This is a genomic window from Kitasatospora sp. NPDC085895 (genome assembly GCF_040702125.1).
Lineage (GTDB): Bacteria > Actinomycetota > Actinomycetes > Streptomycetales > Streptomycetaceae > Kitasatospora > Kitasatospora arboriphila.
This window is the reverse complement of sequence record NZ_JBFBJY010000069.1, coordinates 1-47,644: the sequence shown is the minus strand read 5'-3', so window position 1 is coordinate 47,644 and position 47,644 is coordinate 1. Positions and strand designations below refer to the sequence as shown.

Here is a 47,644-nt window from a genome sequence, read left to right as displayed (position 1 = left end):
CCAGCCGGCGCCTCGGCAGACCGGTACAGATCCGATGCGACAACACCCCACGAGCCCACTCCGACCTCATGGCTCATGATCATCCACGACGCCCCCCACACTCCCCGTCTATCGCGCACCAAGTTGTAAGGCTTCGTGTGCGGAGGTGAGGGTGCCCTCGGAGCGGGTCGGTCCTCCTGCGCGACAACGGCCTTCACGGTCCCTGATGTACGGTGCCCCGATGATGATCACTCCGCCGCCGGGTACCTACCACGCCTACCTGTTCGACTGCGACGGCACCGTTGTGGACTCGATGCCACTGCACTACGTGGCGTGGAGGCACACGCTGCGCGAGTGGGGGTGCGAGCTCCCTGAGGACCTCTTCTACGCCTGGGGTGGCCGACCGGTCGCGGACATTATCGCGTCACTCAACGACCAAAACGGCCTCACCATGCCGATAGCGCAGGTCATGCGCCATCGGGAAGAACTCTTCCAGCAAATGCTCCCGCGGCTCCAAACAGTTCCAGAGACTCTGGAACACATCCACGACGCGCACGGTCGCCTCCCCTTCGCGGTCGTCTCCGGCAGTACCCGCGAATCAGTGACCGCTTCATTGCGCACCATCGGGCTGCTCGACAAGTTCGATGTACTGGTCTGCGCCGGCGACTACAGCCGTCCCAAGCCCGACCCCGATGGCTTCCTGCTAGCGGCCGCGCGCCTCGGCGTCGCCCCCGAACACTGCCTTGTATTCGAGGACACCGAGATGGGCATCCAGGCCGCAACCGCCGCCGGGATGAAGTCGGTCCGCATCCCTCAGCGACGAACGCCAACAACTCCGCCCACCTGCTGACCGACCTCTCCGGTGCGTGTTGCGTGCCCCAGGCTCCACTGGATATCGCGGTCGATGGGCTGGGCATCCCAGGGGCGTTCGCCAACGATCGCCGTCAGTGCTGCGGGGGCGGACGGGTTCAGGACGGCTCCCAGCAGACGGTTGGACAGGGGGCCGAAGCGCCGAAGTCGAGGCCGAGGTTGGAGACCGAGTAGACGGCACGGATGGACAGGTCGCGGGTGGCGAACATGCCGTTGGCTTGACATCCTCGCCGCCCTGAAGGACGGCGATTCCCGCCTACCGCGCCGTCGTCGGCTGCGGTTTCGGGTGGGGTCCCGCTTCGCTGCGCGGTGCCGGGACGGGTCCCGGTCTTCCCTGCGCTCCACGGGCCGGCACGGCCAGTCCGGCCGCCTTGGCGACGTTGACTGCCGCGTTGATGTCCCGGTCCAGGACAGTCCCGCAGGCCCCGCATGTCCAGATGCGGACGTGCAGGGGCTTGGGGCCGTCCTTCACACCGCACTGCGAGCACACCTGGGAGGTGGGCTCGAAGCGGCCGATCCGGACGAAGGTGCGCCCGTACCGGGCGGCCTTGTACTCCAGCATGGTCACGAACGCCGACCATCCGGCGTCGTGCACGGACTTGGCCAGGCGCGTGCGGGCGAGTCCCTTCACCGCCAGGTTCTCCACCGCGACCGCTTGGTTTTCGCGGATCAGCTGCGTGGAGAGCTGATGATGGAACTCGCGGCGCACGTCCGCGACACGGGCGTGTGCCCGTGCGACGCGAGCCCTGGCCTTGTCTCGGTTCTTGCTGCCCTTCTCCTTGCGGGACAGCTCCCGCTGCGCCTTCTTCAGGCGCTTCTCGGCCCGGCGCAGGAAGCGCGGGCTGTCGATCTTCCGGCCGTCCGACAGGACCGCGAAGTACCCCAGGCCCAGGTCAATGCCGACCTCGGGCGTCACCTCGGGCCCGGTCTCCTCCGGGCCGCTCTCCACGACGAAGGACGCGAAGTACCGGCCCGCGCTGTCCTTGACGACCGTCACCGTGGACGGCACCGAGGGAAGCGTCCGAGACCACTTCACCTTCAGGTCGCCGATCTTCGGCAGGCGCAGCTTCTGTCCCAGGGTGATGGACCAGCGGGCGTTCGCGGTGAACCGGACCGCCTGCCGGGTGTCCTTGCGCGACTTGTACCGGGGCGCGCCCATGCGCGGGCGCTTGCCCTTGAGGCCGTCGAAGAAGTTCCGGTACGCGGTGTCCAGATCCCGCAGGGACTGCTGCAACACGACGGCGGAGACCTCGCCGAGCCACGCCCGTTTGGGGGTGTTCTTCGCCTCGGTGATCAGCGTTTTGGACAGATCGCCGGTCTTCGGGAACGGCAGCCCCTCGCTGCGGGCGGTCTCCCGAACGCGAAGCGCGTCGTTGTAGACCACCCGCGCGCACCCGAACGCCCTCGCCAGCGACGCGCGCTGACCAGCGCTCGGGTACAAGCGGAAACTGTACCGAAGCTGCACGCGGATCACGATACCCAATTGGTTTATGGGTATCGATGAGAACGTTCGCACTGGCCGTCACTGCGTCTTCCGCATGCATGTCCACTTGGTTTTCGTAACGAAGTACCGGCACTCCGTCTTCACCGACCGGCACCTGACGCGATGCGAGGAGATCATGCGGGCTGTGTGCGAGGACTTCGAGGCCGAACTGGTCGAGTTCAACGGCGAGGCCAACCACGTCCACCTGCTCGTGAACTTCCCGCCGAAGGTCGCCGTGTCCAGGCTGGTGAACTCCCGCAAGGGCGTGTCCTCGCGCAGGCTCCGCCAGGAGTTCCCCGACCTCGTTCGCCACTACTGGCGGGCACAGCGCCTGTGGTCCGGCTCGTACTTCGCCGGATCTGTCGGCGGAGCCCCGCTCAGCATCGTGAAACAGTACATCGAGCAGCACAACCGGCCATTCTAACCCGGGCTGAGGGCAACAGTGCAGATCCGTGCCCACAGGCGAGGTCAGAGCAGTTCTCAGATTCGCTTCACCACCGCGCTGAAGCCCGGCGCACTGCGAATAGAGCCGGTAGCCGTCGTCGTGGCCAGTCTTGCCCCGCGGGGTGACGGCCTCTTGGCATTTCACCACCACGGCCCGGCACTGCCCTCCTTCTGCGCCCAGTCGTCGTCGTCTCGTCGCGGACCACCTCGGTGTTCCAGTCGACCAGGTCCGCGGGGAGCTACACGGTGCGCTGCTCGATGTCGTCATGCCCCGGGCTGCCGCGCAGGCGTTCAGGGCAGTGATCAGCGCATCGAAGGCATGCTCGTTCCCGTCGTAGATAGCGAGCACGGCGTCCTCGCCGTGCAGCCACGGCGCGGCAGCGAGCAGATCCGCCACCCGACCGCCGCGCACCCATGCCCCAGCGGATACGGGCCGCCCGGAGATAGACCTCGACGATGCCCGTTGCCCCGGCGCGGTTCACCGGCCGGTCCCGTGCGGCAAGCTCGTCGGCCAGGTGTGCCCAGTGGGCGGCCGCGGCAACGAGCTTGTCGAACGACACTGACAACGGCGGCTGCCCCGGCCGATGCACCTCCCACACCAGCAGGTCCGTGCCGCGCAGCCGAAGCCTTGCCTGGTACTCCGCGCTGCCCCGGCCTATCCGGGCCAGGGCCGGTGCCCGCCGTGCGCGGGTTCAGGGCGATGATGGTGAGTACTACGACGCCTGACGCGTGCGGCCACCGCGAGATGATCAAAGGCTTTGTGTGGACTTTGAAGATCGTGCGCTGGCCGCGGGCCATGGCGTGGACCCTGATCGATGGCGGGCGTTGTTCGACGAGAGCATGACTCGGATCGCTGGCCTGTTCGAGCGGGTGGGACCTCGGGCAACTGCCCGCGCCAATCTGCTCGGGTTGCTATCCGCCATCGAGCACAAGAACTGCTGGCAGCTGGCCGAGCACGTCGGCCATCATCGTCCCGGTCCGATGCAGCGGCTGCCGCGCAGTGCCCGCTGGGTCGTGGCCTCAGCGGGCAACGAGGTCCGCCGCTACGTCGTGGACCATCTCGGCACCGGTGACGGTGTTCTCATCGTGGACGGGACTGTGGCTGCTGGTGCTCGTCGATGAATGGCGGATGGCTCAGGACGAGGGCTCGGATTCTCCACGGCGTTTCGATCGCCGGCGGAGGACTGTGGCCGCGGCAATGGCTGCGGCAAGGACTGCGGCAATCGCGGCGGTGACGGCGCCCTCGAGGTGGGCGGTCCGCGTCCTCGGGGCAGTGGTTGTGGCGTCAGACGCGGTGGGGGCGGACGCCGACGGTGGAGGAGCCGGCGGAGTGGTGCTGGAGGAGGCGGTAGTCGAAACGGCGGAGGCGTCCGGCCCGACTGGGATGGTGGAAGGACCTGCAGGGAGCGAGGCCGGGCTTGACGGAGGTCCGGTGGGGGATGGGGTGGGGGATGCTTTCGCGGCGGTGACCTCGAAGGAGGCGACGGTGTTGTCCTGGCCAACGTTCAGGGTGCAGGGGACGTCGACCCGGCCGGGCCCGGCCAGGTTGCCGTCGGCGTCCTTGGGCACGAGGTGGAGGGTGAAGTTGCCAGCGGTCACGCGCCCGGTGCCGGGGCGGGCGAAGGAGAGCCGGGGCGCGTTGCCGGTAGCGGGGATTTCGAAGGCGCCGGAGGCGGGGACGGCGGTGCGGGTGATGGCGAGGTGGACGGGGACGGCGGTCTCGTCCTGCGGGGCGAGGACGCGGGTCCCGGCGTCGACCGAGCCCTCGATGGTGCGCACCCCGAGGACGTAGCGCAGGCCGAGGGTGAAGGAAGCCTCGACGGTGGCGGCCGCGTGGATGGCGAAGGCCGGGCTGGTCTCGCCGGCCGGCAGCGTGGCCGGGATGTCCGCGGAGATCCTGGCGGTGATGGCCTGTCCGCCGATGGTCGGGAAGATGCAGGTGTAGTGCAGGGTGCGGGCGGCGGGCCGGGCGGCCGCGGGGGCGGTGGCGAGGGCACCGACAAGTGCGGTGGCGGTCGCGGCAACGGCCGCGCGCCGGGTGCGCCCGCTCGGGCGGTGCGTGCGGGATTCGGCGCTCATAGTGCCCCTTCCGTCGAGTGGTCGCGTCGGCGCTGTCCGCGGCCGTGGCGCTGCTGGTGGCTGCGGCTCAGATGGCTCTGGATCCAGGCGTGGCGGAACTGGTAGACCGCGCCAACCTGGCGAAGCACACCGCGTTGGTGGGCGTCGTCCAGGAAGGCGATCAGCGCCCAGGGCAGTTGTCCCGTGAGCGGCAGCCAGATGCGGACCAGTGCCACCCACTGGCCCCAGGCGGTCAGGCTCAGTACGTAGCCGAGTCCGGCGCCGAAGGCGCCCTCCAACCCGAACACGAGGCCGACCTCGAAGCCGCGCAGCGGCCCGTACACGATGCCGTTGACCAGACCGACGCCGATGCCGAGGACGAGCGCCCAGGTGAGCAGGTGGTAGGCGACGTTGCGGCGGTCGATGTGCAGCAGGTCGGCGGGACTGACCACGGATTCGGTGCGGACCGGGGCCTCGAACAGGGCGATCAGGCCGAAGACCAGCCCGATCGAGAGGGCGATCGGCACAACGAACACAAGCCCGGCGGCGAGGCCGGCGCCCTGTCCGTCGGCGAGGCCGAGCGGGGCCACAAGGCCTTCGTCGACCAGGATGAGGAGCGCCATTCCAGTTGCTCCACCGCCCAGGCCGATCAGGAACCGGGTGCGGGCGTTGCGGCGGGTCAGCGGGGTGCCGATGCCGAGCCGCATGCGGACCGGCGAGGGTCTGAGGGCGGCGCGGGCGGAGGCGTGCCAGTAGACGAGTCCGAAGATTGTGCCGGCGGCGAGGCCGTGCAGGGCGCCGACCAGCAGGCCCCGGACGACGGCGAACCGGAGGCTGTGCGTGGTGGCGACCAGGTCGACGGGGAGGTTGCCGATCGCGGTGGTGACGCCGAAGGCGATGCCGGCCAGGACGGCGATGATCGCGGTGCGGGAGAGGCGGCTCATGCTGGTACCGATCTCCCACCAGGTGAGGTCCTGGCGTTCGCGGCCGAGCCGGGTCAGGTGGTGGGCGAGGTGGCCGAGCCAGTGTTCGGCGCGTTCCGCGTCCCACGATCCGGGTGGGCGGTGGGCGGTGTCGAGCCGTTCAGTGGGACGGGGGCGGTAGACGGCGGGGATGAACCCGGCCAGCAGGTGCTCCTCGATCGCCTCAGGATCGGGGAAGCGGGCGGTGTCCAGGAGTTCGCCCGGCCGCCGTTCGGGGTGGTCGCTGTACATGGTGCGGGCGAGGGCGATCATCAGCGGGGTGCGCAGCGCGGTGGCGAGGTTGGCGCGGCCGGCGCTCTCCGCAGTCCGGGCGGGGTCGAGAACGGCCTCCCAGATCGCGTCCTGCACGTCGATGTCGGCGGGCCCGGGGAAGATCGGCTCGGTCCGGGGCAGGTAGCCGCGCAGGTCGTCGAGGTCGAGGTCGCGCAGTTCCAGGACGACGGCGGCGGCCAGTGGGGCGTGGGCCGTTCGGACGGCAGCGGTGAACTCGGCGTGCCGGCTGGTCAGGACGAGCGGCAGCCGGGAGAGGTTGAGTGCTTCGAGGGCCGGGGCGCGCAGGCCTTCGGCGAGTTCGTCGAATCCGTCGAGGATGGGGAGGACGAGGTCGTCGTCGAGCAGGTCCGCGGCCAGTGTCTTGCCGCTGGCGACCCGGCGGGCCAGGTGCGGGTAGTCGCGCAGCAGCCGGGCGATCAGCCAGTCGCGCAGGGCCACGGTGGTTGGGTCCCAGGCGCCGAGGCTGAAGATCACCGGCACCCGTTCGTTGCGGGTGCGGGCGTCCAGCAGGTCGAGGGCGAACCGGACAGCCAGGATCGACTTGCCTGATCCGGCCCGGCCGAGGACCACCAGCCGGCCGGACGGTATGCGTTGGTAGATCTCGGCGACCCGCCGCAGGTCGCCGCTGAGGTCCGGTTCGGTGCGGGTCTCACCGGGGGCCAGCAGGAGGGCGTTCGCCGACTGGTCGGCCACCCCTGCCGGCACCTGTTGCCAGCGCACCGGCAGCGCGAACGGGTGGTGTACCCGGTGCTGGGCCTCCTCGCGGCGCCAGCGCTGCCGGCTCTCGCGGGCCAACTCCTCGGCGGCGTCAGCGAGTGGGCCATGGTCCCGGGGCGGTGGCAGTGGTTCCGGTGGGGGCACTGGGGCTTCCGGCGCGGCCGGGCCGGTGCCGCCGCCGAGGGCGCTCAACCGTCGGCGGTCCTCGGAGTCGGCGTCGAGCGCGTCCGCGATGCTGTTGATGGTGCCGAGCCGGTGGTCGAAGGGCCGGTCGGTCTCGATCCGGCGGACGGTGCTCTCGCCGAGCCCGGCCCGCTCGGCGAGCTGGAACTGCGTCAGGCCGGCCTGCTTCCGTAACTGGCGCACCAGTGCTCCGAGCGTCTCCGCCACGATCCGCCCTTCCCCGAGGAATCGAAACAGAGGTGAGCCTACCTCTGACGACCGGTCACATATGACCGGTGCTGTGACCTGTGCGTTTGCCTGACGCCACGCCAGCATCGGTGTGCGGACAGCGGTTCCGCGGCCCCCGGCGCACCTCGTTGCGCGGCCCGGGCCGCTCCGTCCGCGACACCAGTTGCGTGAACGTGAGGGAGGCGGTGTTTGCGATGGCGGAGGCGAAGGGCGTCCTGCTGCCGGCCTATGTGGTGGCTGACGAGTCGGGCTCGATGGCGCCGTACCAGCGTGAGCTGGGGGACGGGGTGGCGTCGCTGTGCGAGGGGCTGCGGGCGGAGCCGATGGTCGCGGCCAAGCTCCGGCTGGCCGTGCTGGGCTTCTCCGACGACGTCCAGGTTCGGCTCGCGGTGGCCGACATGCGCACCGAGACCACGGTGCCACGGCTGGTGATCCGCGGGGTGACCAACTACCGAGCCGTCTTCGAGGACCTACTGCAGCGGATCCCCGGCGACGTGAAGTGGCTGCGCGGCGAGGGCTACCGGGTTCACCGCCCGGTGGTCTTCCTGCTCAGCGACGGCCAACCCACCGACGGCTCGTCCTGGCACGCGCCGCACGCAGAACTGACCGACCGGGACCGCACACCGACCGCGCCCAACATCATCGCCTGCGGTCTCGGCGACGCCCGGGCGCAGACCATGGTCGACGTCGCGACCCGCCCCGAGTTCGCCTTCCTCGCCAAGTCCGGAACCGACGTCGGCCGGGCGATCTCGGAGTTCTTCCACTCGCTCACCATGAGCCTGGTGGCCTCCGGACACGCCCTGAACTCGGCCAACCCGCAGCTGGTGGTGAACCGGCCCGACCAGTTCACCATGGCCATCGACGAGGTCGGCCGGTGACGCCCGCACGCCGGGGCGACCCGGACCCCGCGCCGTCGGCGGCGCCCCCGAGGCCCGCCGGGCCGCCCCCGGCGAGCGGGCCGGACCCGGTGCCGTGGCAGCGGATCACCGTGGACGTGCCGGGCCTGGAGTTCGAGGCCCGGCCGCCCAGCCAGTACGCCTTCGACTTCCCCGACAGCGAGTGCGAGGGCTGGTCCACCGACCGGCTAACCCTGCGGTTCGCCTCCGTCCGCGGCGCCAAGCACCGCTACTACCGTCAGCCGCGCCAGGACGCGGCGCGCGCCGCCGTGCACGAGGCCACCGGCAGCATCGTCTTCGCGGTCGCCGACGGCGTCTCCAGCGCCGCCGAGTCCCACCAGGGCGCCGTCGAGGCGTGCCGGGCCGCCGTCGAACGCATCCTGCACCTGCTCGACCGGGGCGCTGAGCGGCTCGACGGCACCGACGTCGCGGCCCACGCCGCGGAACGGCTGCGCGAACTGGCGCGGTGGCGGCTCGGCGTCCCCGCACCGCAGGCGGCCGAGGTGGCCCGGCTGTACGCGACCACCCTGGTGGCGGGGGTGGTCCGTGCCACGGGCGACGTCCTGGAGGCCGAAGTGTTCCGGATCGGCGACTCCGGGGCGTGGCTCCTCGACCGGGCCGGCGGCGGCTACCGTCCTCTGTTCGGCGGCAAGACCGCACCGGGCACGCCGCTGGTCAGCAACGAGGTCTCCCCGCTTCCCCTGGTCCCCGACCGGCCGGAGACGGCCGTGGGACGACTGGCCGAGCCGTGGGCGCTGCTGGTCGGCACCGACGGGTTCGGCGACCCGCTCGGCGAGGGCGACGGCCGAGTCGGGGAGCTGTTCGCCCGCCAACTCGCTTCGCCGCCCCCGCCCTTGTGGCTCGGCCACGTGCTGGACTTCACCCGGGAGACCTTCGACGACGACCGCACCCTGCTGGCGATCTGGCCCCGAGCCGAGGGAGCGAAGTGAGCGCCGGACCGGCCACCCCGGTCGAGTTCGCCACACTGACCCTGGGAGCGGAACTCGGCCGCGGCGGCCAGGGATCAGTCCACCGGGTGCGCAACAAGCGCATCAACGAGTCTGCAACCGACGGCGGTTGGGAGGTTGTCTACAAGGAGTACGCCCCCGCGGTGCTGCCGCAGGTGGACGCCGCCGCGCTGGCCGCCGCGGTCGCGCTGCCTGAGCGGCTGACCGGTGAACAGGGGCGCTGGCTGTGCGAGAAGACCGCCTGGCCGGCCGCCGTGGTCCAGCGCGGCGGGCAGACGTGCGGGTTCCTGATGCGGGCCGTCCCCGACCGCTTCCACTTCACTCTCCGGACCCTGGCGGCCGGCAACCAGGGACCGCCCCGGCTCGCCACCCTGGAGTACCTCCTCAACGAAGACGATTACATCACCGGGATCGGACTGGCCGTCACCGACCGGGACAGGCTGCTGCTGCTCACCGACCTCGCGACCACCCTCGACCAGCTGCACCGCTTCGGCGTCGCCGTCGGCGACCTCTCGCCGAAGAACCTGCTCTTCGCCCTCGCACCGCAGCCCGAGTGCTTCCTCATCGACTGCGACGCGGCCCGAACCGACCTCGCGACGGTGCTGCCGCAGGCCGAGACCCCGGACTGGCAGGTCCCCGCGGGAGAGGAACGGGCGACCCGGCACAGCGACACCTATAAGCTCGCCCTGCTCGCCGTCCGCCTCTTCGCCCGCGACCAGGCCTCGACCGACCCGGCCGCGCTGGCGGCGATCGACCCGGCCCTCGGCGCCCTGGCCCGTGCCTCGCTCGGGAAGGACCCGGCCGCCCGGCCGACGCCCGCCGCCTGGGCCGAACAACTGACCTCGGCATCCGGCAGCCTGAAACCCGACCGCGGGCCGAAAGCCGCCGGGGGAGCGAAGCCGGCCGGGCGAGCAAAGCCGAAGCCGCCGACCGGGTCGACTACCTCGCGACCGCACGTCAACAGCGGGGCAGTTTCGGCGGGTGCGGCAGCGGGTGGCGCGGGAGTGGGCAGCGCGGCGGCCGGGGTCGGCAAGGTACTCGCCGCCCTGGCCGCCGTCGTGGCAGTGCTGCTGTTCGCGGCCCACCGTGACGACTCCCACCCGGCCAACACCCGCTCGGCCGCCGACAGCCACTCGCTGTCGATCAGTCACCTGCCGCGCCCCACCAACAGTTCGTACCGGGCCCCGCAGCCCGATCCGACCCCCAGCAGCACCCGCCCAAGCACCCCGACACCGACATCCACGCCCACCCCGAGCCCGAGTCCGACCGATCCGGTCGCCACCGCAGGCATCGGCGACTGCTTCTTCGACACTGGGACCAACGGTCACGCCGACCTCACTCCGACCACCTGCACCACCGGGACGTTCAAGGTCGTCCGGATCAACGAGGGCAGCACCGACCTGGACGGCTGCGCCAACGTGCCCGGAAACGACGAGAGCGTCAGCTCCAAGCGCTACTCGCGGGTCCTGTGCCTCAGCTACCAAAGTCCCGGCGGAGATTCGTACCACGCCCGGCAGGGCGACTGCGTCTTCGGACCGAACGGCGCGGGCCCGTGGTCGCTGCTCTCCTGCCGGACCGGCGCCTTCAAGGTCCTCGCCGTCTACCGCGGCACCAGCGACCACTCCAAGTGCGACAGCTGGCCCCACTACAACCAGTGGCGGACTGTCTCCGGCCCCAAGGGCGCCGACCAAGACGTCCTGCAGTGCCTGTCCATGGTGTTCCCCGACGACGCAGGCTACGCCACCGTCCGCGAATGCCTGTTCAAGTCGGGCTCCACCTTCACCAACGTCGGCAGCTGCGACCGCTCCAACGTCTACGTCACCGGACGCACCAGCACGCCGAACTACCCCGCGTTCTGCGGCCAGGACGCCTCCACCTACTGGCGCTCCAACGAGTTTCCCGACCTCGGCTACACCGTCTGCTGGCGCTGGCGCTGACCCCGCCGCGCGGCGACCGATCCACCATCCCACCGACAAAGTTCAAGGATCCGACATGGCATACCGCTACCGGTGCGGCGAGTGCGGCTTCAAGACCTCCTGGGGCACCGAGTCCCAGGGCGAGCGGGCGCAGATCGCGCACTACACCGACCGCCACCCCGGCCTGCGCCCCGGCGGAACGGTCGAGGCCAACACCAAGAACCCGGAGGGCGGCATCGGCTGCCTCGGCGTCCTCGCCGTGCTGTTCCTGCTGTTCCTCCTCGCCGTCTCGTGCCACCGATGAACGGCGCCGACCGGAACACCACGACCAGGAAGACGTCATGACGAAGCATTACTGGAACCAAAACCCAGCCGCGCCGGCGCCGCCCACCTGGCAGCAGACGCCACGCGCGGTGCCGCCCCAGCTCGGCCGCGCCGGCGCGGCACCGTCCGTGCCCGTGCAGCCGACTGCCGGACCGGGCGCGCAGCCGCCGGCCGCGTCGGTGACGCCGCCCGCGGCACGGGCAGCGCGTCGGAGAACTGGGGTACTGCGCCACTGGCGGCTGATGGTGGCCGCAGTGGTGCCCTGCCTCCTGCTGGCCGGCATCGGGTGGTGGCACTGGCCGCAACAGCCGACGGGCCTCCCTCCACACATCGCCGAAGGGACCGTCCAGGCGGACCTGCTCAGCGCCGACAGCGTCAGCAAACTGGCCGGAACGACGGTGGTGGCCGGGCCCCAGTCGAACCGGCCCCACGCCCCGCTCGCCGCGGCCCCGTCGGAATGCGCTGTCGCCGCCGGACCGACGACGCAGTCGGTCTACGGGCAGGCGTGGAAGGCGTTCCTGTCGGCGACCTACCAGGACGCCATAGGCTCGGGCAGCTACACCGTCAACCAGGTGATCGGCGTGTTCCCGAACAGCGAGAAGGCGGCCGCAGCCTTCCGCACGCTCACCGGCGGCCTCACCAAATGCCCGTCCTCGACACTCACCGACCAAGCCGGACGCACGTCGAAGTGGACCTACGCGGCGCACCCCGCCACCGAGGTCGCGGTGGCGTGGACCGCGAGGCAGGGCGACACCGCGAACTGGGCCTGCTACCACCAGGCCCGAGTGAAGGGCGCCAGCCTGATACAGGCCTCCGTCTGCCAGGCCGGTGACGGCGAACCCACCGTCTCCATGATCGCCGACGAGCTCACCGGCAAGGTGACCGAATGACCGCGCCCTCGCGCACGGCGGCTGTGTGCCGCCGGCGGACGCTGCCCCGGATCCTCCACCTCGTGCTGATGGCGCTCCTGGCGCCGATCGCCGCCGTGGGAGCGCAGACGATCGCGGCGACCGATGCCGTGGCGGTCACGGCGCAGGCGGGCACGCTCGCCCCCGTTCCGCTGGTGGCGCCCCGGGGTTTCGAGGCCGCCATGGCGACCCTGCTGGTGGAGATCGAGGACGCGAACCGGCAGGCGGCGGACCTGGCGCAGCAGGAGAAGGACGTGGTCGCCGAGGCAGAGCGGATCACCAAGGAGTCCGCTGCCATTCGCGACAGCAAGGCGGCGCTCAACGCCAGGGTCGCCGCGGTGAACCAGGAGATCAGCGGCCACAACGAGCGCGCGAAGGCCGTGGAGGGTGAGATCGCCGCCCACAACGCCAAGCCGCACACGTTCCAACTGCCCGCGGAGGCGGGCGCGGCCGCTGCCTTCGACGCCGAGGCACGCCAACTGGAGGCCAAGCGGAACCAGGAAAACGCCATGGAGGACAAGATCCAGAGCGAGGAGAGCCAGATCCGGCAGGAGGCTTCCCAGGTCGACGCCAGGTCCTCCCAGCTCGACGCCGCCTCCAAGGCCAATAACTCGAAGGCCTCCGATCTCAAGACGAAGGAACAGCAGCTCCAGTCCCGAGGCCAGCAACTGCTCGGGCAGATGGCGCAGGCGATCCAGAGCTTCGCCTCCGTTCCGTCGAACCCGGCGGCCGCCATGGACCAAGGTGGGGACGCGCCCGCTCCGGCCCCGCAAGCCAGCAACCGGTCGGCCGGCCAGGACGAGGACACCGGCGACAGCCCCTACCGGCAGCCCCGGGCCGCCGCGCTAACGCAGTACGCGAAGCAGCACAGCACCACCGTCGACACCCGCCCCGGCACGGCGTACCTGACACCCAACGCCGTCCGGCAGCTCTCCCCCGCGCAGGCAGCCACCCTCGGCAGCCCGGCCATCAGCTACGACGGGCTGGTCCGCAAACCCAACGGCCACTACACGGCGCTACGGGTGCAGGCCCCGGCCGCCGCCACTGCCCCGGCCCCGGTCCCGGACGCCTTCGACTCCGGAGGGCTAGTAACCCATCGCAACGGTGAAGCGCTGGCCATCGACGGAATCACGACGCTGCAGGAGTCATCCCTCCCGGCCGCACCGAGCCCCGCCAGCCCGCCGCCGCCCACATCGGGCAGAGCCGCCTGCCTGACCCACCCCAAGGGCAGGCCGAGCGGCGGCGGATGGATCCTCAACACCGACAAGCCAGTGCCCAGCCGCAACAAGACCGCGACCGCTCCCTCCACGGTCAGGACCGCGCCCTTCAGGGCCGAGAAGGCGGAAGCCTGCCTGACGAACCCGCTGGACAAGGGGTCTCCGGCGGACGGCGACATCGCCGGCTGGGAGGACGCAAAGCTCCAGTCCGCCCACGGCTCCCTCGCCCGCTGCCACCTGATCGCCAACATCCTCGGGGGACGGGGAAGCAACCAGGGCGACTGGAACAACCTCGTCCCGTGCTACCAGCAGGGCCTGAACACCAAGGGCATCAGCATGCGGCGGTACGAGAAGCGGGTCCAGGAGGAGGTGAAGCAACTGAGCCAGGGGAGCAGTTTCGCTGTCCACTACGAGGTGACACCCCACTACCTCCACGATGACAGCACCATCCCCACCACCGTCACCATGACCGCCCGGGTCGAACTGCCCAACGGCGCCTCATGGCCCATCTTCTACGAAATCGAGCTGGAGAACACCCCCGACGGCGGCGGCCCCAACCTGGGCAACTGACACTGTCATCGACCGGAGGTCCACATGCTGCGCACCACCCCGAAGCGACCGGAGTCCATCGTGGCGGTCTTCCCTCCGCTGGGCCCGCTGGCCCGCACAGCGGTCCGGCTGCACCCGAGGCCCGGATCGCCGTCCCCCGAGGAGAGCTCGGTGGGAGGACCCCTGCTGTGGCCCGCAGTCGAGCCCTGGCCGTACTGTGAGGGCACGCACCAGGTGCCGGACGTGCTGCCAGCGACGTCCCCGGAGGATGTCCGGCTGCAACGGGACATCCATGCAGCCGTCATGAACCGGCCGCCGGACGAGCGCGGCTACACCCCTCGGGAGCGTGCCGCGCTGACCCAGATCGCCACCGGCCACCCGGGCCCCGAGGGGCCCGTCGCGATGCTGGCCGTGGCCCAGCTGTATCTCCGCGACATCGCCGTCCTGCACCCACCCGGGGACGCGGACCTGCTCCAGGTCCTGTGGTGCCCCTTCGACCACCCCGGACAAAACATGCCCAGGACCGAGCTGTTCTGGCGCGCCGCCGCCGCAGTCGGCGACGTCCTCGCCGCGCCCCCGCTGCCATCCGTGCTCCAGGACGAGGGCTACCTGCCGCAGCCGTGTCAACTCGCTCCCGAACAGGTCACCGAGTATCCCCTGTCGGCGGAACTCGACCCTGGGTTGCGGGCACGGATCCGGGCCTGGAGCGCCCTGCAGAAGAACAACGCGGCACCGGGAACCACCTACGACGGTGCGGAGGACAGGTACTACGACCGGGAGCTGTCCGTCGCCCCCGGCTGGAAGGTCGGCGGATGGGCACCCTGGAGCTTCACCGACCCCGCCCCCGGCACTGCCGTGCCTGTGGCAGTGAGATGGAGCCGATGCTGACCATCGCCACAACGGAGTGGAACGAGAACGTCCGCAGCTGGACCCCCGTCGAGGACCGGGACTCCCACCTCGGCGGCCCGGCGCCGTCACCGACACCGACCATGGTCACCATCGGGGACGGGTACAACCTGCAGATCTACGCCTGCCCGCTGGCGCCGCAGCACCCGCACACCGCATCGGTGCAGTGACCGACCTTCCTGTCCCCGGTTCCGAGGTCTGTGTTCCGCGCCGCGCCTGGTCGGCTGCTGCCCCGAATGCTTCGTCGTCCGCGACACCTACTGCGCTCCGACCAGCACCTCGATGCGGCGCATCACGCGTCCCGTCCCTCCGCCCCCATTCACCCACCGCCTTCCGGAGGCCGGAATGCCCGGTCGGCCCCGGAGGCAACAGCGGGTGTCAACGGCCATCGACACGGATCCTCTCGGCCGTGCACCTCATCCGGCCAGTGCGCGGCGCAGGACGGCGCCAAGTGCGGCGGTCTGGCGCTGGGACACCTCGGCGGTCTGGATTGCCAGTGATCCGTGGAAGGTGCCGGGCCATTGGTGAAGTTCGACGCTGACGCCGGCCTGTAGGAGGCGCTGTGCGTAGTCGAGGGCTTCGTCGCGGTTGGGGTCGTACTCGGCGGTGGCGATGTAGGCGGGCGGCAGCCCGGACAGGTCGGTGGCGCGGGCCGGGGCGGCGTACGGTGTGGCCTGTTGGGAGCCCAGGTAGTGGTTCATCGCGGCGATGCGCACCGCGCGGTTGTTCCAGGGCGTGGCGGTGAAGGTGCGGGCCGACCAGGTCTGGTGCCGGTCGTCGAGGATGGCCTCGTTGAGGAGCTGGAAGCAGATGGGCGGCCCCTGTTCGTCGCGGGCGCGAAGCGTCATGGCGGCCGCGAGGTTGGCGCCGGCGCTGTGGCCGCCGACGGCGATCCGGTCGGTGTCGATGCCGAGTGCGGGCGCGTGCTCCGCCGCCCAGGTGAGTACGATGTAGGCGTCGTCGAGGGCCGCGGGGAACCGGTGTTCGGGGGCCCGCCGGTAGCCGACCGAGATCACTACCGCGCCGGAGTCTCGGGCGATGCGGGTGGCCCAGGGGTGTTCGGCGTCCAGGCCGCCGAAGACGAATCCGCCGCCGTGGAGCCACACGACGGCGCCGTGCGCGTGCTGCGGGCGGTAGATGCGCACCGGCACGTCCGGGTCACCGGGCACGGTGCGGTCCTCGATGTCCAGGCCGGTGGTGTCGGGTGCCGGTCGGCTGGCGGCCAGCTCGTCGAAGACCTTGCGGGCGCCGACCGGGTCGGTCATGTCGACCTTGGGGAGCAGGGGAACGAATGCTTCGAGTTCGGGATCCATGCCGACCATCCTCACGGCCGCCGCGCCGCGGGTCGTCCGCCGTCCGTCGCGAGGATCGGCTCGCCTGCGCGACGAACGGCGCACCGGTCGGCCGCTGGTACGCCCTATCCTCGCGTCATGGAGGCGCTGGCTGAACGACTGTCACATCTCGACCCGCACGTTCAAGGGACGATCCGTGTCGTCGCGTTCTACGACACGCTGATGCGCCGCCGGGTGGACCTTGCGGCGCTGGCCCGGGCCTCGGCCGGCCTGGCCGAGTGCATCGTCGGGATCCGGCTCCATGGGACGGGGCGCGTGATCCGCGCGGCGCCCGACGGCAGGGAAGCGGCCGAGCCACCGTCACCCGTTTGCGCCTCGTGCCCGGTCACCCTCGACGAGGAGGAGATCGGCGTGGTGTGGCTGGAGCGCCCCGGGCCGCCCGGTCCGCTCGACGACGTACTGCTGGACCGACTCGCCATCGCCGTCGCGGCGGCCGCCGAACGGTACGGGCTGGCCCGCACGACCATGGCCGACCCGGCTCTCGTCGAACTGGCCGTCAGCCCGGGGATCGACGATCCGGCCAGGGCCCGGGCGTTACGGCTGCTGGGGTTCACCGCCGGCACGCCCGTGCACGTCGCCGCCGTCCGTTCGCAGTCTCCCCTCGCCGAGGTCGCGGCCCGGCTGAGCCGGGCTCGGCCGGTGAAGGCTGCAGTGGTCGCCGGCACCGGTGTCGTCCTGACCGCCTCGCTGGACGGCGCCCGATGGCCCGCGGACGTACGCGCGGGCATCGGCAGGGCTGGCAGCCCGGAACGTTCCTGGTGCGAGGCCCGCACGGCGCTGCGCTTCACCACCGCCCACGAGCCGGTCGTCCGCTACGACGGCCTCGGGGCGCTGGCGCTCCTGGCCGAGATCCCTGAGGCGGCCGCCCGGGACAACGCCGACGTGACGGCACTCGCCCGCATCGCCGGCACCCCGCAGGGCCTGCAGACCCTCGAGGCCTACTGCGCCACCGGATCCGTACGGCGCGCCGCCGAGCTCCTCCACCTGCACCACAGCAGCGTCGCCCGCCGACTCGAACGGATCGGCAAGGCCCTCGGCACCGACGTCACCAGCCCCACCGGATCGACGAGGGCTCACATCGCTCTCACCGCATGGCGGCTCCTGAACGACTTAGCGGAGGAATAATCCCTGCACCCTCACAGCGCATCGGCACTGGCTCACCGGAACGACGGGCCCGGACCGGGCAAGCGGTGAAGGGACGAGCAACGCGCAGCAGGTGCAGGCGCACCGCGCCCTAGCATCCGGCAGGCGGTCCAGGTCATCGGGGACGACGACGGTCAGATCACCGGGAACCGGATGTTCATGAGTTGATGTGGGCGTGGGGGCCGGACGGGTCGACGACGGCGAGCCAGACCGCCGTCTCGACGTCCCCGTCACCGACGCGGGCGCAGGACCTCAGGACGAGGTGCCGTTCGCCGACCTGCCAGACCGTGGACTTCGAACCGTCGCCGCTGCCCAGGTACCTCTCGAGGCCGGGCAGGCACTCGACGTCGACCCCGACCTGGAAAAAGCACCTGTTTCATGAACGACAGTCCCACCCAAGCGGCCGACGCGGCCGCGCATGCAAGCACCCGCCTCCGCGGTCGCCGCGACGTCCGGCGCCGCGTTCGACGAGGCGATCGCGCTGACCCGCAGGTTGGCGCTGCCGCACATCCGCCGGGCGATGGCCGAGATCATCCCGACCGCGAAGGCCCAGCGATGGGATCCCGCAGAGATCGTGCGGGCCCTGCTCGCGGAGGAGGCCGCCGGCCGCGACGCCGCCAACCTCCGCACCGCCGCACCCGCGCGGCGTTCCCGACCGGCAAGACCTTCCACATCCGGAACGAGGAAGCGTCCTCGATCCCGGTCCCCACGCAGTCCGCACTGCGAACCCTGGAATGGGTCGGGCGACGCGAGAACCTCCGCGTCGTCGGACCCTCCGGCACCGGAAAGTCGCACTTCAGCGAGGCCCACGGCCAGTCGGCCGTCGACGCCGGGATGACGGTTGCCTGGCTCACCATCGAGGACCTCGGAGCCCTGATCCGCCGTCACCGCGTCGACGAATCCGTCTCGAAGGCGATCACCCGGATCACCCGAACCGATTTGATCATCGTCGACGACATCGGGCTCCTGCCCATCTCGCCGGACACCGCCGAAGGCTTCTACCGTCTGGTCGATGCCGCCTACGAACAGCGGAATCTGGCGGTCAGCAGCAACCTTCATCCGTCCGGATTCGACGAGACCATGCCCAAGACCCTCGCCACCGCGACCGTCGACCGACTCCTGCACCACGCCCACGTCGTCGTCACGCAGGGCGACAGCCACCGCCTCGCCGAGGCGACCACCGGACGAGGCGTCATCCCACTCGGCTGACCCGGAGGCGGGAAGATCAACTGTCCCCCGGGGACTTTCCACATCCGCCAGTGGGGAGATCAACTGTCCGCGAGCGGGGAACTCCTACTGTCCCTTGACAGGTGGCGCAGCGGCCGGCAACGACCACGAGCCGGGGCCACCGAGAAGCTCCGGCCGGCCCGGGCCATGGGGTCGCACGCATCCACGGCCGCCCGGCGTGGTTCCTCGCGCCGTGCACGAGCGTCCTCGCCCCCGTCCTGCACTGGCGGCCCTGCCTGCGCGCCGTGGCGACGGCCCGGTCGACCCTTGTGCTGATGGTCGCGCCAGTGCCCGGAGTCGACCGTAACCGTTTAGGCCCGTGGACGTTGTCGTCGTATGGCGTCTTCTCCGTTGTCCCGGATCCCGCTGCCCCCCAGCCCCGACCAGATCGGCGCGATGCTGCCGGGCTCGAGCAGCCCTGGCACCAGGGACCGGGCCCTCGTGCTCGTGCAGGCAGCAGCCTGCACCGCGCGCGCCGCGCAGTGGGTACGGGAGATCGCCGGCCGGCAAACCGAGCCGGAGCACGCCGTGGTTCTGGAACGCTTCGCCGCCGCCGTGGCCTGCACGGGCATCGACCTCGACCCCAACGATGCCTATCTTGGCGGCGTTAACTGGGAAACCCGCTACCGGCTCGACGGCTACGTCCTGCTCGGCGCACGCCGCACCGAACGCCCGATCCGGCTCACAACCATCGAGGCCCTCGTCATCGGTGCCGTGGGCGCCCTCGCCCTCGCCCTGCCCGCTGCCGTGATGTTCGACACCGCCGATCTGCCCCGGCTGTGCGCCGTCATCGACCACGCCCTCACAACCGCCCGCCTCTACTCCCCCGCCGCCACCGCCGGCGCCGGCGACCCGCCGCGGGCCGACAGGACCGAGCACCCTCTCTGACTCTCGTTCCGGCACCGCCCCGCGAAAGGCCCCCAAAACCTCGTGCGCACGTCCCGTGCCACCACGCAGAACCAAGCAGACCCGTGCCGACCACAGCGGAGGAGCTACCGGCGCGGCCTGCGGGTGAAGTCGATCCACGGCGGACCTGACGGGCGGGACTCCCCCGCCGGCAGGTCCCGCCGCGGGTGTGGGTGAGCTGCTCTGTCCGGGTGACATAGGACCGTCGAATCAGGTGATGCCTCCCCCGTCCGGCGGACAAACTGCCGGCGGCCCTCCAGAGTCTGGGGCGTGAAGACCCACTCAGCTCCTGCCGGCCCATCGGGCACCCCGGGTCGCCCGTACAGCCGCTCGCTCGCCGATGCCCACCCCGCGCTGTTACCGACGTGGCACCCGGACCGCAACGGCTCCCTGCGGCCAGACCGGATCGCCTCGCAGTCCAACATCACCGCCTGGTGGCGCTGCCCGACCGGCCACGAATGGCGGGAGAAGATCGCGCAGCGCGCGACGATGCCGAAGTGGAAGAACGGCGACGTCGCCGCCTGCCGACAGTGCACGGATCCCCGCGTCCCGTTCACCTACCCGGCCTGCGGGTGCACGGTGAAGGTCACCACGAAGGCCGCCGAGCGGCGCCGGGCGAAGGGCCACCCGAGGTGCCTGCCCTGCCACATCACCTGGTGGACGGACGGCCAGAACACGCACCCGGCCAGGCCGGCACAGACCGTCGAGATCCCCGCACCGAAGACCACCGTCCCGAACGAGGTCCCCGTCCCCGCCGATCTCCCACCGCATCACCGGCTCGTCGAGTGCCGATTCTGAGCAGTGCCCGTCCCCTCCCCGCCCATCGGATCCCCCGGTCACTCCCCCGCCTGCACCGCGAGCCTGCGGCCCTCGCTCGCCGACACCGCAGCCAGCCCCGCAACCGCCTGCGGCTGCCGCCCCCGGCCACCACCCCGTCCCTGCCCCACAAAGCCCCCGGAAAGCCCACCAACGCAAGCCCACGACCACGCAGCCCCCACGACAACGACCGTCGAGACGAGCCCCCGGACGGCGTCACGATCCCGATCCAGGACGGCGAACCCCTCGACGGCATCGCCCAGGCTCTGCAGCCGCCCGGCGATTGGCCCGCCCTCCACACCGCCCACCAGGACCCCCGGCGACGACTGCGGCATCATCCTCGCCGGCCACGCCCTCCACCTCCCACGCCCTCCGCCGGGCCTGACCGCCTGCCGCCGCCACGGTCCCGCCGAGCCGCTCACCGAGCAGAAGCCGTCGCGGCTGCCGCCCCGCGGATCGGGGCTGAGGCCGGGGCGGCCGCAGGGGCCACCCGAACATCCCGTGGGCCGAAGGGGTTGCGCACACTCGACCCCTGGGCACACCTCCGCTCTTGCGCGAAGCCCGGTCAGGAGGCGCAGTCGCGGCAGACGCGCTGGCCAGCCCTGTCCTGGCCGGCGAACCGGGTGCGGTGGTGGACCCGAAGCAGGTCTTGCCGGTGAACTCGTCCTCCTGCAGCGGCACCACGTGCACGGTGAGTTGCTCGCCGGACAGGTCCGCGCCCGGAAGCTCCAGCCCCTCGGCTGCCTCCGCGTCCACCTCGACCGCGACGCGCGCTCGACCAGAGGCGCGGTGACGGCCCGCCAGCCGCTGCACTGCTCCAGCGGCTTGGTGGGATCGGTGTCGACGACGTCAGGACGACGGTCCACTCGCGGGCCTGGGCGTAGCAGCGGGCGTGGCCGGCAAGCAGCGCCACCGAAGCGGGGTCGTCGGCGCAGATATAGAGGGCGATGGGCACTCGGCCGGTGCGGCGGTTGGTCATGCCACTACTGTCGGGGGCCAACTAGCCGCAATGAAGGCACGATTAGCAGGAGCAAGCGAAGTTGTGAACGAGCGACCGTCGCTCTGCGGCGGGCCGACCGGCAGCAGCGCCTCCCACACTCCTACCGACGGTGGGAGCCGGCCCGGACCGGATGGGGCAGCTGCGCCCCGAGTGCGGAAGGCCGCGAACGGGAGGCCGCGGTTCGTGGGTCAGCGGGCGCCGAGGGTCACTCCGCCGCGGGCGGCGATCCGGTTGACCCGCGGGCCGGGCACCGCGCCGGCTATCCACTCGACGACCGCGCCGAACAGCGTCTGGTGCGCCACCCAGTTCGACGCTATCTCGCACACCTCCTCCAGCACGGCGCCAGCGGCTTCCCACTGCCGCATCTCGGTGCGGGTGAGCGCCACGTCCAGGTGAACCGGGCAGTAAGGATCGCAGCTGGTATCGAGCCCATGTACGCCGCCACTCGGCAATACTGGCAGTCTTCACCGTGTGACTGCTGCACAGCAGGTTCCCCCGCTTCACCAGCTGCTCCAGCCGTGACGCCTGACTGGCAAGGCCTGACCCCTCGCCCCCATGCGGACCTCGCCACGGCGTTCGACCGGACGCCGGGCGGAGTCGCTGCGCCGCACGGCGATCAGCGGGCCACCAGCACCAGGGGCAGCGCGACCAAGGCCGAAATGACCTGAGCAAAGATGATCTTCCGGCTGGCCGTGGCGGCACTGACCAGGAAGAAAACCTCCGCCTGGAAGGCCACCGGGTCGGAGGCGGCGGCTCCCCACAAAGGCCCGTGGCGAGGAAGCCATTGCGCAACCCCTGGTTGGCCGCGAGGGTCTTCGCAGCAACGGCGAAGTCCTCGTTGGTCCCGAACACGGCCCGGGCCTTCCGGCCGGCCCGCAGGAACATCTCCAGAGCCACGATGTAGACGTGCAGGGCGGCAACGAGCAGGACCGCGACGGTGGCGGTGATCGACATGGCTTACACGGTCGCGCCGTCACTCCATGACGATCACCGGGCCGGCAGAGCGAACTGCCATGGTTTCTGTGTGCGTTAACAGTCTGATGTCTTGACGGTACATCAACGTGTAGCCATAGTGATGGTCGGCGCATCACCACCAGGGTGTCCGACCCGTCTTGCGGGCACCACTTCCCCAGAAAAATTGTTAGCGTTAACAATTGAGGGGCGCCTTCTTCCTTCCCCACCCGCGAAGGAGTTCGTTCATGACCATGCGATCGTGGCCGAGCCACGCCCGGCGGGCGCTGACGGCGGCCGGAACGACGGCCGTGCTCATCGTCGGTCTTTTCACCGGAGCGGGTACCGCCCGGGCCGCCGCCGAGGGCCCGTGCGACATCTACGCGGCGGGCGGAACACCGTGCGTCGCGGCCCACAGCACCACCCGTGCGCTCTTCGCCTCCTACAGCGGCCCGCTGTACCAGGTGCAGCGGGCCTCCGACGGCATGTCGCAGAACATCGGGGCCCTGTCCGCCGGAGGGGTCGCCGACGCCGCCGCGCAGGACTCCTTCTGCGCGGGCACCGAGTGCAGCATCACCCGCCTCTACGACCAGACCGGCGGCGGCAACACCCTGGTCTACCAGGGCCCCGGCGGGACCGGCGGCGCCGACACGGCGGCCACCGCGACCACCGAAGCAGTCACCGTGAACGGTCAGAAGGCCTACGCGCTCTACATCAAGCCCGGCAACAGCTACTTCGCCTACAGCTCCGCCGGGGGCGTGCCCACCGGCAGCTCGCCCGAGGGCGAGTACATGGTCACCAGCGGCACCCACGTCAACAACGGCTGCTGCTTCGACTACGGCAACACGGAGATCGACCACAAGGCCGACGGCAACGGCGCCATGGACGCGATCAACTTCGGCACGGAATGCTGGTTCGGCGGTTGCAGCGGCACTGGGCCGTGGGTGCAGGCGGACCTGGAGAACGGCCTGTTCTCCGGCGGCAGCAGGACGTGGAACCCCAACCAGGTCTCCCAGACCAGTCGCTTCGTCACTGCGATGCTCAAGAACAATGGCACCACCCAGATGGCGCTCAAAGGCGCCAATGCCCAGTCCGGGAGCCTGACCCAGCTCTACAGCGGCTCGCTGCCCAGCGGATGGAACCCAATGCACAAGCAGGGCGCCGTTATCCTCGGCAGCGGCGGCGACTGCTGCCAGACCAACCGCAACGCGAGCGCGGGCACCTTCTACGAGGGCGCGATGGTCAAGGGCTACCCCTCCGACGCCACCGACGCCGCGGTCCAGGCCAACATCGCTGCGGCCGCCTACAGCACCACCACCACGACCCCCTTCGTCCCGGGAGCGAAGGTGTCGCTGCGGGCCACCACCTCGTGCTGCACCGGCGACTACCTGCATCACGACACGGGCGACGACAAGGTGGGGATCGCGCCGGTGACCCCCGGCAGTTCCGCCCTCGACAAGGGCAACGCCACCTGGATCGTCCGGGTCGGCCTGGCCGACAGCACCTGTGTCTCCTTCGAGTCGGCCAACACTCCCGGCAATTACCTCAGGCACTACGCCTTCCAGCTCCACCTCCAGCCCGTCGCCGGCACCGGCCAGTTCGCCGCGGACGCCACCTTCTGCGCCAAACCGGGAAACAGCGACACGGGCTACTCCCTGCAGTCCCTCAACTACCCGGCCAAGTACCTCCGCCACTACCGCCTCGTCGGCTACATCGCGAGCAACGGCGGCGCCAATACCTGGGACAGCCCGTCGTCATGGACCCAGGACTCCAGCTGGCTCGCCGTCTCCCCCTGGGGCTGACGAGCGGCCCGTGCCGGCCGACTGTCGAAGACGGCCCACGCCGGAAGGCACCGGAGGCGTCAGCGCAGCCCACGCCGTTTGCGCAGCCGGACACCGACAGGTTCGTGGACGCCCACCCCACCCCCACTCTGTGAAGGAGATCTTCATGGTCAAACTGTCGATCCGTAGGCTCGGGCGAGCTCTCCTCGCGACGAGCGCGAGCGCCGCACTCGCCGTCGGCATGCTCACGGCCACGGCCGCGACCTCGCAGGCGGCCACCCAGGGGCCGTGCGACATCTACGCCGCGGGCGGCACCGAGTGCGTCGCCGCGCACAGCACCACGCGCGCCCTATACGGGACGTACAACGGGCCGCTGTACCAGGTCAGGCGCGCCTCCGACAACGCGACCAAGGACATCGGCCTGCTGAACGCCGGCGGCGTCGCCGACGCCGCCGCGCAGGACTCTTTCTGCGCCGCGACCAGCTGCGTCATCACCGTCATCTACGACCAGTCCGGCAAGGGGAACCACCTCACCCAGGCGCTCAAGGGACACTGGCCCGGGCCTGCCGAGGGCGGGAACGACAACCTGGCCAACGCCTTCGAGGCGCCGGTCACCGTCGCCGGCCACAAGGCGTACGGCGTCTACGTCGCCCCCGGCACCGGCTACCGGAACAATCACACCAACGGCATCGCGACCGGCGACCAGTCCGAGGGCATGTACGCGATCTTCGACGGCACGCACTTCAACGGCGGCTGCTGCTTCGACTACGGCAACGCCGAGACGACCGGCAACGACGACGGCAACGGCACCATGGAGGCCCTCTACTTCGGCAACAGCAAGGGCTGGGGCTGGGGCAGCGGCAACGGCCCGTGGGTCATGGCCGACCTGGAGAACGGTCTGTTCTCCGGGGTCAACCGCGGCTTCAACGCCAATGACCCCAGCGTCAACAACCGCTTTCTGACCGCCATGCTCAAGGGCGGCCAGAACCAGTGGGCCATCCATGGCGGCGACGCCCAGGCGGGCGGCCTGTCCACCTTCTACAACGGCATACGTCCCACCGCCGGCGGCTACAACCCGATGAAGAAGCAGGGCGCGATCATCCTCGGTATCGGCGGCGACAACAGCAACACCGGCGGCGGCACCTTCTACGAGGGCGTCATGACCTCCGGCTACCCCTCGGACGCCACCGAGAACGCCGTCCAGGCCAACATCACCGCCGCCGGCTACAACAGCGGCTCGACCGGCACCGGCACGCTGACGCCCGGCTCCCGGATCTCCCTGCAGGCCACCACCGCGCCCTGCTGCACCTCGCACTACCTACGCCACGACGACGCCGACACCAAGGTCGTCATCTCCAGCCTCAAATCGGCCAGTTCGGCCACCGACAAGGCCGACGCCACCTGGATCGTCCGCACCGGCCTGGCCGACACCTCCTGCGTGTCCTTCGAGTCCGCCAACAGCCCCGGCCAGTTCCTGCGCCACTCCAACTACCAGCTCTACCTGAACACCGACACCGGCGGCAGCTCGTTCGCGAAGGACGCCACCTTCTGCCCCACCGCGGGCAACAGCGGGGCCGGCATGTCCTTCCAGTCCGCCAACTTCCCGACCAAGTACCTCCGCCACTACAACTACACCGCCTACATAGCGAGTAATGGCGGCTCCAACGCCTGGGACAGCAGCAACAGTTGGACCGCCGACACCAGCTGGCTGGTCACCCAGCCGCTGGGCTGACCGCACCGCCGTCCCAGCAAGCTCGCCGGTCCGACCGCAGGCCCACGCCCGTGACCGGGCCGGTGCAGGGAGCCAGCCGGGGCGTCGGCCGGCTCCCTGCACCGTCGAATCCGTCTCCCAGGGAGGAACCCTTCATGGTCCCCCCCCACGGTTCCACGGGCGGCGGCTGCGTCTCCTCGCAGCCGCCGCACTGATGCTCACCGCCTGCGTCACCGCATCCACCACCACGACCGCCGAGGCCGCGCCAGGCAGCCCTGCCCCCCCCCCGCTGGGCTGGAACAGCTGGAACAGCTTCGGGTGCGGTGTCGACGAGTCGAAGGTCCGCCAGGCCGCCGACGCGATGGTGTCCTCCGGCATGAAGGCCCCGGTGTCCTAGCTCAGACACCAGCCGCAAAGTAGCCACGAGTGAAGCTCAGGCCGCAGGTTGGCCAGGTGTCACTCACCCGAGGGTGTTGACGCGGTTCTCGTACTCGCGGCGGGCGCGGCGGTGAGCAAGCGAGCGCGGGGCGGCGGAGGCCGCCCCGCTTCCGCTTTTCCCGGCCCCGGTGTCCTAGCTGGAGCCGGGGCACCCGGGTCGACGACGGTGTGCTCAGGCAGGAGGTCGGCGACGGCGGTACGGATGGCGCCGCGGCTGACGTGGTGCTCGCGGGCCAGGGCCGCGATGGACTGGCCGCCCAGGTACGCGGCACGCACGGCGGCGGCCCTCGCCGCCGTGACGACCGGGCGGCGCCCGCCCTTGTTGCCCTTTGCCGCTGCGGCCCGCAGCCCGTCGTAGGTCAGCTCGCGCTGGAGGTCGCGATGGAGTTCGCCGGCGGCCGCGAGGGTCTGCACCATGAACTTCACGGTGGACAGCAGGTCTCCGGTGCGCGGGTGACGGGCGGTGAGGTCCATCGCGGAGAACGCCCCGTCGTGGATGCGCAGCTGGCCGCTACCCCGACCCAGGCCGCCCGCCCGTGGTCAGTACAGCTAGGGGACGTTCCAGGCGGAGATGATGGGTTGCCCTTCCTCGGTGGCGAGGAAGCTGAGCGTGCCCGGATGTGGGTGGCCGAGCAGTCGGCTCGCGGAGGCGTCGAGGCCGAGCCAGCGGACAGTGAGGATGCGCGCCAGGTGGCCGTGCGCGACGACGGCGACGTCGCCGTCGCTCAGCAACGGACGGATGCGGTCCAGCACCGCGTCCGTGCGCGCGGCTACCTGCGCGAGCTGCTCGCCTGGGTGGTCGGCGTCGCCTGGAATGACGCCGTCGCGCCACAGATCCCAGTCGGGCCTTGACTCGCGGATCTGTTCGGCGGTCAGGCCCTCGTAGCCGCCGTAGTCCCACTCCAACAGGTCGGGATCGGGCTTGGCGCTGGTCAGGCCGGCGAGCTCGGCCGTCCGCATGGCGCGGCTCAGTGGGCTGCTGAACACGGCGACCAGACGGCGGTGTGCCAGTCTCGGAGCGAGAGCACTGGCCGCGGCCTCGCCCGCTGTGGTCAGCGCGACATCGGTCCGTCCAGCATGCTGGCCCGACAGGCTCCACTCGGTCTGGCCGTGCCTGATCACTATTAGCTCACTCATAGCCGCGCACGCTATCTGATCTTGTGGCGCTCCGAGGGGGTTTCATCGTCTTCGCCAGGGGCTGACGCCGAGGAGCTAGGCGATCGAGGTGATCGAGTTCTCGGGGTTGGGGAGCATGTCCCGGGCGGCACGGATGATCTCGGGAGTGGCGCCGGCCAGGCGCGAAGTCGCGGTGGGCTTCCGTTACTGCCAGGTTGCGGTGTCTGGGTTGATGCCGTGTGCCCGCGCGCTGGCGTCGATGATGCTGCGGAACCAGGTGGCGAGGCCGGGGCGGATGGTGTCGTAGTGGGCGGCGTAGCCGCGGTCGGATGCGAACATGCGGCCCAGGCAGACCTGCATCTGCCGGGTGAGGGGGAAGTACGAGCCGAAGACCTCGCGGTGCCGGTCGACGAGGTCGTTCGCCTCCGCGCTGCCGGGTGCGACGCCGGCGTCCAGCGCGGCGCCGAGGTCGCGTTCGAGGCCGGCCATGGCGTCGGCGATCGTCTGCCACTCCTGCGGGTCGCGCGCGGCAGCACGCTCGGCGTACTGCCGCCATTGCGTGGTATCCCCGTAGTGCTTGCGGGCGAGGGCGGGACCTTCCGGGTCCCAGTCGGGGCCGAAGATCGCGGCCTGCTGCGCCGCGGTCAGCGGCAGGCCGCGCTCATGGGCGTCGATCATCCGCTCCAGCCCGGCGCTGAGCTGCTGGAGGCGCTCGATCCGGGCGGCGACCTGGTCGCGCTGCGCACGCAGGGCGCCGGGGATGTCCGCCCTGGCGTCGTCCAGGATGGTCCGGATACGGTCCAGGCCGAGGCCGAGTTCCCGGTAGACGACGATGCGGTGCAGGCGTTGCAGATCGCCGGCGGTGTAGAGCCGGTAGCCGGCACTCGTGCGCAGCGACGGCGGCGCCAGGCCGATCTCGTCCCAGTGGTGCAGCGCACGGACCGTCACCCCCAGCTGGGCCGAGACCTGCCCGACGGTCAGACCGTCGTCGCCGTCGTCGGCGGGGTCAGGCGTGTTCCACATCTGCACTATTGTCGCCGTTGCCGTCGTTGTTGCCGGGAGCGGCGTCCGGCGGCATGAGACCGACGGCCGCGAGGTTGCGCGCCTCGGCGCTGTCGGGATCGAGGGGCCTCTTCGCGGTGAAGACGATCCGCGCCTTCTCCGGGGTGATCACCTCCACGTCGCGGGTGTTCCAGGGCGTGTCCCGTGGGCCGGCCACCGACTCCGGGCGCACCGCGCGGCAGGTCTCGACCAGGGCGTCGATCTGGCCGAGCCCGCAGGCGAAGCTGACGCTCATGGCCGACGCCTGCTCGGGCACGCTCTCGGCCGGAACCATGAGTACGTCCTGGAAGGCCCAGCGGCGCAGGTGGACCACCCGGCCGGGGATGCTGAACAGTTCGATGAACCCCAGCCCGCGGGTCCAGAACGCCGTCGACTCCGCGAGGTCGGTCGTGGGGATGGTGACGAAGGAGGGCATGGCGTAGATGCCGCGGAACGGCTCCGGCGGGGTATCGTCCGGGCCGGGCACAGGGCTGATCTCGAAGGCGTTGTAGAAGTCGCTCATGCCCCGCACTCTCCAGCCTCACGCAACGTGAGGGTCAAATCAGGTGTGGTGCCCCTGCCGGGCGGTCTGCTTCTACGCGGGCCCCGCAGGACCTGGGCCCAAACTCCCAGCTCTGTCCCCAGGGGCAAAGTAGCCCGCCGGTTGGTTTCAGGACTTCGGGGCGGCGGTCTTCTTGGGCTGGCGGGGGACGGTCCTGGTCTTGTCGAGGTGCCCGTACACCGTCGACCGTGGCACGCCGAACATGTCGGCGATTTGCTTGACCGTCTTCTCCCGCTCGTCGTAGAGCCGTTGGGCGAGCGCGGCCTGGTCCTCGGTGAGCTTCGGCCGACGTCCGCCAACCCGGCCCCGGGCGCGAGCGGAGGCGAGCCCGTCGTTGGTGTTCGCCACGATCAGTTCGCGCTGGAGCTCGGCCAGCACGGACAGCATCCCGAACATCGCCCGTCCCTCCATTGTGGACGTGTCGATGCCCTGCTCGATCACGTGCAGCCCGATGCCGCGCTCGCGCAGATCAGCGCCGAGCGTCACCAGGTGGAGCACGGAGCGGGAGAGCCGGTCGAGCCGGGTGACCTTCAGCGTGTCGCCTCGCGCAACAACTGGAGCACGAGGTCGAGCTTCGGCCGGGATGCCTTCGCGCCGCTCGCGGTGTCGACGTGGATGTTGTCGCGGTCGACGCCGGCCCGCAGTAGGGCGTCGATCTGATGATCGGGGTTCTGGTCGGCGGTCGAGACCCGCGCGTAGCCGATGAGCATGTGTCGGAATCTATCGGGCGCACCGTTCGCCGACGTTGTTTTCCGACGCGAGTTTCCGACACTGCCCACCTGTGGGTTCGTGATCACGTCCCCAAGTGTCGGCAGACGATCGTTTGCCGACACTGAAGATCGGTCTGACACATGACCGGATCAGCCTGGGTGTGTTCGGCGGTTGCTCAACTGTTTGTGTGTCGAGCGGGTGCCGCCTGTGGTGTTGGTGCTTGCGCCGGGGGCGCGACGGTCGTGTCGTCTCCTTCCTGGTGGGCCGGGCGGCGGGGCAGCCGCGAGGCGGGCAGCAGGCCGAGAGCGGCGAGTGCGGCCAGGATCAGCAGAGTGGAGCTCATGGTTGAAGCAGCCGTGCCGGTTGCGCTGGCCGCGACGGCGATGCCGAAGGTCGGCCCGATGTTCATGGCGGTCTGCTTGAGCCCGCTGACGACCCCGGCGTACCCGGGCGGCGCGTCACCGACGACGGTCCCGGTGGCGGTGACCATCACGGTGGCGAACCCGGCACCGATGGCGGCAAAGGCCGCAGCCATGGCCATCCATGTGCTGGCGGGACCGAGCCGGGACAGCCCCGCGATGCCGACCACGACAAGGCCCGTGCCGGCGATCGCGGTGCGGCGCGCACCGTACCGGCGCAGTGCGGCGACCGCGGCGGGTGAGCCGAGGACCATGAGCACGGTCAGCGGGAGCACGCGCAGACCGCTGGCGAGTGGGTCGAGTCGAAGTACGTCCTGAAGGTAGAAGGTGGCCCTGAACAGCGCGCCGAACAGGCTGGCGGTGGTGACCAGCAGGATCGCCATCGACGCGGTCACCGGTACGGACCGCGCTACGGCTGGTGGAACGATCGGGTGCGTGGTGCGGCGTTCGTGCCAGGTGAGCACCGTTGCGACGCCTATGACGGCGAGGAATTCGAGCAGCGTCGGCGCGGCGGTCCACCCCCGCGCGGGTACGTCGGCCAAGGCGTGGACCAGGATTGCAAGCGCGACCGCCAGCAGGCCCGCGCTCGTGAGGTTGAGCCGTGGAGAGTTGGCACGCTCGGGTGCCGGCGTCCGTACGGCGAGGGCGAGAACGGCGATGACGAACGCGAGGGGCACGTTGACCCAGAAGACGGCGCGCCATCCCAGATGAGCCACGAGAACACCGCCCAGGAGCGGACCGGACCCTGCCGCCACCGCGATCGCACCGGTGCGAATGGCGATCGGCTTGCCGAGCCGGTCCGCGGGATACGCCAGCCGTAGCAGCGCGAGCGTCGCAGGTTGCAGGAACGCGGCGAACCCGCCCTGCACCGCGCGCAGAACGATCACCCAGCCGACAGCCGGCGCGAGCGCGATCCCGGCCGAGGCAGCCCCGAAACCGAGGACGCCGACGAACAGCAGGCGCGGGTGCCCGTACCGATCCCCGAGGCGCCCGGCGATCACGAGCAACGCCGCCACGGCGACCAGATAGCCGGTGCTCGTCCACTGGATCTGCGCCACGCTCGCGCCGAGATCACGCTGCATGCCGGGCTGCGCCATGAGCAGGATGGTTCCGTCCAGGGCGACGATCACCGCCCCGGCCACGCTGACCAGAAGTGCGATCTTCCGCTGTGCGGGTGCGGTCATGAGGTCACCGGACCGAGATGGGCGTCCAGAACTGCCGCGATGAGCCGGTCGCGTTGGTCGTCGCCGGCGTCAGCGCCCAGCGGTGGGGTTTCGAGGGCGAGTTGCAGGCTGCCCCAGGCCCACAACTGGGCGATGCCGTGCAGGTTCGACCACAGGGCGGCGGCGGTCACCGCAGGCGGCGGTCCGGCCTCGTTCGGCCCGTCGGCGCGTTGCGCGGCCTCCCTCTCCGATAGGCATCGGGCGACGAGTCCGGTGAAGTGCCCGAACAGCGGGAGGGTCGACTCGCGCAGCCTCGGCTGGTCCGATGCCTGCGCCGCGCCGTCGAGCAGGTCGTGCCGCCACATGAGTTCGAACATGCCGCGGCGTTCCAGTGCGTACCCGACGTACGCCCGCGCGAGGGCCTCCAGCTGGCCGCGCGGTGTGGTCGTGCCGGCTACCGCGGCCTCGAACATGGCTGCGAGGTCCTCGAAACCGCGACGGCCGATAGCCGCGAGCAGCGCGTGGTGCGTGGGGAAGTACCGACGCGGCGCCCCGTGCGACACCCCCGCTCGACGGGCTATCTCCCGCAGGCCCACGGACGCGGAGCCCTCGGTCAGCACAAGGTCGACCCCGACATCGATCAACCGCTCCCGAAGGGAGCTCTCATCAGTCATAGACAGTGTCTACCATGCATTCGTAGACACTGTCTACTTGTCTTGGTGAGTGATCATTCTGCTCAGCGCGTGGCGGCGTCCACCTCGGCTCGCTCGCCGTCACGCTGACCGGGAATGGTCACGCCCGACAGGTCGAGGCGCTTGTTCATGTCGAGGCGGAACGTGCCGTACGGGTTGATGTTCGACCAGAACAGCGCAGTCAGCCCACGCCGGTCCTCGCCGCTCAGCTTCTTCGCCCAGGCCGGCTCGGCGAGTACCCCCTGAAGCAGCAGGGTGTTGATATGCACGAGACTGCTCTGGAGCAGGTGCAGGGCGAGCATCGAGGTCTCGGCGTGTTCCTTGTCCGGGCCGGTCAGCGCGCCGTCCTTGCCGTAGTGCAGGACCGTGTTCGCGCTGTTCCAGTTCTCTACGACCTGGAGCCCGCCGTGGACCTCCCGGCGCAGGCCGGGGCTGGCCAGGTAGTCGCACGCGAAGATCGTCCGCACCGAGCGGCCCAGCTCTTCGAGGGCCTGGTAGGTCGGGTGCTTGGGGCCGCCGCGGGTGAAGCGCCGCAGCACCTGTTCTGCCTCGGCGGTGCCCAGGCGCAGGGCGGTGGCGTACTTGACCATCTGGTCGTACTGCTGGGCAATCAGGTCCCAGCGGATCGCCCGGGTCAGGGGGCCGCCGAGCGCCGGCCAGCCGGGCGGGTCGTCGTCGGGCCGGTACAGGCGGATGCTGCCGATGTTCTTCAGCCTCGGCAGCAGCCGGAAGTTGAGCAGTTCGGTGAAGGCGAACCCGACGACGCTCGCGCCGTGGGTGTCGACGTAGTTGGACTCGATCTCTGCGTCCGTGCAGTGCCGCAGCAGGCCCTCGATCATCGCCGCGACCTCGGACGACGAACAGCTCTTGAGCTGGGAGTAGATGCAGACGTTCTTCCGCTCCACATGCCAGTAGATCATCACGCCGTTGCCGCCGTAGCGGGCGTGGTACTCGGTCATGAAGTTCGAGGACCAGGACCCGAACTTCTTCGAGTCCGAGGCGCACGCCGTGCCCTGTCCCCACCATGCGGTGTCGCGGGCCGCGAAGGTGGCGTTCACCAGCTTCGTCACCGCGGCCCGCAGGTTGTCGACCGTGATGAAGTGCCGGCGGACGTGCCGCAGCGCGGCCTCGGTCTCGCCGTGCTCGCCGGTCGCCACGATGGCCCGGATGCCCATGTTGGTGCCCAGCGCGAACAGCGCGAGCAGCAGGCGCCGCTGGAGAACGGCGCGGTCGATGCGCTCGTACGCGGCGACCGAGGAGAACTCGTCGGTGAAGCCGGTGTCGAAGTCGGCGTTCTTCAGCACGTCCAGGAGGTCGAGGACGCCCCAGCGTCGTACGACCTCGTCCTTGAGTGCCTGGAGGCCGGTGGGCTCGTCCAGCTTCTCCAGCTTGGGCACGGTGATCCACGGCTCGCCGTGCCGGGTGGTGACCTTCACACCGCCCGCCGAGCCGTCCGCGAGCGCGGCCGACAGCCGGTCCAGGCCGTCGGTCATGCGCCGCTTCAGGTCCGTGATGAACGCCTGCGGGTCCATCGGCTGGCGGATCGCGGCGTAGTGCACGGTGCGGGTGGCCTCGAAGTCGCCGGGCAGGTCGTCCTCCGGGTTGCACCATCGCCGCCCGCCCTCGACGTAGATCTCGCGGCGGCGGATCTCGTCCCGCAGCGCGACCAGGACGCACAGCTCGTACGGAATGCGCTCGACCTTGCCCTTGTCGTCGACGATCGCCTCGCGCCAGTCCTTGCGTACGACGCCGTCCATCGGCACCTCGTCGGCGCCGTCGTAGAAGCGGGTCTTGCCGTCGACGTCGGTGTACTTGGCCAGCAGCTTCATCGCGTCCATCACCGGCCGGTAGGCGGTGTTGTTGCACTTGAAGCCCAGAGTGTTCAGCAGCGGCGGCAGCATCTGCCGGTAGTACGAGCTGTACGACGACCGGAGTGTGGTACGGACCTTGGCCTTGAAGACCTTCTCGTTCGCCTTCGCCTCGGCGACCAGGTCGCGAAGCGTCTTCTCTCCGACGACCGGGTACAGAGCCGTGCGCACGAGCTCATCCGGCTTGCCGATCGCGGCGTCGGCGAGCCTGAAGAGGATGCCCTCCTTGCCGCGGACCTTCTTCAGCTCCGCCGTCAGCTGCCTCTCCACCCGGCGCTCGGCACGGGCGTTGATCTTCTGCACCAGAGCGACGAGCAGTTCCACCAGGGCGTCGGTGATCTCCGCCTGCCGGGAGGAGCACAGCGCCGCGAGCAGCGTGATCCGTACGTCCTCGGCGGTGTCGCGGAAGTCCGAGGGATACATCTTGATTGCCCGTGCCCGCCAGGCGGCCAGCAGCTTCTCCGAGCAATCCGCGAACAGCCCGTCGGGCAGGCCGAGTTTGCGCACGTCGTTCAGCTTGGTGATCTCAGTCAGCAGGGAATCCAGCCCGACCGCGCCCGGGTCGCGCTTAAGCACGGCCAGCAGCGCGGTGCCGTCCTCGTTGTCCTCCGCGACCAGCGCCAGCAGCCTGGCCGTGCCCGCGTCGCCCAGGCGCCCAATGATCCGGGTGCAGAACACCTTCTCCCACCGGCCCCGCGCGGCGACCAGGAGCTTCTCGATCCGGGTCCGGCCCGGCGGCTCGATCTTCCTCTCCCGGCACTCGACCAGCAGGGCCTCACGCTGCCGGTCCTCCACCAGCTCGACCGGGCACACCTCCACGGCCAGCCACGCCGTCAGCTCCCTCTCGTCCTCCAGCGTCGATGGCCAGAACCCAAGCGCCTCCCGGACCTGCGCACGGTGGTACTCAGCCGTCCGGCTCGACAGGGAGTACTTCGCGAAGTCGGCGGCCGGCACCTTCACCAACCCGCCCACGTACTCCACCGCAGCCTGCGGAATCTCCTCCAGCAGATCCGGGAATCGGCCCTCAAGCTCGAAGAACTTCAGCAGCAGGCAGAAGCCAAGCCGCGTCACCCCGGTCTTGTTGGCCACCAACTTCCAGTCACCGTCTACCGGCGTCCAGCTCGCCAACAGCTCTTCCGGCGACCATTCTTGGTGCACGCCCCGCCTCTCCCCTTGCCGATGTTAAATCGCTCGATCGGCCCAACGAGGTGCCCGGGGGTCGAGAAACGGGCTGTCTGACGGCGTGAAAGCTACTCGCCGGTTACCTTGCGGCTGGTGTCTGGGCTAGGACTCCGGGGCCATGAAGGACGCCGGCTACCGGTACGTCATCGTCGACGACTGCTGGTTCGACCCGCAGCGCGACGGCGCGGGCAACCTCCGGGCCAACCCGACCAAGTTCCCCGGCGGCATGAAAGCACTTGGGGACTACATCCACAACAAGGGCCTGAAGTTCGGCCTCTACGAGGCACCCAACGAGCGCACCTGCGCCCAGGCCGTGGGTTCCTACTCCGGCTCCACCGGCAGCAAGGGCCACGAAGCCCAGGACGCCACCACCTTCGCTTCGTAGGGCGTGGACTACCTCAAGTACGACTGGTGCTAGTCCAACGGCACGCTGGACCAGCAGGTCGCGCAGTTCACCCTCATGCGCGACGCCCTCCGCGCCACCGGCCGCCCCATCGTCTACAGCTTGACTTCCTCCCCGCGCTAGAGCACGGGGATTGCGGCCGCGTGTGCCGCGCGGGGGTTTGGCCCCGGGCGTGTGCGCGTTGCCGGTGGTTGGCGCTTCACAGACCGGGCAACCCCGAGGTCTCCACGCCCTGACACCGCATGTCCTGCGGCGTTGAGGATGTTCTTCGCAGCGTTCACGTCGGCATGGTCCTGATGTCCGCAGGCGGCGCACGCGAAGACCGCTTGGCTCTCGCGGTTCCTCGGGTCCACGCGCCCGCAGGCATTACAGGTCTGCGACGTGTACGCGGGGTCGACCAGCACGACCATTGTGCCGGTCGTGCGCGCCGCGTTGCGGAGCGCGAGTTCGAGCGTGTGCCATCCCTTGTCCAGGATCGCCCGGTTCAGCCCGGCCTTGGCCCGGACGTTGTGGCCGGGCCGCTCGACGGTGCCGGCCGCACTCGCGGTCATGTGGCTGGTGCGGAGGTCCTCCAGCGCGACGACCGCGTGCCGGGTGGCCAGCGTGTGGGCGGTCTGCGCGCAGAAATCCGCCCGCCGGTCGCGGACACGGCCGGTCACAGCGTTGATCTTCGCCACGACCGCACTGCGCCGGTTGCTGCCGCGCCGGCACCGGGCGAGCTGCTGCTGCAGCCGGCGCAACCGCCTCGCCTCGCCCGGCGTGGCGTAGGTGCGGTCGTGGAAGTCGCCCGCGCTGGTGGTCACGGCCACGCCCCGGTCCACGCCCACGGCCGTGTCCGGCAGGGCGTGCTGCCCGGGGCTGCTCGTGCCGTCTTCCACCAGGAAGGAGATGAACCAGTGCCGTCCCTGCCGGGTGACGGTCGCGGAACGGACCTCGCCCCCGAGCGGGCGGGACCAGCGAAACCGGACCCATCCGAGCTTCGGCAGCTTCGCCCGGCCCCACTTGCGTCCCAGGCACTCCACGGTGATCAGGTTCCCGGCCGGGAAGCGGAAGCCGGGGGACCACCGGGCCTTGGAACGCCACCGTACCCTGAACGTGCCGTGCTCCCGGCACGCCCGGTCCAAATCCCGCAGAGTCTGCTGCAATACATGCGACGGCGCATCCGCCAGCCACGGAAAATCCCGCTTCGCCGCGGCCAGCTCGGCGGCCTGCGGCACGTAGTTCATCCACGCCCCGCGCCGCCGGTACTCCCGCCGCTGCTCCAGGGCCGTGTTCCACACCGACCGGCAGATGTCGCCGAACGTTTCGCACAACCCGGCCTGCACGGGGTCGAGTTCAAGTCGATACCTGCGGCCGGACAGCACTGCGGAACACCCCCTTCGGCCGTTGTCGAGCAACATAGGCCGGCTCACTGACAACGCAGTGGCCTGCGCCGCTGCGCGGCTCCGGACCGGGGATCGCCCTGCCCCCGGCCCGGAGGCCGGGGTGTGCGGCGAAGAGCTACCGGATCACCCGCATCGGCACCGGCTCTACCTTCTGGGCACCCTCGTACTTCGCGGGGTCCTGCGGCGGCGCACCACTGAGCATCGTCAAGGAGTATATCGAGAACCAGAAGCGGCCCACCTGACCGTCACGCCCACCGGCGCAGCGCCCTACGGCGCTCCGCGCCTCCGGGCCAAGGATCGCATTCCCGCCCGGCCTGAAGGCCGGGATTCCCTGCGAAGATCAAGGGACGGGCGCGACCCTAGACCATCGGACGGCGCCCCGACAGGGGCGGCGGCAGAGGCACGGCCCGAGGTCGACGGGCGGCGTGCCGGCCCGCCCAACAGACCCTGCGCTTCCTGGCACCGGCTGCCCACGCGACAGCAAGCAGCGCGATGCCCAGTCCGACCATCGACATCCTGCCGTCCACGGCCAGACCCCGGGCGCGGGCACCCGATCAGAGGAAGCGCCAGAGGTGGTCGGACGTGCCGTTGTCGTCCCACAGGACGACCTGGGCGCCCTGGGCGGCGGACGCACCGGAGACGCCGAGGACGCGGCCGCTCGTGGCGGACTGGATGCGGAAGGTATCGCCGCCGCCGTGGCGCAGCCGCCAGCGGTGGTCCGCGGCCCCGTTGTCGGTCCACTGGACGATCCTGGCGCCGTTGGTCGTGCCGCCGCCCTCCACGGCGAGGGCCTTGCCGCTGTGGGAGTTCTTGAGCCGCAGGTAGCCTCCGGAATCGACCACGGCCGTCCACAGGTGGTCCGCGGTGCCGTTGTCGCCCCACTGGATCACCTGGGCGCCGTCGGCGGTCGACATGGTCTGCACGCCGAGCAGCAGCCCGCTGCCGACGTTCTGGATGCGCCTGGTGCCGGTCGGGACGAACCACCACCGGCTGGTGGCCGAGCCGGTGTCCAGGACCTGAACGGCGAACGCGCCCTGGGCGGTGGAGGCGCTGGCGATGCCCAGCAGCTTGCCGCTGTTGGCGTTGCGCAGGCCGTGCGAGCCGTCGGCCGTCTCGACGACCGTCCACCGGTGGTCGGCGGTGCCGTTGTCCGACCACTGGAGCACGGAGGCGTTGTCGTCGGTGGACATGTTCTGCACGCCCAGGACCTTGCCGCTGTTGGCGTTGCGCAGGCGCAGCGCGTTGCCGTCGACGACCAGGGCCCAGTCGTGGTCGGCGGTGCCGCTGTCGCCCCGTTGGAGGGCGGGCCCGCCGTCCGCGGTGGACATGTTCTGCACGCCGAGCACGAGCCCGCTGCCCGCGTTGAGCAGGCGGAATCCGCTGCTCCTGGTGTTCCAGTAGACGGAGTAGTTGAAGCCCTGCGCGTCGTGGAACGGGCCGAGGGCGACGGATGAGCCGTTGGCGGTCGCGGTGAAGGCGAGGCCCGTGGTGCCGGTGCGGGTGACCGATGTCGGGTCGAGGGCCGGGAGTGCGGACAGCGTGGTGCTGCCGTAGTTGCCGCACAGCACGACTGGGCCGTAGGTCACCGCGGCGACGTCCGGGTTGTCGTTGGCGGCCTGGAGGGTGACCCGCATGGGGAGCTTGACGGTCACCGTGTCGCCGGAGGCCCAGGCACGGGTGACGGTGGCGTAGCTGCCCGGTGTGGTGGCGATGTTCTGCACCGTGCCGTTGACGCTCACGGTGGCGCCGGCCGTCCAGGCCGGGATCCGGATGCGCATCGACCAGGTGTCGCCCGCGCTGCCGACGACCTTGAGCGTGGTGGTGTCTTCCGCGGGGTAGACGGTGGTCTGGGTGATCGTGAGGCCGCGCTCGGCCCAGGTGAGGACCGTGGGCGTGAACAGGTTCACGATCAGCGTGGTGCCGTCGTGGAAGTAGACGGAGTCCGCCAGTTTGGTGTTGGACTCCATGCCGGTGCCCTGGCAGCACCAGAATGAGTCGTAGTCGGTGCTCCAGGTGCCGCCGCCCCAGGCCGGGCCGACACCGCGGCGGCCGCCGGACTTGAGCGGGGTGAAGTAGGTGACGTGCCCGTGCGGATCGGCGGGGTTCTGCGCGCCGACGACGTGGTTGAGCAGGGTGCGCTCGTAGAAGTCGAAGTAGCCGGCCTGGCTCGGGTCCAACTGCCACAGCTCGCGGGTGAGTTTGAGCATGTTGTACGAGTTGCAGAGTTCGCAGTTGTCGTTGGTCAGCTGGGTGGCGATCGCGTTGGGTGCGCGGAAGTGCTCGGCCTGGCTGTTGCCGCCTATGGCGTAGCTGTGTGCGGTGGTGCAGATGTTCCAGGCCTGGGAGGCGATGTCGCGGTAGCGCGCAGTCCCGGAGGCGCGGTATTCGCGGACAGCTCCGATCCACTTCGGCACCTGGGTGTTGGCGTGCAGGCCGTTCAGCTGGTCCTGTCCGGCGGCCAGCGGGTCGAACACGGCTGCGTGGTCGAAGCGTTGGGCAGACGTCAGCCAGCGCGCGTCCCCGGTCTGCAGGTGGAGGTCGGCCAGGACCTCGTTCATGCCGCCGAACTCGGTGCCCATGAGCGCCTGCATCTGGCTCCGGGTGAGCCGGCCGGTGCGCAGGTCGACCCAGCCGGCCATGCCCAGCAGGACGTCCCGGGCCTGGGTGCTGCCTAGCAGGCGCCACACGTCGAGCAGACCGGCCATGGTCTTGTGGACGCAGTAGTAGGGGACGTTGCCGTTCTTGAGCGAGCCGGACTCGAGCTGGGCGAAGTCGTTCTCGGGGAAGCCCGACAGGTAGCCGGCGGAGAATCCCGCTGCGGCGTTGTTGGCCTGGCACTTGGCCAGCTCAGCCACCATGTACGCGGCCTTGTCCCGGCAGACGGTGTCGCCGGCACCCGCGTACGCCTGGGCCCATGCGCTGAGGAAGTGTCCCTGCACGTGGGTGCGGAACGGGAACGACGGGGCGTCCCAGCCTCCGGTTGCGGCAGCGGCATTGGTGGACAGTCGGTGGTTCGCGCGGAAGTTGTACAGTAGGCGGTCGACGTCGACGAAGCGCAGGTACGTGAGGGTCCGGTCCTGGTTGTCGCGCAAGCGGCCGGGCGTAAGCCGGACCTGGCCGAGGTCGAAAGGCCGTGTCGAGAACTCGGCGGTTACGGCTGCCTCCGCAGCCACCGGGGCGCGGCTGAGACCTATGGCAGGGGCGAGGGACAGCACGCCAGTCGCCTTGAGCAGGGTGCGGCGGTTCAGGGGAACAGGCGGCATCGCGGGGACTGATCCTTCCGGGTGGGGAGGAGACCGCTGCGTAGCACGGCGCAGAGTGTTAGCGCTAACAATTTACTTCGAACGAAAGCGTTCTGATACGGCGGAGGCGCACGTGGAGATGGGCGTCGAAGGACCGCGAACCGCGGAGAACGCCAGGTCCCGCCTTTCGACGGGTGCCACGTTTATACCCCTGCCATCCGCACCCCGTCCAGAGGTGCAACAGAACGGCGTGGCCTCGAAACATTTCGCTCCCATCGCCTCCGTCGACCCAGGCTGCAGCTCCATGGCCAATCAACTGCTCCCGTGCGCACGACCATTGGACGCGTCGGGCGTCGCGGTGCGGGCTGTGGACGGTGGCGGTGGCGACGCCCATCATCCCTGCGGTGTCGCGGGTGCTGCAGCCGACGACGTAGGTGAGCACGATGGCGTCGAACTGCCGCTCGGGCAGGGTGGCGATGGTGCTGAACAGGCCGATGTGCTGTTCCATGAGCTCAAGGCGTCGCGGGCGTCGAGGTGGTCGTCGAGGATCTCCTTGAACACGGTCCAGATGTAGGCGTCAACACTGGGCTGTTTCAGGGCGAGGTCCCAGCAGGTCGCCAGCTCGTAGAGGAGCTCGTCGACAACCCGTACGGCGTGCTTGCGGCTGCCGAGGTGCAACTCGGCGTAGCGGATGAACTGCTCGCAGCGCGCGGCCAGCAGGGCGAGCAGCTCGCCGGGCAACCGGTCGGGCAGCGGGCAGTCGCTCGGCTGCGGGCCGGTGGTGGACCGGGGCAGGTAGAACAGCTGCTCGGGGAGGTGATCGGCCGGATCACCGATGTGGTCAAACACAGGCGCCGCCCGCGGCCGAGATGGTGCTGCCGCTCATGGATGGTGGTCCCTCCCGGCCCGCCGATTGCAGCCGGGTGGCCGCGCTCGGGTGCGGTGGGCCCGATCCACCTCTCAGCCAACCCGGCAAAGACCCGGATTCTGCAGGCCCGTCAGATAGTGATCGCTATGAGCGGCTTCGTTCCGGTCTTGACCGCCCTTGGGGCCGACGTGCCCAGGAGGACCGTGGGGCTGCTCCGAGCCGCGGTGCCCGCCGCGGCATGCGGGCCCCAAGGTTTCCTGCTGGTCAGTGGTCGGTGATGGGCTGGCCGGTGAGGGCTTGCGCGATCTGCCAGTGCTGCCCGCCGTTCGCACCCTTCACCAACACCCGGCCGCCCGGTCGGAGGATGGATTGCAGGTAGGCGGTGGCGGTGGGGTTGTCCGCGCAGATCGCGACCTCGGGCAGGCTGGCGGCGCCGGCGGCGAGGGCGGGCTGTTTGGCGAGGTCTCCGCCGATGGCGAGGAGGACGTCGATGCCGTGCTCGGCGGCGTCCCGGCCGACGGCGCGGTGGCCCTCGACGGCGTCGTCGCCGAGCTCTCGCATCTCGCCGAGGACGGCGATCAGCCGGCTTTCGCTCGTCTCGGCCTTGATGTGCAGGGCGATGCCGCGGTGGGAGGCGAACTGGTCGAAGACGTCCTCGGGCAGTTCGGCGGTCACGGCCTCGGGGGTGTGGCCGGAGGGGTTGCGGAAGGCCACGGTGCCATTGGGGTGGCCGGTGACGAGGACCAGGTGTCCGCCCCGGCCGGGCGCGGGGCGGTCGGGGCGGCGGATCTCCTTGTGGACCGAGGTGATCACCAGGTGGCCGGCGTCCAGTTCGGCGCGCAGCCGCTCCGGGGTCAGGTCGGTGATCACCTCGGTGGGCAGCCGGTGTGCCTCGGCGGCGTACTCGGCGAACTGGCGGTAGAACAGGCCGCCGACGGTGCCGTCCTCGCGCTCCTGGTAGGCGCCGAACTTCAGCGCGCCCTGCAGCAGCTCCCACAGTGTCGGGGCGTGGCCGTCGCGGGCGTGCAGCGCCATGTGCAGGCACGCCATGCCGCACCACCGGCCGGCCCAGTGCGCATACGCCGCGCGGTCCGGCGCCCCGGAGTCGGCCCAGTTCGGGTCGTCGGCCTTGGGGCGGCCCTCGTAGGCGAAGGCCGCGATCAGGTCCGGGGTGGCGTACTGCGTGACGGTCGGGATCGGGTGACGCTGCGGCGACTCAGGCATGGGCGGCCTCTCTGCGGTGCGGCGACTTGGTCATCAGCCGGTGGAACGAACCTATGCCGACGGACCCGCCGGAGATGACCACGCCGACCGGTCCGGGCGGCAGGTCGAGCTGTTCGGTGGCGGCGAGGGCGACCGCGCCGGAGGGTTCGGCGACCACCTTGAGGTGCTGGAACGCGGCCGCCATGGCGCGAATGATCTGATGGACCGTCACCGTAATGACGTCGTCGAGCATCAGCCGGTTGACTTCCCACGGCAGTGTGGCCGGGCAGGTGTGGCGCAGGCCATCGGCGATGGTGTCCGGGATAGCGGCCAGTTCGGTGAGCGCACCGGCCCCAGCCCACTCCCCCGCCATGGCTGGCCGCACAGGAATGGGCGTCCTCGCGTCAGCCACGGTCCTGGTGTGCTAGGAGCGTGGGTCAGTAACGAAGACTGGCTGTGTCGCCGTGAGACGTAGGTAGCAGTAGCGTCCGGCCCAGGGGCTGGTATTCACTTGATCGGAGTCTGCGTCTCGTCGGCCAGACCGAGGTGGTCCTTGAGCGCACGCTTGCCGGCGTCGGTGAGAGCGACTGCGCGGCTTGTGCCGATCCGGGTGATCCAGCCGGCGTCGAAGGTGTGACGACATAGGGCGGCGCCGACCGCGCCGGCCAGGTGGGGGCGGCGCTCGGTCCAGTCCAGGCACGAGCGAACCGGCGGACGCCGTGTGGCGGGCGGCAGCGCGATGCCGAGTTCAGCGAGCCAGGCGGTCCCGTCACTGGTGAGAGTCGGTCCCTGCTCCCAGTCCAGCAGCCCCCGATCGGTCATCGCCTCGGTGATCGCGACCCCGAGAGCGCCGGCGAGATGGTCGTAGCACGTGCGTGCGCGGGCCAGCGCCCGGCTGCGGTTGGCAGCGGGCAGTGAGCGGGGCGGATCGGCGCGTCGGGGTGCCATCGAGGCAAGCTTCTCGATCAGTTCGGCCGTGTCGGGGTCGGCCAGGCGAACGTAGCGATGGCGGCCCTGGCGCTCCTGCGTGAGCAGTCCTCCGCTGACCAGGAGGTTCAGGTGCCCGGTCGCCGTCGAGGCGGCCACTCCGGCATGGCGCGCCAACTCGATCGCGGTCCATGCCCGGCCGTCCAGAAGGGCCAGGCAGAAGTTGGCCCGGGTGCCGTCGGCCAGCAGTGCGGCCAGGGCGGCCAGCTCGGGGCCCTCGACGGGAGCGTCATGGCTGTTCATCGCTGTCCATTGTCCACCTGCGATCCTTCGGCGGCCGCCGAAGCGTCCGCGCTCTACGGTCGGCCCCATGAACACCGCGACGCCCAGCAGCGTGCCCATCGACCTGTCCTGCGAACACGTGACCGTCACGCCGAGCATCCTGTACTTCGGAACGCCGGTCGTGCTGCTCTCCACCGAGAACGAGAACGGCTCCTTCAACCTTGCGCCGATGTCCTCGGCCTGGGCACTGGGCCACGTGATCGTTCTCGGTCTGGGCGCCGAGGGACAGACCGCGCACAATCTCCGCAGCCGCCATGATCTGGTGGTCAACCTCCCCGCGCCCGCGCAGTGGCCGGCGGTGGAACGATTGGCGCCGCTGACCGGGCGCACCCCGGTGCCCGTGGACAAGCGTGGTTCCTTCCGTTTCGAGCCGGACAAGTTCGCCGCCGCTGGTTTGCGACCTCAGCCCTCCGAGCTGGTTCGGCCGCCCCGCGTCGCCGAATGCCCGATGCAGTTGGAAGCCCGCGTTGCCCGGGTCCAACCCGATGCCGCCGGAGAGTTCCTCATCGTCGAAGCCCAGGTGCTCAAGGTGCACGCCGATCCCCGGATCGTCGTTACCGGTTCCCAGCACATCGACCCATCCGCATGGAGCCCGCTGATCTACAACTTTCGCCACTACTACGGACTCGGCCCCGAACTCGGCCACAGTTTCCGCTCCCAGACAGCCTGACGAAGCCAGTGGTCCACCGCGAAGAGCCATGGGACAAGCGAGGAGATTGAGCACGGGCCATCATCGGCGTCCCGCGCTCGGTTCGGGGCCATTCATACGGAATAATGCCGGTATGCGTGGTGGGGATGGGCTGTTCGAGGTCAGGCCGGTCGAGAAGCAGCAGTTGCGGGGTGGTCCGGCGGCGGTGAACAAGCGGTTCCGGGCGTTCGACCCGTATCAGGTCCTGCTGCTGCCGCCGTCGCTGGACGACTGGCTGCCCGAGGGACACCAGGCCCGGTTCGTCGCCGACCTGGTCGACCACGTGCTGGACCTGGGGTCGGTCCGGGCCGACTACACCGAGAAACGCGGCCACCCGCCCTACGACCCGCGCCTGATGGTGCGCCTGCTCATTTACGGCTACACCACCGGCGTCCGATCCTCACGAGCGATCGAGCGCAAGTGCGCCGATGACATCGCGTTCCGGTTCCTGGCCGCCAGCCAGGAACCGGACTTCCGCTCGATTTCCCGCTTCCGCCGCCGCCACCTGGACGCGCTCGCCGACCTGTTCACCCAGTCCCTGCACCTCGCGCAGAAGCTGGGCATGGTCAAGATGGGACGCGTCGCGCTGGACGGCACGGAACTGGAAGCGAACGCCTCCAAGCACAAGGCTATGAGCTACGGCCGGCTCATCGACAAGGAGGGACGCGTCGAGGCCGAGATCGCCCAACTCGAGGCGATGGCCGCCGCCCTGCTGGCCGACGCCGAAGCGAACGACACCATCGAGGACCAGGTGTTCGGCGTCGACGGCAAGGACATGGACTTGCCCGCCGAGCTGGACCGCCGCGAGAAGCGCCTGGCCAAGATGCAGGCCGCCCGCGCCCAGATCGAGGCCGAAGCCGCCGAGAAGGCCCGCGCGCACGCCGAGGAGAAGGAACGCCGCAGGCAGGAGGGGGCCCATTGCCAGCGACGAGCGAGCCGTCGCCGACGCGGGCGACAAGGCCGCCGCGAAGGCCCGGCCCAAGCCGAAGGCGCAGGCCAACTTCACCGACTCCGACTCGCGGATCATGAAGAACGGCGACGGGGCCTATATCCAGGCCTACAAGGCCCAGGCCGTCGTGGACGAGGAACATCAGGTCATCACCGCAGCCGACGTGACGACCAACGCCTCGGATGCGCTGAACTGCACCGCGATGCTCGACCAGTGCGCGCAGAACACCGGCGTCCGCCCCAAGCAGGCCCTGGTCGACGCCGGGTACTGCTCCGAGTCGAAGCCGCAAGAGACCGCCAACTTGCCTGCGGGACCAACACGTTCATGGCAACCGGTCGACTCTCCCACGACGAGCAGGTCCCGCCCGCACCACGCGGACGCATCCCTGCGGGCGCCACCCTGAAGGAACGGATGGCCCGCAAACTGCGGACCAAACCCGGCAAGGCCGCCTACCGCCGCCGCAAGGCCATCGTCGAACCCGTCTTCGGCCAGATCATGACCTGTCAGAACGGCCGCCAACTCCTGCTCCGCAGTGAAGACGGTGCCCGCGGAGAGTGGCGGCTGCTGGCCGCCTGCCACAACCTCCGCAAGATCTTCCGGCACACCGGAACCGTCCGTCTCACCGCGGCAATCGGCTGACCGCCCCAGCCACCGCCCCTCAGGCCGCTTCCCGGGCCGAGAGAGCCCGGCCACCCGCCGCAACAGACACATGCCGGGAGACCACGACCGATCCCACCGACCGCGACCGCCCGAGCACCTGCCCGTTACTGACCCACGCTCCTAGGCACAACCCACGTGCCATAGCAGCGGATTGGTCATCTCGTGGCAGCAGAGATCCACGGCATCTTTAAGCAGAAGCCGAGATCAGCAGCCCCCTTTCCCTCAATCTGCAAGCTGCTGACCAACCGGCTGACACCACCCCACCCACTCACATGCGTTGCGCAGCCACGACGCGAAGGTGGTCGAGGCCTTGGCGGTGCCGCAGAAGTCCGGCAAGCGCACGAAGGGGCGTAGCGCAGAGGCCGCTGTCCTGCCTGGTGAGGATGGGTCAGGTGAGGGTGGGTCGGGTGCGTTCGTGTTGCCGGTTAGGTTCCAGAGCCGGGTGGACGAGAACGTGCTGGCACTGTTCATCGCGTCCCGGGTTCTGAAGGGGGAATCAGTACTGGCGGGACAGGGCCGATGCGAGATCACCGGGACTTTGAATCAGCCCTGGAACGCACCCATGCCTGGCAGAACGCCTTCCATCGGCTCGCCCGCTGCCACGAGCGCTGCACCGGTGTCATCGACGCCTTCTTCGACCTCGCCGACACGATCATCACCGTCCGTAGTCTGATCCGTAGGGCGTGGACCACGCACCGCTGGGACACACGACCTCGCAGACGGACCTGCCACCTATCCGCGCGAGTTCTTACAAGATCACTTGGTCGCCAGGCGGCCGAACTACTGACCCGCGCCCGAACGAGACGCCATCCCGGCCCGGCCGACCTTCTCCTTGGAGGCCAGCGGGAACGCCCTCCAACGCCGCTTCCACGTCCGCCCCGGGCAGTGGCGCACGGGTGAGGGGACGGCGCAGCACTTGGCCTCCACCACTGCGGTGGAGGCCAAGTGCGCTGGGGGTGGGCAGCGATGCCACCTGCTGCCTACCCAGGTGGTCGGTCAGGTGATGCCGGCCAGACCGCTGTGCTCGGCTTCACGTTGCCGAGCAGGCCGCCTGCTGCCTTGCTCATGGGTCGTCCGACGTCCCGGTGCGGAGCGTGTCAGTCCGTACAGGCGGACACGAGCACACCCGGGGTGCCCGGGAGAATGGTCTCGGTGACGGGCCCGAGGGGGATGCTGACCGGGCCGCTGGTGGTCGTACCGGAGACGGTCCCGCTGACGGTGACGGTCACGGGCTGAAGGCTGGTCACCTGGACCGCGACTCCCTGGCCGCCGTTCGGGCAGGCGGCCGGGGTGAGGACGACGGCGGGGAGCGGGCCGCTCGTCACGGTCGCGGTGGTGGCGAGCTTCACGCTGGTGAGCGCCGGAGTCGAGACGCACGACGCGTCGACGCACGCCGAGACGGAGACTTGCGGGACGGGCACCGGTCCGACCGTCAGGCTCACGGAGTGGGAGCCTGCTGCGGCCGGGGCGGGCCACGCAGCGAGCGGGAGGACGCCGAGGGCGAGGCTTGCCGCCGCCTTGACGGCCCGGTTGCCCCATCGGGAGAGAATCATTTTCGTGTCCCTTTCTCTTGTCTGACTATCAGTCGGATCTGGCGCCATCGGCGCCGAGGTCAAGGGGTGCGACGTTCCGGATCGGGTCCATGGGAATGGCGTCGGCGGGTCGAGGGCCAGGTGAGCAGTTGTTCGGCCGTGAAGGTCCGCCGCGTGGGTGGCCGGAGGGCCGCCGAGGCAACCACGCCGGAGTTCGCCGATCGGCGAACGCTGAAGGGATGGAAATGCGTCGATGCCGAAGGACGCCGCCGGAAATAGGGATGGCGTGCTCTGTCGAGGCGCTGTCGAGCAATACCGGAATACTGATCTCCGAGGCTTGCAACCAGGCACCTCATGTGAAAGATATCCTCACGGCCTGCTACGGAGAAGGGGGCGCGCAAATCGCGATGGAGTGAACCTGGCGCGCTGTGGGCGCAGATCGGACCGTCTGCAACGCCATGACC

The 47,644-nt window shown here is 70.2% G+C and carries 38 protein-coding genes and 9 pseudogenes; 24 read left to right on the top strand and 23 right to left on the bottom strand.

What is annotated here, in order from left to right; translation table 11 throughout:
* The first annotated feature begins 220 nt into the window (after nt 1-220).
* Nucleotides 221-829: an HAD family phosphatase gene (locus AB0442_RS31840; protein WP_366167080.1), complete on the top strand. Its 609-nt coding sequence runs from the start codon at nt 221-223 to the stop codon at nt 827-829.
* Nucleotides 830-1,105: 276 nt separating this feature from the next.
* On the opposite strand, the gene AB0442_RS31835 is transcribed toward AB0442_RS31840, so the two are convergent.
* Nucleotides 1,106-2,314, bottom strand: a complete 1,209-nt coding sequence (locus AB0442_RS31835; protein WP_366167079.1) for an RNA-guided endonuclease TnpB family protein — start codon at nt 2,312-2,314, stop codon at nt 1,106-1,108.
* Nucleotides 2,315-2,339: 25 nt separating this feature from the next.
* Between AB0442_RS31835 and tnpA the strand changes: the two genes are divergently transcribed.
* Together tnpA and AB0442_RS31825 are read left to right on the top strand one after the other, a co-directional pair.
* Entirely contained in the window at nt 2,340-2,756 is a 417-nt protein-coding gene (gene tnpA / locus AB0442_RS31830; protein ID WP_366167078.1) for an IS200/IS605 family transposase, read from the top strand.
* Nucleotides 2,757-3,538: 782 nt separating this feature from the next.
* On the top strand, nt 3,539-3,898 hold the full coding sequence (locus tag AB0442_RS31825) for a hypothetical protein (protein ID WP_366167077.1): 360 nt from the start codon (nt 3,539-3,541) through the stop codon (nt 3,896-3,898).
* A 12-nt stretch (nt 3,899-3,910) separates the two neighbouring features.
* On the opposite strand, the gene AB0442_RS31820 is transcribed toward AB0442_RS31825, so the two are convergent.
* Nucleotides 3,911-4,855, bottom strand: coding sequence for a DUF6801 domain-containing protein (locus AB0442_RS31820; protein ID WP_366167076.1), 945 nt, complete (start codon nt 4,853-4,855; stop codon nt 3,911-3,913).
* Nucleotides 4,852-7,197 (bottom strand): helix-turn-helix transcriptional regulator, encoded by a 2,346-nt coding sequence (locus tag AB0442_RS31815; protein WP_366167075.1) that lies wholly within the window; start codon nt 7,195-7,197, stop codon nt 4,852-4,854. Before AB0442_RS31815 ends, AB0442_RS31820 begins: the two co-directional genes overlap by 4 nt.
* A gap of 215 nt (nt 7,198-7,412) precedes the next feature.
* Between AB0442_RS31815 and AB0442_RS31810 the strand changes: the two genes are divergently transcribed.
* The 8 genes from AB0442_RS31810 (at nt 7,413) to AB0442_RS31775 (ending at nt 15,072) form a co-directional block, all read left to right on the top strand.
* On the top strand, nt 7,413-8,096 hold the full coding sequence (locus AB0442_RS31810; protein WP_045306214.1) for a VWA domain-containing protein: 684 nt from the start codon (nt 7,413-7,415) through the stop codon (nt 8,094-8,096).
* On the top strand, nt 8,093-9,064 hold the full coding sequence (locus AB0442_RS31805; RefSeq protein WP_366167074.1) for a protein phosphatase 2C domain-containing protein: 972 nt from the start codon (nt 8,093-8,095) through the stop codon (nt 9,062-9,064). Before AB0442_RS31810 ends, AB0442_RS31805 begins: the two co-directional genes overlap by 4 nt.
* Entirely contained in the window at nt 9,061-11,019 is a 1,959-nt protein-coding gene (locus AB0442_RS31800) for a hypothetical protein (RefSeq protein ID WP_366167073.1), read from the top strand. The genes AB0442_RS31805 and AB0442_RS31800 overlap by 4 nt, the downstream gene beginning before the upstream one ends.
* A gap of 55 nt (nt 11,020-11,074) precedes the next feature.
* On the top strand, nt 11,075-11,302 hold the full coding sequence (locus AB0442_RS31795; protein WP_366167072.1) for a hypothetical protein: 228 nt from the start codon (nt 11,075-11,077) through the stop codon (nt 11,300-11,302).
* A 37-nt stretch (nt 11,303-11,339) separates the two neighbouring features.
* Nucleotides 11,340-12,212 carry a sensor domain-containing protein gene (locus AB0442_RS31790; protein ID WP_366167071.1) on the top strand — a complete coding sequence of 291 codons (873 nt, stop codon included), beginning with the start codon at nt 11,340-11,342 and terminating at the stop codon, nt 12,210-12,212.
* On the top strand, nt 12,209-14,017 hold the full coding sequence (locus tag AB0442_RS31785; RefSeq protein WP_366167070.1) for a DNA/RNA non-specific endonuclease: 1,809 nt from the start codon (nt 12,209-12,211) through the stop codon (nt 14,015-14,017). Before AB0442_RS31790 ends, AB0442_RS31785 begins: the two co-directional genes overlap by 4 nt.
* Nucleotides 14,018-14,299: 282 nt before the next feature.
* On the top strand, nt 14,300-14,884 hold the full coding sequence (locus AB0442_RS31780; RefSeq protein WP_366167069.1) for a hypothetical protein: 585 nt from the start codon (nt 14,300-14,302) through the stop codon (nt 14,882-14,884).
* Nucleotides 14,878-15,072 carry a hypothetical protein gene (locus AB0442_RS31775; protein WP_366167068.1) on the top strand — a complete coding sequence of 65 codons (195 nt, stop codon included), beginning with the start codon at nt 14,878-14,880 and terminating at the stop codon, nt 15,070-15,072. The genes AB0442_RS31780 and AB0442_RS31775 overlap by 7 nt, the downstream gene beginning before the upstream one ends.
* A gap of 246 nt (nt 15,073-15,318) precedes the next feature.
* On the opposite strand, the gene AB0442_RS31770 is transcribed toward AB0442_RS31775, so the two are convergent.
* Nucleotides 15,319-16,215, bottom strand: coding sequence for an alpha/beta hydrolase (locus AB0442_RS31770; RefSeq protein WP_366167067.1), 897 nt, complete (start codon nt 16,213-16,215; stop codon nt 15,319-15,321).
* A 117-nt stretch (nt 16,216-16,332) separates the two neighbouring features.
* On the opposite strand from AB0442_RS31770, the gene AB0442_RS31765 reads away from it, so the two are divergent.
* The 4 genes and pseudogenes from AB0442_RS31765 (at nt 16,333) to AB0442_RS31750 (ending at nt 20,328) form a co-directional block, all read left to right on the top strand.
* Nucleotides 16,333-17,379, top strand: a complete 1,047-nt coding sequence (locus AB0442_RS31765) for a helix-turn-helix domain-containing protein (protein ID WP_366167066.1) — start codon at nt 16,333-16,335, stop codon at nt 17,377-17,379.
* A 436-nt stretch (nt 17,380-17,815) separates the two neighbouring features.
* Nucleotides 17,816-18,606 (top strand): annotated as a pseudogene (locus AB0442_RS31760) (ATP-binding protein).
* A 459-nt stretch (nt 18,607-19,065) separates the two neighbouring features.
* On the top strand, nt 19,066-19,512 hold the full coding sequence (locus tag AB0442_RS31755) for a hypothetical protein (protein ID WP_366167065.1): 447 nt from the start codon (nt 19,066-19,068) through the stop codon (nt 19,510-19,512).
* A 288-nt stretch (nt 19,513-19,800) separates the two neighbouring features.
* On the top strand, nt 19,801-20,328 hold the full coding sequence (locus AB0442_RS31750) for a zinc-ribbon domain-containing protein (protein WP_366167064.1): 528 nt from the start codon (nt 19,801-19,803) through the stop codon (nt 20,326-20,328).
* A 583-nt stretch (nt 20,329-20,911) separates the two neighbouring features.
* Here AB0442_RS31750 and AB0442_RS31745 read toward each other — a convergent pair.
* The 3 genes and pseudogenes from AB0442_RS31745 to AB0442_RS31735 form a co-directional block, all read right to left on the bottom strand.
* Nucleotides 20,912-21,129, bottom strand: a pseudogene (locus AB0442_RS31745) (DUF4193 family protein); the annotation flags it as partial.
* A 405-nt stretch (nt 21,130-21,534) separates the two neighbouring features.
* The gene (locus tag AB0442_RS31740) at nt 21,535-21,732 is read right to left on the bottom strand and encodes a hypothetical protein (protein WP_366167063.1); all 198 of its coding nucleotides are present in this window, start codon (nt 21,730-21,732) and stop codon (nt 21,535-21,537) included.
* 230 nt (nt 21,733-21,962) lie between these two features.
* Nucleotides 21,963-22,300, bottom strand: a pseudogene (locus tag AB0442_RS31735) (DUF1304 domain-containing protein).
* Between the two features lie 245 nt (nt 22,301-22,545).
* On the opposite strand from AB0442_RS31735, the gene AB0442_RS31730 reads away from it, so the two are divergent.
* From AB0442_RS31730 to AB0442_RS31720, 3 genes and pseudogenes are all read left to right on the top strand, one after another.
* Nucleotides 22,546-24,099 carry an alpha-L-arabinofuranosidase B gene (locus AB0442_RS31730; RefSeq protein WP_366167062.1) on the top strand — a complete coding sequence of 518 codons (1,554 nt, stop codon included), beginning with the start codon at nt 22,546-22,548 and terminating at the stop codon, nt 24,097-24,099.
* A 145-nt stretch (nt 24,100-24,244) separates the two neighbouring features.
* Nucleotides 24,245-25,810 carry an alpha-L-arabinofuranosidase B gene (locus AB0442_RS31725; RefSeq protein WP_366167061.1) on the top strand — a complete coding sequence of 522 codons (1,566 nt, stop codon included), beginning with the start codon at nt 24,245-24,247 and terminating at the stop codon, nt 25,808-25,810.
* Nucleotides 25,811-26,003: 193 nt separating this feature from the next.
* A pseudogene (locus tag AB0442_RS31720) lies at nt 26,004-26,171 on the top strand (alpha-galactosidase); the annotation flags it as partial.
* Between the two features lie 74 nt (nt 26,172-26,245).
* Here AB0442_RS31720 and AB0442_RS31715 read toward each other — a convergent pair.
* The 9 genes and pseudogenes from AB0442_RS31715 to AB0442_RS31675 all read right to left on the bottom strand — a co-directional run bounded on the left by AB0442_RS31715 (nt 26,246) and on the right by AB0442_RS31675 (nt 34,957).
* Nucleotides 26,246-26,701, bottom strand: coding sequence for a hypothetical protein (locus AB0442_RS31715; protein WP_366167060.1), 456 nt, complete (start codon nt 26,699-26,701; stop codon nt 26,246-26,248).
* Nucleotides 26,702-26,776: 75 nt separating this feature from the next.
* Entirely contained in the window at nt 26,777-27,364 is a 588-nt protein-coding gene (locus AB0442_RS31710; RefSeq protein ID WP_366167059.1) for a histidine phosphatase family protein, read from the bottom strand.
* A gap of 183 nt (nt 27,365-27,547) precedes the next feature.
* Nucleotides 27,548-28,366 carry a MerR family transcriptional regulator gene (locus AB0442_RS31705; protein ID WP_366167058.1) on the bottom strand — a complete coding sequence of 273 codons (819 nt, stop codon included), beginning with the start codon at nt 28,364-28,366 and terminating at the stop codon, nt 27,548-27,550.
* On the bottom strand, nt 28,350-28,907 hold the full coding sequence (locus AB0442_RS31700) for a VOC family protein (RefSeq protein WP_366167057.1): 558 nt from the start codon (nt 28,905-28,907) through the stop codon (nt 28,350-28,352). Before AB0442_RS31700 ends, AB0442_RS31705 begins: the two co-directional genes overlap by 17 nt.
* Before the next feature lie 147 nt (nt 28,908-29,054).
* Entirely contained in the window at nt 29,055-29,333 is a 279-nt protein-coding gene (locus AB0442_RS31695; RefSeq protein WP_366167082.1) for a helix-turn-helix domain-containing protein, read from the bottom strand.
* Nucleotides 29,307-29,656: pseudogene (locus AB0442_RS31690) on the bottom strand (recombinase family protein); the annotation flags it as partial. The gene AB0442_RS31695 and the pseudogene AB0442_RS31690, both read right to left, overlap by 27 nt.
* A 176-nt stretch (nt 29,657-29,832) precedes the next feature.
* The gene (locus tag AB0442_RS31685) at nt 29,833-31,260 is read right to left on the bottom strand and encodes an MFS transporter (RefSeq protein WP_366167056.1); all 1,428 of its coding nucleotides are present in this window, start codon (nt 31,258-31,260) and stop codon (nt 29,833-29,835) included.
* Entirely contained in the window at nt 31,257-31,913 is a 657-nt protein-coding gene (locus tag AB0442_RS31680) for a TetR/AcrR family transcriptional regulator (protein WP_366167055.1), read from the bottom strand. Before AB0442_RS31680 ends, AB0442_RS31685 begins: the two co-directional genes overlap by 4 nt.
* A gap of 62 nt (nt 31,914-31,975) precedes the next feature.
* Nucleotides 31,976-34,957, bottom strand: coding sequence for a Tn3 family transposase (locus tag AB0442_RS31675; RefSeq protein ID WP_366167054.1), 2,982 nt, complete (start codon nt 34,955-34,957; stop codon nt 31,976-31,978).
* A 142-nt stretch (nt 34,958-35,099) separates the two neighbouring features.
* Here AB0442_RS31675 and AB0442_RS31670 point away from each other — a divergent pair.
* A pseudogene (locus AB0442_RS31670) lies at nt 35,100-35,489 on the top strand (glycoside hydrolase family 27 protein); the annotation flags it as partial.
* 14 nt (nt 35,490-35,503) lie between these two features.
* Here AB0442_RS31670 and AB0442_RS31665 read toward each other — a convergent pair.
* Nucleotides 35,504-36,784, bottom strand: coding sequence for a transposase (locus tag AB0442_RS31665; RefSeq protein WP_366167053.1), 1,281 nt, complete (start codon nt 36,782-36,784; stop codon nt 35,504-35,506).
* Between the two features lie 131 nt (nt 36,785-36,915).
* On the opposite strand from AB0442_RS31665, the pseudogene AB0442_RS31660 reads away from it, so the two are divergent.
* A pseudogene (locus AB0442_RS31660) lies at nt 36,916-37,011 on the top strand (transposase); the annotation flags it as partial.
* Nucleotides 37,012-37,323: 312 nt separating this feature from the next.
* Here AB0442_RS31660 and AB0442_RS31655 read toward each other — a convergent pair.
* Nucleotides 37,324-40,032, bottom strand: coding sequence for a beta-L-arabinofuranosidase domain-containing protein (locus tag AB0442_RS31655; protein ID WP_366167052.1), 2,709 nt, complete (start codon nt 40,030-40,032; stop codon nt 37,324-37,326).
* 64 nt (nt 40,033-40,096) lie between these two features.
* Nucleotides 40,097-40,519 (bottom strand): sigma factor-like helix-turn-helix DNA-binding protein, encoded by a 423-nt coding sequence (locus AB0442_RS31650; protein WP_366167051.1) that lies wholly within the window; start codon nt 40,517-40,519, stop codon nt 40,097-40,099.
* Between the two features lie 26 nt (nt 40,520-40,545).
* Between AB0442_RS31650 and AB0442_RS31645 the strand changes: the two genes are divergently transcribed.
* Nucleotides 40,546-41,157, top strand: a complete 612-nt coding sequence (locus AB0442_RS31645) for a hypothetical protein (protein ID WP_366167050.1) — start codon at nt 40,546-40,548, stop codon at nt 41,155-41,157.
* Here AB0442_RS31645 and AB0442_RS31640 read toward each other — a convergent pair.
* From AB0442_RS31640 to AB0442_RS31630, 3 genes are all read right to left on the bottom strand, one after another.
* Complete coding sequence (locus AB0442_RS31640) at nt 41,144-42,103, bottom strand: C39 family peptidase (RefSeq protein WP_366167049.1); 960 nt, start codon at nt 42,101-42,103, stop codon at nt 41,144-41,146. The two genes, AB0442_RS31645 and AB0442_RS31640, sit on opposite strands and share 14 nt — an antisense overlap.
* A complete protein-coding gene (locus tag AB0442_RS31635) occupies nt 42,096-42,494 on the bottom strand; it encodes a pyridoxal-phosphate dependent enzyme (RefSeq protein ID WP_366167048.1) in 399 nt (132 codons plus the stop codon). Before AB0442_RS31635 ends, AB0442_RS31640 begins: the two co-directional genes overlap by 8 nt.
* 95 nt (nt 42,495-42,589) lie before the next feature.
* Nucleotides 42,590-43,312, bottom strand: coding sequence for a helix-turn-helix domain-containing protein (locus AB0442_RS31630; protein WP_366167081.1), 723 nt, complete (start codon nt 43,310-43,312; stop codon nt 42,590-42,592).
* Between the two features lie 67 nt (nt 43,313-43,379).
* Between AB0442_RS31630 and AB0442_RS31625 the strand changes: the two genes are divergently transcribed.
* The 3 genes and pseudogenes from AB0442_RS31625 to AB0442_RS31615 form a co-directional block, all read left to right on the top strand.
* Entirely contained in the window at nt 43,380-44,021 is a 642-nt protein-coding gene (locus AB0442_RS31625; RefSeq protein WP_366167047.1) for a flavin reductase family protein, read from the top strand.
* Between the two features lie 130 nt (nt 44,022-44,151).
* Nucleotides 44,152-45,627, top strand: a pseudogene (locus AB0442_RS31620) (IS1182 family transposase).
* Between the two features lie 570 nt (nt 45,628-46,197).
* Nucleotides 46,198-46,371 (top strand): annotated as a pseudogene (locus AB0442_RS31615) (IS5/IS1182 family transposase); the annotation flags it as partial.
* Nucleotides 46,372-46,745: 374 nt separating this feature from the next.
* On the opposite strand, the gene AB0442_RS31610 reads toward AB0442_RS31615, so the two are convergent.
* Nucleotides 46,746-47,201, bottom strand: a complete 456-nt coding sequence (locus AB0442_RS31610) for a hypothetical protein (protein ID WP_360645330.1) — start codon at nt 47,199-47,201, stop codon at nt 46,746-46,748.
* Between the last annotated feature and the right edge of the window lie 443 nt (nt 47,202-47,644).

What these genes read in the sequence shown, in the direction of transcription:
- AB0442_RS31700 (WP_366167057.1), bottom strand. Translation starts at nt 28,907, where the DNA reads ATGAGCGACTTCTACAACGCCTTCGAGATCAGCCCTGTGCCCGGCCCG.
- AB0442_RS31715 (WP_366167060.1), bottom strand. Translation starts at nt 26,701, where the DNA reads ATGGACCTCACCGCCCGTCACCCGCGCACCGGAGACCTGCTGTCCACC.
- AB0442_RS31655 (WP_366167052.1), bottom strand. Translation starts at nt 40,032, where the DNA reads ATGCCGCCTGTTCCCCTGAACCGCCGCACCCTGCTCAAGGCGACTGGC.
- AB0442_RS31705 (WP_366167058.1), bottom strand. Translation starts at nt 28,366, where the DNA reads ATGTGGAACACGCCTGACCCCGCCGACGACGGCGACGACGGTCTGACC.
- tnpA (WP_366167078.1), top strand. Translation starts at nt 2,340, where the DNA reads ATGGGTATCGATGAGAACGTTCGCACTGGCCGTCACTGCGTCTTCCGC.
- AB0442_RS31695 (WP_366167082.1), bottom strand. Translation starts at nt 29,333, where the DNA reads ATGCTGTCCGTGCTGGCCGAGCTCCAGCGCGAACTGATCGTGGCGAAC.
- AB0442_RS31810 (WP_045306214.1), top strand. Translation starts at nt 7,413, where the DNA reads ATGGCGGAGGCGAAGGGCGTCCTGCTGCCGGCCTATGTGGTGGCTGAC.
- AB0442_RS31785 (WP_366167070.1), top strand. Translation starts at nt 12,209, where the DNA reads ATGACCGCGCCCTCGCGCACGGCGGCTGTGTGCCGCCGGCGGACGCTG.
- AB0442_RS31725 (WP_366167061.1), top strand. Translation starts at nt 24,245, where the DNA reads ATGGTCAAACTGTCGATCCGTAGGCTCGGGCGAGCTCTCCTCGCGACG.
- AB0442_RS31640 (WP_366167049.1), bottom strand. Translation starts at nt 42,103, where the DNA reads ATGCCTGAGTCGCCGCAGCGTCACCCGATCCCGACCGTCACGCAGTAC.
- AB0442_RS31685 (WP_366167056.1), bottom strand. Translation starts at nt 31,260, where the DNA reads ATGACCGCACCCGCACAGCGGAAGATCGCACTTCTGGTCAGCGTGGCC.
- AB0442_RS31770 (WP_366167067.1), bottom strand. Translation starts at nt 16,215, where the DNA reads ATGGATCCCGAACTCGAAGCATTCGTTCCCCTGCTCCCCAAGGTCGAC.
- AB0442_RS31765 (WP_366167066.1), top strand. Translation starts at nt 16,333, where the DNA reads ATGGAGGCGCTGGCTGAACGACTGTCACATCTCGACCCGCACGTTCAA.
- AB0442_RS31780 (WP_366167069.1), top strand. Translation starts at nt 14,300, where the DNA reads ATGAACCGGCCGCCGGACGAGCGCGGCTACACCCCTCGGGAGCGTGCC.
- AB0442_RS31650 (WP_366167051.1), bottom strand. Translation starts at nt 40,519, where the DNA reads ATGGAACAGCACATCGGCCTGTTCAGCACCATCGCCACCCTGCCCGAG.
- AB0442_RS31680 (WP_366167055.1), bottom strand. Translation starts at nt 31,913, where the DNA reads ATGACTGATGAGAGCTCCCTTCGGGAGCGGTTGATCGATGTCGGGGTC.
- AB0442_RS31625 (WP_366167047.1), top strand. Translation starts at nt 43,380, where the DNA reads ATGAACACCGCGACGCCCAGCAGCGTGCCCATCGACCTGTCCTGCGAA.
- AB0442_RS31730 (WP_366167062.1), top strand. Translation starts at nt 22,546, where the DNA reads ATGACCATGCGATCGTGGCCGAGCCACGCCCGGCGGGCGCTGACGGCG.
- AB0442_RS31710 (WP_366167059.1), bottom strand. Translation starts at nt 27,364, where the DNA reads ATGAGTGAGCTAATAGTGATCAGGCACGGCCAGACCGAGTGGAGCCTG.
- AB0442_RS31820 (WP_366167076.1), bottom strand. Translation starts at nt 4,855, where the DNA reads ATGAGCGCCGAATCCCGCACGCACCGCCCGAGCGGGCGCACCCGGCGC.
- AB0442_RS31665 (WP_366167053.1), bottom strand. Translation starts at nt 36,784, where the DNA reads ATGTTGCTCGACAACGGCCGAAGGGGGTGTTCCGCAGTGCTGTCCGGC.
- AB0442_RS31630 (WP_366167081.1), bottom strand. Translation starts at nt 43,312, where the DNA reads ATGAACAGCCATGACGCTCCCGTCGAGGGCCCCGAGCTGGCCGCCCTG.
- AB0442_RS31840 (WP_366167080.1), top strand. Translation starts at nt 221, where the DNA reads ATGATGATCACTCCGCCGCCGGGTACCTACCACGCCTACCTGTTCGAC.
- AB0442_RS31790 (WP_366167071.1), top strand. Translation starts at nt 11,340, where the DNA reads ATGACGAAGCATTACTGGAACCAAAACCCAGCCGCGCCGGCGCCGCCC.
- AB0442_RS31775 (WP_366167068.1), top strand. Translation starts at nt 14,878, where the DNA reads ATGCTGACCATCGCCACAACGGAGTGGAACGAGAACGTCCGCAGCTGG.
- AB0442_RS31610 (WP_360645330.1), bottom strand. Translation starts at nt 47,201, where the DNA reads ATGATTCTCTCCCGATGGGGCAACCGGGCCGTCAAGGCGGCGGCAAGC.
- AB0442_RS31795 (WP_366167072.1), top strand. Translation starts at nt 11,075, where the DNA reads ATGGCATACCGCTACCGGTGCGGCGAGTGCGGCTTCAAGACCTCCTGG.